Below are 43,676 nucleotides of genomic sequence, written 5' to 3'. Positions count from 1 at the left end.
CGTTGCAGGAAATGGGAATATTTATTCATTAAAATGATAAGATAATGCTTTTATAAGTGTATTCAACTTGCGGACGCGACATGTCGCGTCCCTACTGTTTATAATACTTATCAAGATACCATCGTGCTACATAATTCTGTATATACTCTGCTATGGCGTTATACTCTTCTTGATGTTTGATGATGTGTTCAAAAAGTCTAGTTTGCCAAGCAAAGGTGATATTGTTTTGATATGCATATTTTGTGATGGCTGCTTTGTAACTTCCTATGACAGTAGATAATCTTCCTTTTTGAGCAGTTGCATTTGCATAATGCATCTGAATATTATAAGGAGGGGATTTTGCCTGATTTCTTTTTTCTTTTAAGGAACAGTTTCCGGAGATAAAAACCAGCGCATGGATGTGGTTAGGCATTATGCTGTAAAGGGGTATCTGAATATCAGGGAAGTGATGTTGGATAGATTATAGGCATCTCTCTGCATAACTTCCAATGGTTGATAGAATTATTTTAGGATTGGAATTTTCGCAAGTGATATGTCCAAAATAATGTTGTTGCTTTTTTGTGGAGATAGTAATAAAATAGCTACCTGCATTATAATCATGCCATTGGGCGCGAACCGTATGTCGACAAGGCATGTTCATGGGATTATTAGATATTGGTTGTTATATTTAATGTCTGTTGCAAATCGGGAGTAGAAACCCTTTACCGAGAATCCATTGTGATAATTCTTAAAGTTGATAAGGGACTCTATATCTCATTCGCAACAGACACTAAAAGGAGAAATTACAGTACTTGACTGCCCGGTTTGACCTCTCGGTCGACACGGGTAACCGCTAGATTACCATCGAAATTCTCGGCAGAAAGAATCATTCCCTGACTCTCGATACCCATCAACTTGCGAGGTGCAAGGTTAGCAATGAAACAGATATCTTTGCCAATGAGCTGTTCGGGCTCATAGAATTTGGCAATGCCGCTCACGATGGTACGCGGTTGACCACTGCCATCGTCGATGGTGAACTTCAATAACTTATTGGCTTTCTTCACCCTTTCGCAATTGACGATGTGTCCTACACGAATATCAAGTTTCTCGAAATCTTCGTATGCGATAGTTGATTTGATGTCTTTGGCTTTGTAAGCAGCTGCTTCATTGGCCTTTTTGGTATCTTCCAACTTCTTCAGTTGGGCTTCGATAATCTCGTCTTCAATCTTTTCGAAGAGCAGTTCGGGTTCAGCCAATTGGTGTCCGGCTTTGAGTAAGTCGGTGTCGCCCAACTGTGCCCAATCGAAGTTGTCCATATTAATCATCTTACGCAACTTCTCTGAAGAGAATGGTAGGAATGGTTCGAAAGCAATAGCTAGATTGGCTACGAGTTGCAAAGAGATGTAGAGAATGGTTTTGACACGTTCCGGATCGGTCTTCCAAACTTTCCAAGGTTCGCAATCGGTGATATACTTGTTACCGATACGAGCCAGATTCATAGCCTCTTTCTGTGCATCGCGGAACTTAAATACATTGAGAAGACTCTCGACTTTTTGCTTAACATCTTTGAACTCGTCGAGAGTATGCTTGTCTATGTCGAGCAATTCGCCGCATGTGGGTACGACTCCTTCGAAGTATTTCTTGGTGAGTTGGAGGGCACGATTAACGAAATTACCATAGATTGCTACCAATTCGGAGTTGTTGCGCTCTTGGAAGTCCTTCCACGTAAAGTTGTTGTCCTTGGTCTCAGGAGCATTGGCTGTGAGCACATAGCGTAATACATCTTGCTTTCCGGGCATATCAACGAGGTATTCATGTAACCATACAGCCCAGTTACGAGAGGTAGAAATCTTGTCATTCTCCAAATTCAAGAATTCGTTGGCAGGCACATTATCGGGTAGAATATAGTCTCCGTGTGCCTTGAGCATAGTTGGGAAGATGATGCAGTGGAATACGATGTTGTCTTTACCAATGAAGTGTACCAAGCGCGTATCGTCGTCTTTCCACCATTTCTCCCATGAGCCCCAGCGCTCAGGTTGAGCATCGCACAACTCTTTGGTGTTGGAGATGTAGCCGATAGGAGCATCGAACCATACGTAGAGCACTTTCCCCTCGGCATCGGCTACGGGTACGGGAATACCCCAATCGAGGTCGCGCGTCATGGCACGAGGCTGTAAATCCATGTCGAGCCAGCTCTTACACTGTCCATAGACATTGGGACGCCACTCTTGGTGACTCTCAAGAATCCATTGTTTGAGCCACTCTTGATATTCGTTCAAGGGCAGATACCAGTTCTTGGTCTTCTTGATGACAGGTGCGGAACCACTGATAGTGCTATGAGGATTGATGAGTTCCATAGGTGAGAGATCGCTACCGCATTTCTCACATTGGTCGCCATAAGCATGGTCGTTGTGGCAATGAGGACACTCCCCTATCACATAACGGTCGGCCAAGAACTGATGAGCCTCTTCGTCGTATAGCTGTTCGGTTTCGTGCTCAACGAGTTTACCGTCTTCGTATAGCTTCTTAAAGAAGTCGGAAGCCAATTTACTGTGTGTATCAGAGGTGGTACGACTGTATATATCGAAGCTGATGCCGAAATCTTCAAAACTCTTCTTAATCATGTTATGATAACGATCGACTACGTCTTGAGGTGTGATACCCTCTTTACGGGCACGGATAGTGATAGGCACACCGTGCTCATCGCTACCTCCGATGAAGAGTACATCTTCTTTTTTAAGGCGTAAATAGCGCACGTAGATATCGGCCGGTACATATACGCCGGCCAAGTGGCCAATGTGTACACCACCGTTTGCATAGGGCAAAGCGGAAGTGACAGTGGTGCGTAGATATTTCTTCTGTTCCATAACGTTCTGTTTCTCTTTATTGATTCTTTGCATGCAAAAGTACGAAAAAAATGGGATAATGTCATTATAAATAGGTGTTCAAAAGCTGGTTTTAGCTATTTCGGATAGAAGTTTGGGCTCTTTGTGATGAATGTATCGCATTGTGTATCGCATTAGTGCTTGACAATGGGTGAGCGATATTGTATCTTTGCATCGTGTTCAGGATAACCATTCAATCAACGACACGGCTGACTTTGATGTCGACTATAAGGTCTGGGTGACGGGAGAGAATGAAGAACATAACTAATCTAATTATTAACAACAATTTAAAACTTAAAGAAAGGGTAACAATTATGGCAGTGAATTACAAACTTTATCAGTGCAAGCGTGAAGGTAGATTTCTTGGTAAATGGTATGCAAGAGCCGTACATAACGGTGTGGTAGGAACTGATGAACTCGCAGAAATCATGCAGCGAAACTGTACTGTGAAGAAGAGCGACATCAAGGCAGTGCTTACCGAGTTGGTAGAAGTGATGCAAGACGAATTGCAAAATTCAAAGCGTGTACGTATCGACGGACTTGGAAGTTTCAAGTTGGGAATCAGTTCGTTGGCAGCGCCTACTGCAAAAGAGTACACGATCGCAAAGCATGTGAAACGAGTTCATGTACTGTTTATGCCTGAGACCAAGATAGATGCAGGGTCTCACAAGCGCAGCAAGGTGCTCGTGAATGGGGCTAAGTTGGCTGAATTGACCAACTATGATGTGAAGAAGACCGATGCCGCAGCTCCCGATAAGAAGGAAGTCGGACAATAAGAATGTGGAATTTGGAGTAAGGGGGACACGTCTCCCTACTCCACTCTTTATCATTAAAAATTTAAAATGGAGGTAAAGTGATGAATGGAAATAAATGGAAGATGGTGTTGAAAGTAATTGTGGCTGTAGCTACGGCTTTGTTAGGAGCGCTTGGCGTGAGTAGCCAAATGTGATCAAGATAGATTGGAATAAGAATAAAAGATGAACGGCCGTTCGTTTTACAATGCTTTTATGCTTACCTTTGCTCTGTAAAAAAATGAGCGGATGGCAATAAAAGTCGTATTACTGGATTTTGATGGAACACTGGGTGATACTCAGAAGTTGATAACAGACACCATGCTTGATACCATTGATGTATTGGGATTGGATAAACGTACGCGAGAAGAGTGTGCAGCCATGATTGGGTTGCCACTGAAAGAAACGTTTACCAGATTGATTCCTATGTCGGATGAAATGGGAGACAAGTGTGCAGAGGTCTATGCTGAGATATTTACGCGGCGCAATGTTCCGCATGCCGTTCCACCATTTCCGCATGTGATAGATACTATCAGGGAATTACATCGGCGCGGTTTGAAACTGACGATAGCCAGTAGTCGGTATCGTGGCTCGTTACTCAATTTTATCCATGAGTTCGAGCTAGACGATTATATGTCGGCGGTAGTGAGTGCTCAGGATGTAGAACATTGTAAGCCAGATCCCGAAATGGTTGAGAAAACACTGGCAATGTTTAACTTACAGCCCGATGAGGCCTTGATGGTAGGCGACGCAACCTTTGACATGATGATGGGAAAGGCTGCCGGTGTGCATACGTGTGGGGTGACTTATGGAAACGGAAGCCGCGAAGACATGGTGAGTGTTGAAGCTGAACACATCATCGATGACTTCGCGGATCTATTGAAAGTAGTAGAATCTTACGACTCTTATTCTTTATAACTATCGAGTTTTTTGAGGAAGTAATCTTTGAAATCCTTCCAATGATAATATGGAGCTATGTCTGTCTTGATGGGCAGCGTAGCTTCATTTTCGTTGCGTAAAACCTTGAAGATGACGTCTTTGTCGTTTGCATTCTTACGGTAGAATACGAATTGAATGTTGGCAGCCATCGGGAATATACGATAATTGTACCATCCGCGTGTCTCCAACTCTTCGAGATTCTCTACCTGCATGCCCAGTCCGTCTAGGTCGAGGAGGCAGGTGAGTGGCATGATAACGGTGTCGTGACCATAGCGAAGGGTAGCTCCGGGATGCTCTAACTGTATGCAAGAGTCGGCTTGGGCAATGATATTACGAAGCAAATTGCGTTGTGTGAAAGGCTGTGTACCACCATTTAATGGGCTACCACCATAAGTAATATACCACCAAGCATTCTCTGTGCGCCAATTATTGTAAATCTCTTGGTCGCTGAAGAGATCGTATAAAGAAATCGTATGGCGCAATTCTGTGCTTTGCAAATTAGCTGCATTACTGAATAAACGCCTGTATAACTGCTCGTATTTTACTTGATGCTTCCAATAGCTGGAGTCGTTGAAGAGGTTATTCATTACACGATCGTAGTGAAGAAATTTCTTTCCAAATGCTTTGTAGGCCTCGTCGGCTTTGGCCGGCATTTTCTTTTTGTTCAGTACAGGGTCGTCATAGTTCATGTAATACATGTCGTGGTTGCTGGCATCCTGTTTGATTTGTAATTCGGGATTGATGAGAAGCAATTGTTGTAGGGCATTCTCCATGGAGAAAATACACCGGATGACAGTGGTACTACGGGCATCGATATTGGTTCGACCGGCAAAGACTTCCGGGAAATTCTGTATCATGCGTTTGGCAATTTGGCGGTGTTGTTCGCCTCCTCGTTGCGTGAGTTCGCCGTAACGATTCTTACTTGCATCGCGAATCATGATAAGTCGGCGAAGTATATCGCGCCCTAATGCGGTGAGTTTACCTAGGCTATCAGCGCGTTGTAGAATGGCAACCGGCTGTAGATAATCGTTCTTATTGATGAGCCAGCGGCTTCCGTGTCGACCATAATGGCTGATGTAGAAAGGTTTATACCCGGTAGGAGCAGGGGTAAGTTTCTGCTGTAGAGGGCCGGGATAGGCATAATAGCTGCTGGCAGAGAATAGAGGATTGGTTTTAATGTCGGTACGTGACTGTTGAGCGAAGCCCATTGCTGCACACAATAAAGCCGAAAGTATCAGGGTTGTTTTTTTCATTATATAAATAGTTTAGGTTTTCTGTCGTGATAGAATCAACATGTATATGCTTGCAAAGATAATAAATATTTCAATAAAAACGTTCGAAGAGAGATGCCTAACTAACAGACAAAAATTATTGAAGCTTCGTTTTTATCTATGATTTGCCGTATCTTTGCAAAAACAGTATGGGCAAATACAATCAAAGGAAAGATAGTAAAAGCTATTCACAAATAATTTATGATAAAGGAAGGATTCTATAGATATGGCAAAAGATAATAAAGCATTGACACCGATGATGAAGCAGTTCTATTCGTTGAAGGCTAAACATCCGGAGGCGTTGATGCTTTTTCGCTGTGGCGACTTCTATGAAACCTATGGCGAGGATGCAGTGGAAGCAGCGCGTATCCTTGGTATCACGTTGACGAAAAGGAATAATGGAGCACAGGATCCTACCGATATGGCGGGATTTCCGCACCATGCGCTAGATACTTATCTGCCTAAATTGATTCGTGCCGGAAAGCGAGTGGCCATCTGTGACCAACTGGAAGACCCTAAAAAGAAGCGCGAAGCCATCAAAGGAAAGAAAGGCTTGAGCGAGATGGATAAGATGGTGAAGCGCGGAATCACGGAACTTGTGACACCCGGTGTAGCCATGAGCGACAACGTGCTCAACTATAAAGAGAATAATTTCTTGGCTGCCGTACAGTTTGGTAAAGCCTCTTGCGGTGTGGCATTCTTGGATATTTCAACGGGAGAATTTCTGACAGCCGAGGGTACTTTTGATTATGCAGAGAAATTATTAAGTAATTTCTCGCCAAAAGAGGTGCTTTATGATCGAACGAAGAAGAAAGATTTTGAACGTTATTTTGGGTCACGCTTTGTGACATTCGAGCTTGATGATTGGGTGTTTACCGAACAGACAGCTCGACAAAAACTTCTGAAACATTTTGGTACGAAGAATCTTAAAGGATTCGGAGTGGAACATCTTCACAATGGAGTCATTGCCAGTGGAGCCATCATGCAATATCTGGAGCAGACGCAACATACCCAGATAGGGCATATAACATCGTTGGCTCGCATTGAAGAAGAGAAATATGTGCGATTGGATAAGTTCACAATTCGCTCTTTGGAATTGCTTGGTACGATGCAAGATGGCGGTAGTTCGCTGCTAGATGTCATTGACCGAACGGTGACACCTATGGGTGGTCGTATGCTCAGAAGATGGGTTGTATTTCCTTTGAAGAATGTTCAGGCCATCACGCATCGTCAAGATATAGTTGAATATTTCTTCAAACAACCGGATTTCAGAGATTGCGTGAACGAGCAATTGCATCGTATTGGCGACCTTGAACGTATTATTTCGAAGGTGGCAGTGGGCAGAGTCTCACCGCGAGAGGTCGTACAATTACAGCGTGCATTGGATGCTGTGCGCCCTATTAAGCTTGCTTGTCTGCAGACGGATAATGAAGTCTTGAAGCGGGTAGGGGAGCAATTGAATCTTTGTGAAAACTTGAAAGACCGTATAGCTCATGAAATTCAGTCCGATCCTCCATTGCTTGTGAACAAAGGGAATGTGATAGCCGATGGTTATAGTGAGGAACTTGATGAGTTACGTTCTATCAGTCGAAACGGCAAGGACTATCTCTTGAAGATTCAACAAGAGGAAACCGAACGTACCGGTATATCCAGTTTGAAAGTCGGATATAACAACGTGTTCGGTTATTATCTCGAAGTTCGCAATACATATAAAGACCAAGTACCGGCAGAGTGGGTTAGAAAACAAACGCTTGCGCAAGCCGAACGCTACATAACTCAAGAATTAAAGGAGTATGAAGAGAAGATTTTAGGTGCCGATGAGAAGATTCTGGCGTTGGAAGCAAGGTTGTTTAATGAGCTCATCGTGTATATGCAAGACTTCATACCGCAAATACAAATCAACGCAAACCTCCTTGCGAGACTCGATTGTCTATTGAGTTTCGCCAAAACAGCAGAAGAACATACTTATGTACGACCCGTTGTTGACGACAGTGATGTGTTGGATATCAAGCAAGGGCGCCATCCTGTGATAGAAACACAATTGCCTTTGGGCGAGCATTACGTGCCCAACGACGTGCTTCTTGATACTTTTCACCAACAGATAATGATGATAACCGGTCCTAATATGGCCGGAAAATCGGCGCTGTTGCGTCAAACGGCGTTGATTGTACTGTTGGCTCAGATAGGCAGCTTTGTGCCTGCAGAGAGCGTGAGAGTGGGTTTGGTGGACAAGATATTCACTCGTGTGGGAGCCAGTGACAATATTTCTTTGGGCGAATCTACCTTTATGGTGGAGATGACGGAGGCAGCCAACATCCTCAATAATGTCTCGGATAGGAGTTTGGTACTCTTTGATGAGCTGGGTAGAGGTACGAGTACATACGACGGTATCAGCATTGCGTGGGCCATCGTAGAGTATCTTCATGAGCACGCGAGAGCCAACGCGCGTACTCTTTTTGCCACTCATTACCATGAATTGAATGAGATGGAGAAGGGCTTCTCACGTATCCGGAACTACAATGTCAGTGTGAAAGAGGTGGATGGGAAGGTGATTTTCCTCCGAAAACTGGAGAAAGGTGGCAGCGAACATTCCTTCGGTATCCACGTGGCAGAGATTGCCGGCATGCCGAAAAGTATCGTTAAGCGAGCCAATGTCATCCTTAAAGAATTGGAAAATGATAATGCCGGCGTTGGCACGGTGGGTCGTTCGGATGCTCGAAAGATAGAAGAGAGTAGGGAAGGGATGCAGTTAAATTTCTTCCAATTGGATGATCCGGTACTCTCTCAGATACGCGATGAAATCTCAGGGTTGGATATTGACAACCTCACTCCGATGGAAGCACTTAATAAATTGAATGATATTAAGAAGATTATAAACCCATAGAAAGAGGGTTTATAATCTTCTTTTTTTTGTTTCATGATTTCTTTCTGGACATACAGAAGATTCCCAAAGCAACAAAGGGAATACTCAATAACTGTCCCATATTGAAAGGCATGCCTGCTTCAAAGTCTACTTGAATATCCTTTGTATATTCAATGAAGAAGCGGAATGTGAATATCAACGTCAGACATAAGCCGAAATAGAATCCTCTGCCCACCGGTTTCTTCGCATAGCGATAGAAATACCACCCGATAAAAAAGAACAGGAAGTAGGCTATGGCTTCGTATAATTGTCCCGGATGACGTGGATATTGGTCTGCCTGTTGGAAGATAAAAGCCCATGGAACATCCGTCACTTTCCCGATAATTTCAGAGTTCATCAGGTTACCCAAGCGTATACAGCAGGCTGTGATAGGCGTGGCAATAGCGATATTATCAAGCACTTGCCACAAATTCATCTTCGTACGGCGAACGTAGAGCCACAGGGCAATCATCAGTCCGAGCGTTCCGCCATGCGAAGCCAGTCCTTCATAACCGGTCATTTTCCACGCTCCATCCGGCATGTGGTGAATGGGTAGGAGCATCTCAATGATGTGATCCCAGCTTGTCAGGAAGTAATCAGGCTGATAAAACAGGCAGTGTCCCAGTCTGGCACCGGCCAGTATACCGACAAAACAGTATAGGAAGAGCGGGTCGAACAATTCTTCTTTCACCTTTTGGTCTTGATACAGCCACTTCACCATGAAGTATGCGCCTATCAATCCGATGAGCCAAAACGTGGAATACCAGCGAAGTCCGAAGCCACCTAGATGTATCAGGTAGAGGTCGGGGTTCCAGATGATGTATAATAAATGTTCCATTTATTTATTAATTATAGGTGGTGAGGGATGGATTAGGGAATTTATTTTTCTTATCCCTCTCCTGTTTTATCACTATACATTAAAGCGGAAGTGCATGATATCGCCATCCTGTACGACGTATTCCTTACCCTCGATACCTAGCTTACCAGCCTCGCGAACAGCAGCTTCAGAGCCATATTTCAGGTAATCTTCGTATTTGATGACCTCTGCACGGATGAATCCTTTCTCGAAGTCGGTGTGGATGACACCTGCACATTGCGGTGCTTTCCAACCCTTATGGTATGTCCAAGCCTTCACCTCCATTTCACCGGCAGTGATGAATGTCTGTAGATTCAGCAACGAATAAGCCTTTTGGATGAGACGGTTCACGCCACTTTCTTCCAGTCCGAGTTCTTCCAAGAACATCTGCTTGTCTTCGTATGTTTCGAGCGAAGCAATATCTTCCTCGGTCTTGGCAGCAATCACCAAAGCTTCTGCACCCTCGCTCTTGGCCATTTCTTCTACTTGTCTACTGTATTCGTTACCGGTTTTGGCACTCGCTTCGTCTACATTGCATACATAGAGCACAGGTTTGGCTGTGAGTAGGAACAAGTCGTGGGCAAAGCTTTGCTCGTCTTTGCTTTCAAACTCCACCGTACGGGCGTTTAATCCCTTTTCTAATGCACCTTTGTAAGCCTCTAGAACGGTCACAGCCAGCTTGGCATCCTTGTTTCCGGCGGCCGCAGCTTTCTGTTGTTTAGCCAGTTGAGAATCAATGGTTTCCAAGTCTTTCAACTGCAATTCGGTATCAATGATTTCCTTATCGTTGATAGGATTGACGGGATCTCCGCCTTCGCGCACCACATTGTCGTTGTCGAAACAACGCAATACGTGGATGATGGCGTCGGTCTCGCGAATGTTTCCAAGAAATTTATTGCCCAATCCCTCGCCTTTGCTGGCTCCCTTGACGAGTCCGGCAATGTCTACTATCTCGCAGGTAGCGGGTACGATGCGTCCGGGATGGACTATTTCGGCCAACTTGGTGAGTCGCTCATCGGGTACAGTGATAACGCCTAGGTTGGGTTCTATTGTACAAAAAGGGAAATTAGCTGCCTGTGCCTTGGCACTCGACAGGCAGTTGAAAAGTGTTGACTTACCGACGTTCGGAAGTCCTACAATACCGCATTTTAAAGCCATGTCTTTATTTCAAATATATACTTTGACTACAAAGGTAGTGCAAATGAGGACAAAAGCAAAATTTATTTTGGTTTTGTTGTGTGTAGCTTACTTTATTGCGAGTTTGCAAAAGAGCCTATTTGGGCTCGTTGCAAGGCCGTGTCAGCATCGCTGTTTGGCCTTTTCAGTAATGCTGATAAGTCGCTGCAGGAGCCTCACCCTGCCCCTCCCCAAAAGGGGAGGGAAATCGTTTTAAGCTGGTAAGTTAATAAGTTAGAGTTTAAAGTTTGTAAGTTTTTGAGTTGATGAGTTCTTAAAGTTTATGGTATGGAAAAGACTCCTTTCTTTTTTCCTCTCTTTACCACGCTACTAATCGCATGTCGCCTTTCTCCAAGTAGGCTTGGTGCATGGCCAAGGCAGCCGTCATACTCTGCGGTTCATGACCCCTTCCGGCCAGTCGCAAGTAGTCGCGTAATAGTGGTTTGTAGTCGGGATGCGCACAGTTTTCGATGACTTCCTGTGCCCGTCGCAATGGCCCTTTGCCACGTAAGTCGGCTACTCCCTGCTCGGTCACGATGATGTCGACGTCGTGCTCGGTAGAGTCTACGTGGCTACACATGGGTACGATGGCGCTTATCTTGCCACCTTTAGCCGTAGATGGGGTATAGAAGATGCTGATAGAGCCGTTGCGCTCGTAGTCGCATGAGCCTCCGATACCGTTCATCAGATTCGACCCACAGATATGACTGGAGTTCTCGTTGCCGTAAAGGTCGCATTCCAACGCTGTATTCATGGCGATGACACCGAACCGCCGAATCAGTTCCGGGGCGTTGGCCACCTCGCTGGGGCGTATTGTCAGGCGCTCTTTGAAGAAGTCCATGTTATCGTAAATCTTCTGTAGGCACTCGTTGGTGACGGTTGTAGCAGTGGCCGAAGCGTAGCCAATCTGCCCTTTGAGCATCATGTCGACCACGGCATCCTGTACCACTTCGCTGAACACGTTCATCACCGGCAGCCCTTCGCATTGCCCAATGGCTTTCATCACGGCGTTCCCGGTGGCTCCCACACCGCTCTGGATGGGGAAGAACTCTTTTGGGATACGACCTGCTCGAAGGTCGCTCAAGAAGAAATCGACCACATTTTCGCCAATTTTCTTCGTCTCAGGGGTTAAGTCTTTGAAGGCACGTGCTTCTTCGGGGATGTTACATTCGACCACACCCACTATTTTCTTGGCGTCTATCTCCACATAATCTTTGCCAAATCGCTCGGCCACACGCGTGATGGGGATGGGCTGGCGATAGGGGTATTCGGCCAATTCCACTACATCGTGCAAGAAACGGGAGTTGGGATTATGGAAGTGATTGAGTTCGAGGATGACGCGTTTGGCCATTCGTGCGATGGTGGGCACAATGCCACCGGCCGATGTTAGAGAAACTTTGCACGTGTCGGCTCCCTCTTCTATGGCACTCACTTCGATAATGGCCCAGTCTATATCGCCATAGAAGCCACGACGTAGTCGCTCGGCCATATGTCCTAAGTGCATGTCTTCGTAGTCTACTTCGCCCAAATTGGTGTGGTCGCGGAAGGCCTTATTAGTGGAAAAAGGGGCACGAAATTTGATGGCTTTGGCTGCTGCCATGTCGCCTTCTACGCTTTGGCACGATGAGGCTCCGGTAAGAATACCAACTTGGAATGCCTGTCCGGTTTCGTGTTCGCGTATGGCGCGTTTGGAAATTTCGCGGAAAACGGCTTTCGGATTGCCGTTGGGAGTGAATCCGGAGAGGCCTAATGTATCACCATTCTTAATCATCTGTGCCGCTTCGGCGGCCGTCATTCTTGTGTAAGTCATAGGTATCGTTTCTCATCTATTATTATCTTTTGTAAAAAGAGTGCAAGTGGATGCAATGAAAACTTGTTTTCTTATTGCCGACCGCAGTCTATCTTCTGCAAAGATAGTGATTTTTTGTCTCTGCATTCAAAGAGTGTGGTAAAACTTTTGATATGAGTTCTTCTATCAATACCTTATAAGTAAGCTTATACTAACAAAAACCTGAAAGGCTATCCATTCATAGCCGGGGACTATCAAGCGAAAGCGAAGATAGTCTCCGGTGTGTATGTGAATGTAGTTTACAGTCTGATAAGACTGCCCTTAAAAGTTAGCTGAAATACAGAAAGAGACCCTATTGGGGAGTCTTTTCAGACTCGTTAATTCTCCTTTTCTATTTTCCGTAGGTTTCCGCCTTGCTCCAACCTACGGTTATGAAGAGGTTGTCCTCCGGACAAATAAGTATGTTGCTCTTCTGTTTTTCCTATGTTGGCAGACTCTCTACAGCTCATTCAAGCTTTTGGAAAAAGCTCGGTATCAATGGGCTTCGAGCCAGTTGCTGCCCCATCCGGCATCGGCTACGAGTGGCACATCGAGCGGATAGGCCTTTTGCATCTCTTCGAGTACAATGCGTTCTACCTTCTCTTTCTCTTCGGGAACGACGGAAAAGTTGAGTTCGTCGTGCACTTGGAGTATCATTTTTGAGCGAATTTGCTCGCGTTGGAAGCGTTGGAAGATGTTGATCATCGCCACTTTGATAATGTCGGCAGCACTACCTTGGATGGGCGCATTGATGGCATTGCGCTCGGCGAAGCCTCGCACAGTACCGTTACCGCTGTTGATGTCGGGCAGATAGCGGCGACGATGGAAGAAGGTTTCGGCGTAACCGTTCTGTCGCGCTTTCTCTTTAGCCTCTTCCATGTAGCTCTGTACCTTTGGGAAGGTGCGGAAGTAGCCCTCTATCAGTTCCTTGGCCTCGCGATTATCAATGTCTAGTCGCTGTGCCAATCCATAAGTGGTGATGCCGTAAATGATGCCAAAGTTGGCTCGTTTAGCCTTGGTACGCTGGTCGCGTGTCACGGTATCCATGGTCTCATGATAGATTTTGGCAGCTGTGGCGGCATGTATGTCGTGGCCTTCGCGGAATGCCTCTATCATATTCTCGTCTTGGCTCAGGTGCGCCATTACGCGTAATTCTATCTGACTGTAATCGGCCGAGAAGAACAGGCAGCCGGGATCGGGGATGAAACACTTGCGGATTTCCTTGCCGTCTTCGCCTCGTACGGGAATGTTTTGCAGATTGGGGTCGCTCGACGAAAGTCGACCAGTGGCCGTAACTGCCTGATTGAATGAGGTATGAATGTGTCCGGTATGCGGATTGATGAGCTTGGGTAGGGCGTCAACATACGTTCCGATGAGCTTCTTCAAGCCGCGATAGGCTAGAATATCCTCTACGATAGGCGCCTTGCTCTTGAGTTGTTGCAACACCTCTTCGCTTGTAACATATTGTCCGGTCTTGGTTTTCTTGGGCTTTTCTACGATTTTCATCTTCTCGAAGAGAATTTCGCCTACCTGTTTAGGCGACGAGATGTTGAACGCTTCTTCGGCTTGTTGATAGATACGTTGCTCGTATTCAGCCATGCGCTCTTTGAATAAGAATGACGTTTCTTCCAATGCTTTGGTATCCAATGCAATGCCGTTGATTTCCATCTCGGCCAACACGGGAAGCAGGGGCATCTCTATGTTCCAGAACAGATCGCTCATGCCCATCTCTTGAAGGCGTGGTTCGAGTACGTTTTTGAGTCGTAATGTGATATCGGCATCCTCACATGCATAGCGACAAATGTCGGTAGGGGAGAGGTCGCGCATATTTTTCTGATACTTACCCTTGGGGCCTATCAGTTCGTCTATGTGGATGGTCTTGTACCCTAGTAATGTTTCGGCCATGTAATCCATATTGTGATGTAATTCCGGTTGCAACACATAATGAGCCAACATGGTATCGAACATCTTGCCTTGAAGATGGATTCCATAATTTCGGAGCACCACTAAGTCGTACTTGATGTTTTGTCCGATTTTTAAAATTTGTGGATCTTCGTAGATAGGTTTGAATATATTAACAATTCTTACGGCTTCTTGACGGTCGCTAGGAATTGGAACATAGAATCCCGTATTTTCTTCCACAGAGAAGCTTAAACCCACTAATTCAGCCTCCATCGGATTGGTTGATGTGGTTTCTGTGTCTAGACTGATAAATTGTTTTGTCTTGAAAAAATCACAAATTTTTAATCTTTCTTCCTCTGTATCAATAAGTTCGTATTTAAATTCTCCTGTATCTTGTTTAAAAATATCTGTTTTTTTAGGCTCTTCTGCATCGTTGGTCGGATTATTCCCAAATATATCAAGTTGTAAATTAACAACTGTTGGCTTCTTATTTGCTTTCTTTAAGATTTTGTTAGAAAGACTCTTAAATTCCAATTCGGTGAAGATTTCTCTCAATTTTTCTTCATTGGGTTCAACGGTTTTCAGATTTTCCAAATCCAAGTCGATGGGAACATCGGTTCGAATGGTCGCTAAGAATTTTGACATGCGAATATCTTCGATTGCACCTTCAACTTTCTCGCGCATCTTTCCTTTAAGTTGGTCGGTATGGGCGATAAGGTTTTCGGTGCTACCGAATTCGTTGATAAGTTTCACGGCAGTCTTTTCTCCCACGCCGGGACAGCCGGGGAAGTTGTCAGCGGAGTCGCCCATGAGTGCCAAGAGATCAATCACTTGGTCAGGACTATCAATGCCATACTTCTCTGAGACTTCTTTGGGGCCGATAATATCGTACCCTCCGCCATGCCGAGGGCGGTACATGTAGACGTTATCTCGGATGAGTTGACCATAGTCTTTATCGGGTGTGAGCATGTAGGTTTCTACTCCTTGCTCACCGGCTTTGGTGGCTAAAGTGCCGATTACATCGTCGGCTTCGAAGCCATCAACCTGTAGGATGGGAATGTTGAAAGCTGTGAGAAGGTCTTTGATGATGGGTACCGAGCGCTTGATGTCTTCCGGTGTCTCCTCACGTTGCGCCTTATAGGCAGGGAAAGCATCATGGCGGAAAGTCTTGCCATGGTCGAATGCCACACCGATATGAGTGGGCTTCTCTTTAGTGAGAATCTCGTTGAGGGTGTTCACAAATCCCATGACGGCCGACGTATTGAGTCCTTTGGAATTAATACGTGGCGATCTGATGAGAGCGTAATAGGAACGATATATGAGTGCATAAGCATCCAGAAGAAAGAGTTTATTCATAAAATCAAATTTATTTGCAGTAAAATTACGAAAAAAAAGGAAATAATCCCGATTAAAATCATTAATTTTGTGACAAATATAGTATTCTCATGGACTACCTGTCTCGCATCAAACATCCAATAATAAAGGAGTTGGATGACTTTTCCGAGTATTTCAGCCACTCGCTAGAACATAGTAATGGTTTGCTGGCACAGGCTCTCGACCACATTCGTAAGCGCGAGGGCAAGCGTATGCGACCCATGCTTATTTTGCTATTGGCAAAGGCTTTCGGGCAGATAAGTGAAGCTACGCAATATGCAGCTGTAGGTTTGGAGTTGCTCCATACGGCTAGTTTGGTGCACGATGATGTGGTAGATGAGAGTGGAGAGCGCCGCGGACAGGCCAGTGTGAATGCGACTTACGATAATAAGGTGGCTGTACTGGTGGGCGACTATATCTTGTCTACATCTTTGCTTAGTGTCTCTCATACGCGTTCCGAGGTTATTATCCGTTATTTGGCTCGCTTGGGACAAACCCTTTCTGATGGAGAAATCTTACAATTGACGAATATCTCGAATCAAGAAATATCCGAGGATGTCTATTATGAGGTTATCAAACGCAAGACGGCAGCACTGTTTGAAGCTTGCGCCGTATTTGGTGCTGAGTCGGTAGGAGCAAGCAAAGAGGTAGTAGAAGCTGCTGCTAAGTTCGGGCAGAATCTTGGTATTATTTTCCAAATTCGCGATGATATCTTTGATTATTACGATTCAGAGGAGATAGGAAAGCCTACCGGAAACGATATGGAAGAAGGTAAACTGACCTTACCTATTATCTATGCGCTTAATTCTACAGGCGATGAGGCGATGTTACAGCTTGCCCGAAAGGTGAAGATGTCGCAAATCAACACGGAGAGTATTGCTCAATTAGTAGCTTTTGCGAAAGAAAATGGTGGTATAGAGTATGCCGAAAAGAAGATGAATGAGTTCCATGAAGAAGCTGTAAACTTCGTTCATCAATACATCAAAGACCAAAATATCAAGGATGCTCTGATGGCTTATCTTGATTATGTGATTAAAAGGAATAAGTAAAACACTTGTAGTATAATGAAAAAGCCTCGCATTTGCGAGGCTTTTTTGTTGTATATGAGCTTGTTAGCGTCCTTATTTGATAAACTTCTTACCATTGACGATGTATACATCATGGGGCAAAGCATGCAGTTGTGGCGTACCATTGATTATATGAACCATGCCGAGTTTGTGTCCACGAAAGTTGTAGATGGCAGCTTGAGAATCACTTGATGGTGCGATAGAGGTAATTTCTGTCGTGACATGCGAGGGGATTGTGCGCTGTGATGGATCGGCAATATCGTTCTTCAGTTCATTGGGCCAGCGATGATATGCCATGATTTGTGCCAAGGCAGTGGCTGCACACCCCGTCACGGCATGTGCTCCGCCTATCGTAGGACAATCTCTATTGTAGGGTTCTCCTTGATCCCATTGGATCTTCAACAGTGGTCCTATAGGATTCTTTTTCTTGATGAGGGTGGGCGTAGATACTACGCTACGTGTTGATGGAGTAGAAGCTAGTGCGCGATAGTTGGCTACATACGACTGCATCCATGCTCGGAGGTTATCGGGCATATCTGTTTCGGGGCAATGGCCATTGGTAGAATAGCCTAATACTGTGGGCATTCGACGGTCGCCGGAGATAATGACGAAGCCTTGATTATTGGGGGCATTGAACACATAATAGGGTTGATTGCTGACGGCACGTGTGCGTGCGGTATTGGCAGTAGGCGTCAGTTGCGTCGTAGCATTTTTTTGTTTGAGGAATTGTAAAGCCTCGTTCTGTGCCTCAGAAAGAGATGTTTTCTGGGCATTTGCATTGCCAAATAGTGATAATGCGAATGTAAAAACAAGGATTTTGTGGTAGTTTTGAACTATCTTTATGCGCGGATAAGTTTGTAATTTTCTGTGTTAATTACTTGTTTTGAGTGTAATTATGTGCACAAAGATACGAAAAAAAGGACAATTATAGTAAATATATATGATATATGAATGTTGCTCTCTTACTTGTTTTCAAGCTTTGTAGGGACGCGACATGTAGCGTCCGCAAACAAAAAGTCTATTTTTTATAGAATAAGCACAGTTGTAATTTCTTGTAGGGCGCGGTATGCCGCGCCCTACAAGTTGTTTTATTAAGCTAAATCTTGAGTAAGATTTATCACATATAATGAGCTTGTGCTGTATTTAATTTGGCAAATATGCATTATTTGACTTTTAACCCTTTTTCCTTGTCATAAGCGAGGGTGTAGGTCTTTCCCGCTCTGGTGTTGAGGCTTAAGGTATGAGAACCGTAGCGTAGCGTGCATTTACCGCCACTCTTAGCTTTGATAGTCGCTTCGCTTAATAGTCCGTTAGTCCAGTTCAAACCTACTTCAAAATTGCCACGAGCCATTAATCCGCTTACGCTACCGGTGCTCCATGCATCGGGAAGGGCAGGGAGTAGATGGATGAATCCCATCTGACTTTGCAGCAACATCTCTGTGATTCCGGCTGTCCCACCGAAGTTTCCGTCTATTTGGAAAGGTGCGTGGGTGTCCCAAAGGTTGTCGAGTGTGCCATTTTTCAATAGGTTTCTATAGAGGGTATAAGCGTGATTACCATCGTGTAGACGTGCCCATTGATTCAGTTTCCATCCCATGCTCCAGCCCGTAGCGCCGTCGCCACGATGCTTCAAAACTACTTTGGCAGCTTTAGCCAGTTCGGGGGTAGTGATGGGCGAGATGGTATGACCGGGATGTAGTCCGAACAAATGATTGACATGGCGGTGATGATCGTCGGGATCATCGATGTCGGTAGACCACTCCATAATCTGTCCGTAACGTCCAATGCGATAAGGTGCGAGGTGTCGTAAGGCATTCTCCCACTCTTGGCGAGCCTTAGCGTCTACACCTAATACTTTGCTGGCTGCGATGGCATCGGTCAAAATCTCACGAATAACGGCATGAGAGAAGGTGGCACCTTGGTCTACTGGACCGTGTTCGGGCGATGTAGAAGGAGCTGCTGTGTACACTCCGTCGGCGCGTTTCCATAGATAATCCACGGCAAAGTCGGCACTTCCTTTCATCAGTGGATAACCCGTGGTGCGCAAGAAGTTCTTGTCGCGAGTGAAATCGTAGTACTCCCACAGATGTGTAGCAAGCCATGGACCCGCCATGGGACACAAATTCCACTGCATTTGTTCATCGGAGAGGGGAGCGGTGAAGCCGAAGATGTTGGCCGAGATAGACGATGTCCAACCGCGAGCATTGTAATATGCCTTGGCTGTTACGGCTCCGGGCTTTGCCTGAGTCTTAATGAAATCGGTGAGCGGTTGGGCGCATTCAGCCAAATTGGCCTGTAACGAAGGCCAATAGTTCATTTGGATGTTGATGTTGTTGTGGTAGTCTACTCGCCACGGACCGTCTACATTGTTATGCCAAATGCCCTGTAGATTGGCAGGCAATGTACCCGGACGTGATGAGGCGATAAGCAGATAGCGACCGAACTGATAGTAGAGCTCTTCCAATCCGAAGTCGGCTTTGCCCTTACGATAGTTCTGTAGGCGCAGATTGGTGGGTAGAAGGTTCACGGCTTTATCTGGATTCAGTGTCAGCTGAACGCGGTTGAAGAGGGGCATATAATCGGCCGCGTGCTCCCTCAGCAGTTCATCGTAGCCTTTGGCTATGGCAGCTTGCATCCATTGTTGGGTGGTTGCGTCAGGGTCAACGCCTACATAAGCCTTGCGATTGGTGAAGTCCGGGTCGAAATTCATTTGATAATCGGTGTCTCCGGCGATGTAGAACGTCACTTCATCGGCTCCGTTTACACGTATCTTTCCGTCTGTCACGCTTACTTTTCCGCCCTTGGCCACGGCCTTGATGCGTACAGTGAAGCGCATTCCATTGTTGTCGAGTGCTGCCTGATAGACCACTCCGTCGGTGCCATCGGCCTGTATATGGCCTGTAGCTACAGGGTTCGGGGCATACGAGAATAGCAGGTTTTGCATACCGGGTTTATCAGCTTTCAGCTTCACCACCATGATGTTGGCAGGGTAGGAGATGAAAGATGTGCGCTGATAGTGGGTGCCGTCTTTCGTGAAACTAACCTTAGCCAGTGCTGAGTCGAGCGATAGTTCGCGACGATAATGGGTCATGCCTACTTCGCTTAGACCTGTCTCGATGTAGCATTCGCCCATGGTGGTAAAGTTTCCGAAGCGGAAATCCTCTTCTTCATTGGCTGAATATGCTGCCAGTCCGTTGAAGTTCTTGGCCGTAAGTTCTTCGGCTGTTTTCTGATCGCCACGTGTGAAAGCATCGCGAATGTCTTTGAGCACGTGAGCCGACTGTTTATTGACGTTCCAATAGTAGGCAGGTCCTTGCTTTACATTGGGACCGCCACGCCATAAACTCTTCTCGTTGAGCGTGAATCGCTCGGCCGAAACAGACCCCATTATATTGGCACCGAGGTTGCCATTACCGATAGGGAGGGAGCGCGATTCCCATTCTTGATCGGGATTGTGAATACCATCGCCGGCCGTTGTAGGCTTGTTCTCTTGGCTCCACATATCGGGATGCCCGCCATACCAAGCTGTTCGACCATTTAATGTGGATGGAGTATCGAACCATACCACCAAATTCGACAGTTGTGCCCGTATTGTGGTGGACGACAAGAGTAGGACTGCTCCGAGTATCAAACTTGATTTTTTCATGTTCTTATATCGTTTATATTATTGGTTATGCTTTGATGAAGATGCCTTGTTTGTACATCCAGCGAATGATGAGATACACAACGCCTACGTTGACAGTCGTGCCGACCACGGGATAGAAGTCGCCCAAATATTGTTCTAAACCGTAGAAGAGTGAGCCTGAGATGGATCTGAAGTTCATGTATTCTCCTAAAAAATAGGCTGCGAGCGAATTCATACCGTAGTATTTAAGCCATTGGGTGCCCTTGGTCCAACCGCGCATGTCGATGATATAGAAGAAAAGAGCCATGAGCAAGAAGCAGATTCCACCAGCAAACAGGGTCATTGAGCTAGACCAGATACGCTTGATGATGGGCAATATGGGACTCATGGCGAGTGCAGCAACAATCAATATGGTGCCCATGATGCAGAGTTTGCGGAGCTTTTGTTGTTGGGTGTCGCCCGATTTGAGGATGTATCCTGCCCAACAACCTAAGTAGACCGTTACGATGAAATTGAGACTGCTCAATACCCATGTGTAGTTGTAAGTACCGTTGAAGTTCCATGATGTGCCATCCCAATTCATGCCATCGCGGAAGACGCCCAGTACAGCCATGTCAATGGTATCGGCTATGTTGTGACCCATGCTGAAATCCATATCGCCCCAAATGGCAAACACAGCGATATAACCGATGAAACAGGCTGCAACGACGGCTATTTGTGTACGCTTGGAAGTGAGGACGAAAAGAAGGGCAGTCACGACATAACCCACAGCGATGCTCTGTAGCGTGTTGGAGAATAATTTAAATTGATGCCAATCGAGCGATAACAGGTTGCCTTGAACCACCATTCCGACGCCCCAGAGTATCAAGAAACGTTTCAGAAGTCGACGATAGAAAGTGCTGTCGGCTCCCTCTCGCTTCTGACGGGAGAATGCGAAAGGAATCGTAATGCCCGACATAAACATGAACAGTGGCATGATGATGTCCCAAAAGCTGAATCCGATCCATTCCACATGGGTGACTTGGCTGTTCAGAAATGCACCGAAAGTATCGTCGGCAGGGGCGGCAATTTCGAGGTAGTGATACAGTATTGGTTGAATTAACACGAGGCATGCCATATCGAAACCGCGGAGTATATCGAGCGATTGCAGGCGTTGAGGTTTATTGGTAGTTGTATTAGAATCCATGGTAGTATAATGTTCTCGTGACAAAGTTAAGTATTTTCCTTTATATTTATTTTGATTTGATAGAGGAAAATACTGTTTGCCGGTATATAATGTGTTCCTTATGATTTGTTGACCAATTTTGTTCCGATGTAGTAGAGACGATGTATACGGTCTTATATCGTTTAAATTGCTGATTAGTAATGTCGTCTGTTAGGGAGACGATAGTCCTCTCTGCTCTACAAAAGCCTTTTTTCAAGGGGAGGGGATAAAACTTATGAACTAAAAAACTCAAGAACTCAACTGACTGCAGCGTTGGGGCAGGCTTTCTGTTTCGTCTATTCAGTATTGCTGAAAAGGTGAGACAGTGATGCTGAGGTGCTGTTGCAGCAACCTCACCCCAACCCTCTCGTTTAAGTAGACAAGTTAACGTGTAGACAAGTAAACAAGGTTTTGCAGATGAAGATAGACAATGGTAGAGACGGAATGTGCTTCTTCTCCAGTGGGCAAGATAGTGTGTACTAGGGGTAACAGTATATTAAGCAGAACTCTTATCACTTCATTTTAGGGTGTTTCCCTTTGAATTAGGCGCAAAAAAGAGACGATGCAGGCATCGTCTCTACTCTTTAATGGTAGAATATTGCTACTGAACGAGCGTATAATGTGGTTTGTAGCAATGTTCTATATGCTTTCTTCTTAGAAGAATTTGGTCTCTGTACCCTCGATTTCGCTTAAGAGCAGGTTGGCCAAACGACTAGTTCCGAGGCGGAACCACTTGTTGGTGAGCCATTTTTCGCCTAGAACCTCTTTAACGATGCTGTAGTATATAATTGCATCCATGACGGTATTAATGCCGCCAGCGGGCTTTAAACCTATCTGTATGCCTGTTTGATCGTAGTATTCCTTAATGGCTTGACACATGACGTATACCGATTCGGGAGTAGCACTTACTTTCTCCTTGCCGGTAGAAGTCTTCACATAGTCGGCTCCAGAGTACATGGCAACGATGGCAGCCTTCTTGATATTAGAAGCAGTCTGCAGGTCGCCAGTCTCCAAGATGACCTTCATGGCATGGTCGCCACATACCTCTTTCAGTTCGCTAATCTCATCGGCTACGCCTTCATAGTCCTCACTGAGGAACTTACCTACAGGAAGTACGATATCAATCTCTGTGGCTCCGTCTTTCAATGCGAGTGAGGTTTCTATGGTCTTAACCTCGATAAACGTCTGAGAGTGGGGGAAATCGCCCGTTACGGTGGTTACTTCTACACCGTCTACTTCAAGAGATTCGCTGATGAGGCGGCAGAAGCGGGGATATGCTACGATGGTAGCTACGTGGGGAAGGTCGGGATAGGCTGTTGCAAACTGGTTGACTTTCTCCGTCATAGCGAGGATTTTCTCATCGGTATCGGTGGTGCTGAGTGATGTCAACTCAATGCTGCCGAAGAGGAATTTCTTCACGTCGAGGGTGTCGTTCTCATGAGCTTTCTCGGCAATAATCTTCTTGACAGCAGCGCTCACTTCCTGTTCGGTGATGTTGAAGTTATACTTTGCCAATACTTCATCATACTTGCTCTGCTCTTTGAAGATATGATGGTGCTCGTGATGATCGTGTTCGTGGTCGTGATGGTTGTGAACTGTGGGTTCAATGTCTTTAGTATATGCCATAATTTTGCTGGTTAATAGCCCCACCCCAAACCCTCCCTAAAAGGGGAGGGAGATGAAATGTGGACATTGTTATTGATGTTATTATAATTATTTGTTGCTACTGATTTGATAGTCCTTGATGTCTATCTTTGTCTCTTTTGGTCTTCTTCTTCATGCTTTTGCGGAACTCTTCGGCCAAATCAACACCGGTTTGGTTGGCTAGACAACAGAGCACCCAAAGAATATCGGCCATTTCTTCGCCTAAATTAGGCTTTTCGCCGGCTTTAAAGCTCTGGTCGCCATATACGCGAGCCATCACTCTCGCCAATTCGCCTACCTCTTCGGTGAGACAAGCCATGTTGGTGAGTTCGCTAAAATAGCGCACCCCATAGGTGTGAATCCACTCATCCACCTGTCGTTGAGCCTCACGAAGTCCGGTAATATCAGTGTTCTTATCTTCCATTTTGTCTATATTTATTTTAGAAAATAGTTTTGGAGAGTCCTCTTAAATATCTATTATTCCTTGTTCTTACTATCCATGCAAATGGTCACAGGACCGTCGTTGAGTAACTCTACTTTCATGTCTGCACCGAATTCCCCAGTTCCAATAGGGCGACCAAGCAGTGATTCCAGCTGCTTACAGAAGTACTCGTAGAGTGGTATACTGATGTTGTGAGGTGCCGCACGAAACCATGAGGGACGGTTCCCTTTTTTGTAACTGGCGAAGAGAGTGAACTGGCTGATAACCAATATATTTCCTCCTATGTCTTGGATGGAGCGATTCATGACGTGATCCTCATCATCGAAGACACGCAGGCCAATGACTTTCTTCGCTAACCAATCTGCATCTTCTTGAGTATCAGTGGATTCCACGCCTAATAAGATAAGATAGCCTTGCTCGATGGCAGACTTTACTTCTGAGTTAATAGTGACCGATGCGTGCTGCACACGTTGTATAACGATTCTCATAATGGCAAAGGTAAAGATTTTATTTTAGTCGGCCAACTTGTTGTTGAAATATTCGTTGATAATGGCAGCCTTGGCACTTCCGACCACAGTTGTCAATGTTTCCAGACTGGCTTCGCGTATCTTTTTGACGCTCTTGAACTCTTTGATAAGGGCTTCTTTGGTCTTCGGACCGATGCCTTTGATGTCGTCTAACTCGCTATGGAGAGCGTGTTTGCTGCGCTTGTCGCGGTGGAATGTGATGGCATAACGGTGTACTTCGTCTTGTATGCGTGTGAGGATGTGGAACAGTTCGGAATCAGTCTTCATACCTATCACTTTTGGCGGGAAACCATAGAGTAGCTCGTTGGTGCGATGGCGGTCGTCTTTAGCTAGTCCTGCAATGGGGATTTGGAGGTGTAATTCGTCCTCGACAATCTCGCGAACAACCTCCATTTGGCCTTTTCCACCGTCGGTTATAATGAGGTCGGGAAGTGGTGTTTTCTCTTCTATCATGCGACTATAACGACGGCGAACGACTTCTTGCATCGACGCATAATCGTCCGGTCCTGTGACGGTTCGGATGTTATATTTACGATAATCTTTCTTGGAGGGCTTCATTCCTTTGAATACGATGCATCCGGCAACGGCATCTGTACCGCTTATGTTGGAGTTGTCGAAGCACTCTATTTGGTAGGGGAGTTTGGGAAGTTGTAGCTTTTGCTGCAATTCTTTCATCAATCGAGTCTGTTTTTGTTCCGGATTGAGTTTCTCGGCTTGCTTGAGACGGTCAAATTTATACTGTTTACCATTCATCTCGGAAAGGTCTAGTAAGTGCTTCTTATCGCCTCGTTGAGGTACGAAAAACTCGGCTTCTTTGAGCTTCCATTCCATCTCAAAAGGTACGATAATTTCTTTGGCCGTGCTTCCGAAGCGCTCGCGAATCTCCGGAATAGCGGTGATAAGGAGCTCTTCGTCGCTTTCTTCGAGTTTACGTTTGTATTCGTAGGTGAAGCTTTGATTGATAGTGCCTTTTCTGACGTGGATATAATTGATAAAAGCATTGCGATTGTGGTCGTCGTCGATGATGGTAAATACGTCTACATCGTCTATTGTATGGCTTACAACCTCGCTCTTGGAGACGAATTCGTTGAGCAGTTGGTACTTGATTTTGAGGTCTTGAGCTACTTCAAATTTCATTAATTCGGCATTCTTCATCATCAGCTTGTAGAGCCATTTCCCTACCTCACGCGTGTTCCCTTTGAGAATTTCGCGTGCCTGATTCATGTTTTGCTGGTAGTCTTCGTAACTCTGTTTGCCTATACACGGAGCATCGCAATTATGGATATGATATTCCAGACAAGGCTTGTATTTATGGGCTGCAACACCCTCTTCGGTGATGGGCTGACGGCAAGTACGCGGTTTATATAGCTTTTTAATGAGGTCTAATACCGCATACATGCTGCTGATATGGGGAAAAGGACCGTAATAGGTGCCGTATTTGCGATTGATTTGCCGAGTTTTGAAGATGCGTGGGAAGTATTCGTTGGTAATGCAAATGCTGGGATACGTCTTTCCGTCCTTCAATAATACATTGTATTTAGGATTGTACTTCTTGATAAGACTGTTCTCAAGGAGTAGGGCGTCTTCTTCGGTGTTGACCACCGTGTAACTTATATCATGGATTTTGGAAACGAGAACTTTAGTCTTGAAGCGGTCCACTTCTTTGTGGAAGTAGGATGTGACACGTCTTTTGAGATTCTTGGCTTTCCCTACATATATAATAGTATGGGTGTCGTCATAGAATTGATAGCTCCCCGGCTTCTCCGGCATATTCAATACTATGTTCTTTAGGCGGTCTATCCTTTGTTTGTTCTCTTCCTTTGTCATGTGTTAACTCCTTTGTAGAGAAGGCTTTATATAATTAAAGTTTCACGTGAAACTTTAGTGAGTGATATTCCTTATTAAATAAAAAAAGCCCTCTCTTTGGGAGAGGACTGGGAAGTCGTTGTATTTAAATTTGTATCAAGGATGTGATTTCAATATCTTTATCAAAAGTATCTCTACCGTTCAAACCTTCGTTGGTGAGTTCGATAATGAAGTTGCAATAAATCTTCTTTGGATGGAATTTCTTGACGAGATCGCATGCTGCTTTCATCGTTCCACCAGTTGCAAGTAAGTCATCGTGTAGTAAGATAACATCATTTTCATTGATAGCATCCTTGTGAATCTCTATAGTATCGGTGCCATATTCCTTGTCGTAGCTCTCTTGTACGGTCTCACAGGGTAGCTTTCCGGGCTTACGGCATAGTACAACTCCTGCATTTAATCGGATCGCGACAGCTGTTGACATGACGAATCCGCGGCTTTCGATACCTACAATCTTTGTAATACCCTTGTCTTTGTAAAGGTCGTACATCTCATCGCTAATCTCTTTGAGACAGTCTGGACTTTTAAATAGGGTGGTGACATCGCGGAAATTGACACCTTTGATAGGCCAATTCGGAATGCAACGGAGGTTGTCTAATAGTAATTGGTTGTTCATTTTATTATTTAGTTTATATTATAATCGATTGTGTAATAGGTTGTTATGTTTCGTATATTTGTTGTTTTGTTTCACGTGAAACTTATCTTCCTAGGAGTATAAGCATTACATTGATGTCGCTGGGAGATACTCCCGGTATTCTACTCGCTTCCGCTAGAGTCTCGGGATCGATGCGTTCGAGTTTTTGTCTTCCCTCTGTACTAATCTCATGGAGTGCTTGGTAATTGAATCTTCCTTTTATCTTAATGTCTTCTAGACGATGCATCTTGTCGGCGACCATCCGCTCTCGCTCGATGTATCCTTTATATTTCATTTTAATTTCTGCCGATTCAACGATCTCTCCTTGGCGTTCGTCGATAGAATCAATAACTTCTTTTAGAGAAGGAATAATCTCCGATAGGTTGTTGAGAGATAGATGGGGACGTGCGATTAAATCAACTAATTTGCATCCGGCACGCAAAGGAGTCGTACCTAGTGTCTCTAGTTGTGTATTGATATCGCTCGCTTTGATAGGTAACTCTTCGCAAAAACGGATGATTTTATCGATTCCTTCTTTCTTTTTAAGCCACCAATCGTAACGTTCTCTAGTAGCTAATCCTAACTGGTAAGAACGTTTTGTGAGTCTTGCGTCAGCATCGTCTTGGCGTAATAGTATTCTGTATTCGGCACGAGAAGTGAACATGCGATAAGGCTCGTCAACGCCTTTGGTTGTCAAATCGTCGATTAATACGCCAATATATGACTCGTCTCGATGCATAATAAACGGTTCGTTACCGGCACATTTCAATGCCGCATTGATGCCGGCGACCAATCCTTGTCCTCCGGCTTCTTCATAACCTGTAGTACCGTTAACCTGTCCGGCAAAGAATAGACCATCAATAATCTTCGATTCTAACGAATGCTTGAGTTGTGTTGGATCGAAATAATCGTATTCGATGGCATATCCCGGACGGTAAATCTTGGCATCTCGCAGTGCAGGAATTTGATGGATGGCATTTAATTGTACATCCATAGGCATGCTGGACGAAAAACCGTTGAGATACATCTCGTTGGTGTCTTCTCCTTCGGGTTCTAAGAATAGGGGGTGTTGATCCTTGTCTGGGAATGTAACTAGCTTTGTTTCGATAGAAGGACAGTATCTTGGACCGGTGCTTTGAATCTGTCCGTTGAAGAGGGGAGAGTCTGCTAGTCCGCCACGAAGTACTTCGTGCGACTCAGGGGTGGTATAGCAAGTCCAGCATGGCAACTGTTTTAGCTGTCGATGTGGCCCCATATAACTAAATTGGTGGAAGTCTTGCTCACCATCTTGTATCTCCATGTCTTCGAAATGCACCGAACGTCGGTCGATTCTCACTGGAGTTCCAGTCTTCATACGTTCCGAACGGATGCCCCAACGAGTGATACTTTCTGTGAAATGTGGTACAGCAGGCTCGGCACATCGGCCTCCGGGATATTGGAATCTACCAATATGCATGAGCCCGTTGAGGAATGTTCCGGCAGTAACAACAACGCAACGAGCGCGGAATTCAACACCCCAAATGGTACGTACACCGATAGCCTGCCCATTCTCTACGAGTAACTCATCGGCTTGATCCTGCCAAATATCAAGGTTATCAGTGTGGTCTAGTATTTCTCTCCACTTCCAAATGAACTTTCCGCGATCGCATTGAGCACGCGGACTCCATACTGCCGGCCCCTTTCCTTGGTTCAACATACGAAACTGGACAGCTGTGGCGTCCGTCACATGTGCCATCTCTCCGCCGAGAGCGTCAATCTCACGTACTATTTGTCCTTTAGCGATTCCGCCTATAGCGGGATTACAACTCATCTGTGCAATCTTGTTCATGTCCATCGTGATGAGGCATGTCTTTGCTCCTAAGTTAGCTGATGCCACCGCAGCTTCGCACCCTGCGTGGCCTCCTCCAATCACAATGACGTCATACTGGAAGTTCATCCGTTCTTTTCCCTGAAATTTATAAGTTTTACAAAGGGTTACTATCAAGTGTAAGACGTGTCAAAAAATAGCCCCTCTTTGTTTTCCGCAAAAGTAGCAAATAAAATCCGATTTTTTATGAATTCCTTTTGATTAATCACTAAATTATAGTATTTTTGCAACCTACTATGTGGATATCTATACCTATATCAAAGTATCTAAGGCGACGTTTTATATCTGTGTAAAACATTGTCAATATGAGTTGTGGAAATATTTTCAATCAGTTAAATAATTAAATTTCAATCATTTATGTGGTTAATCAATTCATCTATTGGCAGGAAGGTTGTGATGTCTGTTACCGGCATCGCGTTGATCTTCTTCCTGACATTCCACTTGTGCATGAATATTGTGGCTCTGTTCTCTGGAGAGGGTTACAATACGATTTGTGAACTTCTGGGTGCTAACTGGTATGCCATTGTGGCTACGCTCGGTTTAGCAGCCTTGGCTGTGTTCCACATCGTTTATGCTTTCATCTTGACGGCACAGAATCGTCGTGCTCGTGGCGAAGAGCGTTATGCAGTAACTGCTCGTCCTGAAAAGGTAGAGTGGGCCAGCCAAAACATGTTGGTACTCGGTATCATCATTTTGTTGGGGCTGTTGCTGCACCTCTACAACTTCTGGTACAACATGATGTTTGCCGAACTTATCGGTACAGAGGCTCTCTATGGTCCTGCTGACGGATTTGCTTGGATTCAGGAAACATTTGCTAATCCTGTGTTCGTCGTTCTGTATGTCATTTGGATTGTAGCTATCTGGTTCCACTTGTCACACGGTTTCTGGAGCGCTATGCAGACTCTTGGTGTTAATGGCAAGATTTGGTTCAATCGTTGGAAGGTTTTCGGTTTGGTATATACTACCTTATTGATGCTCGGCTTCCTCGTTGTTGTATTGGCCTTTGCATTTGGTTGTGCTCCCAGTCTTTGTGCTGCGTAACCTATTAACTTTAAACTAATTCGATTATGGCTAAACTAATAGATTCTAGAATTCCCGAAGGCCCAGTGGCCGAGAAGTGGACCAATTATAAGGCTCACCAGCGTTTGGTGAACCCTAAGAATAAGTTGAAACTTGACGTTATCGTTGTTGGTACAGGCTTGGCTGGTGCCAGTGCTGCCGCTTCTCTTGGCGAGATGGGTTTCAATGTTTTGAACTTCTGTATCCAAGACTCTCCCCGTCGTGCGCACTCTATCGCTGCACAGGGAGGTATCAATGCCGCTAAGAACTACCAAAACGATGGTGACTCTATTTATCGTTTGTTCTATGATACAGTGAAAGGTGGCGACTATCGTGCTCGTGAGGCAAACGTTTATCGTCTTGCTGAAGTGTCAAACGACATCATCGACCAGTGTGTTGCTCAGGGTGTACCATTCGCTCGTGAATATGGTGGTATGTTAGCTAACCGTTCATTCGGTGGTGCTCAGGTGTCACGTACATTCTATGCTAAGGGTCAAACCGGTCAGCAGCTTCTTCTCGGTGCTTACTCCTCATTGAGTTGTCAGATAGAGAAGGGCAAGGTTAAGCTCTTCACACGTTACGAGATGGAAGACGTTGTCATCGTAGATGGTCGTGCTCGCGGTATTATAGCAAAGAATTTGATAACAGGTAAACTTGAAAGATTCTCAGCTAATGCTGTTGTTATCGCAACAGGTGGTTATGGTAATACCTATTTCTTGTCTACCAATGCTATGGGTTGCAATTGTACAGCTGCTATCCAGTGCTATCGTAAGGGTGCTTACATGGCCAATCCTTCTTACGTTCAGATTCACCCCACCTGTATTCCTGTACACGGTGACAAGCAGTCTAAGTTGACATTGATGTCTGAGTCTCTGCGTAACGACGGTCGTATTTGGGTTCCTAAGAAGCTCGAAGATGCTAAAGCATTGCAGGCAGGAACCAAGCAAGGATGGGAAATCCCCGAAGAAGAACGCGATTACTACTTGGAACGTCGCTATCCGGCATTCGGAAACCTTGTTCCTCGTGATGTTGCTTCGCGTGCAGCTAAGGAGCGTTGCGATAAGGGATTTGGTGTAAATAACACAGGCCTTGCCGTATTCCTCGACTTCTCTGAGTCTATCAACCGCCTAGGTTTGGACGAAATCATGCAGCGCTATGGTAACCTCTTCGAGATGTACGAAGAGATTAACGATGTATTCCCCGGCGATTTGGCTAATGAAATCAACGGTGTGAAGTACTACAAGCCAATGATGATTTATCCTGCTATCCACTATACGATGGGTGGTATCTGGGTAGATTACGAGCTCATGACTTCTATAACAGGTTTGTTTGCAATCGGTGAGTGTAACTTCTCAGACCACGGTGCTAACCGTTTGGGTGCATCTGCCCTGATGCAGGGATTGGCTGATGGTTACTTCGTATTGCCTTATACTATTCAGAACTACTTGGCCGATCAGGCAATTTGGCCTCGTCTGTCTACCGATCTGCCCGAATTTGTTGAGGCAGAGAAGAATGTCAACGACGAAATTGACCGCTTGATGGGTATTCAGGGTAAGCGTTCTGTAGACTCTATCCATAAGGAACTTGGCCACATCATGTGGGAGTACGTAGGTATGGGTCGTACAGCCGAAGGTTTGAAGACCGGTTTGGAGAAGATGAAAGAACTTCGAAAGGAATTCGATACCAACCTCTTCATCCCCGGAACCAAGGAAGGTTTGAACATCGAACTTGATAAAGCCATCCACTTGCGCGACTTCATTCTCATGGGTGAGTTGATTGCCAACGATGCTCTTTCTCGTAATGAGAGCTGCGGTGGTCACTTCCGCGAAGAGTACCAGACCGAAGAAGGCGAAGCTAAGCGCGACGATGAGAACTTCTTCTACGTAGGTTGTTGGGAATATCAAAGCGATGACCACACTGCTCCCGCGCTTCTCAAAGAGCCTTTGGAGTATGAGGCAATCAAGGTACAAACACGAAATTATAAAAATTAAGTTTTTATAAGTTGACGAGTAGACAAGTATACGAATTAACAAGTCTATAAGTATAAGAACTTACAAGTAGACAAGTTTATGAGTATATAAGTATATCTTTCAACGACGAGTTTGGAGAAAAAATGCGGTATAAAGCATGAGTAACCACAAAGAATTAATAGCTTGGCAAAAAGGTATTGCTCTAGTTAAAAGTATTTATGAGCTAACCAAGACATTCCCTAGGGAAGAAACGTTTGGTCTGAAGTCTCAAATGCAATGTGCTGCGGTATCAATCTCATCCAATATAGCTGAAGGCTATGGACGAATTTTTCCGAAAGAGCCTATTAACTTCTTGAATATAGCATTAGGATCGGCTGCAGAATTGGAAACACAGCTTATAATAAGTCGTGAACTTCGATATGTTTCTGAAGTTGAATATACCGAAATGTCGAAACAAAATAATGAGGTTATCTACATGTTGACAGCATTAGTAAAGAGCTTTCAGAAATGAATTCAAATTCTATACCGTCTTCATCATCATCTTGTTTGCTTGTTCACTCGTCTACTTGTCAACTAAAAAAATAACAAAATATGGCAAAGAATATTAGTTTCACAATCAAATATTGGCGTCAGAATGGTCCTACAGCCAAGGGACACTTCGATTCACGTGAAATGAAGGATATTCCTGACGATACATCATTCCTCGAAATGCTCGACATTCTTAACGAGGAATTGATAGAAGAAGGCCAAGAGCCTTTCGTTTTCGACCACGACTGCCGTGAGGGAATCTGCGGCATGTGCTCGCTTTATATCAACGGTGTTCCCCACGGAAAAACCGAGCGTGGCGCTACTACCTGCCAGCTCTACATGCGTCGCTTCAACGATGGCGACGTTATCACTGTAGAACCATGGCGTTCTGCTGGCTTCCCCGTTATTAAAGACTGTATGGTAGACCGTTCAGCTTTCGATAAAATTATTCAGGCCGGTGGCTATACGACCATTCGTACCGGACAGGCTCAGGATGCCAACGCTATCTTGATTCCGAAAGATAATGCCGATGAAGCCATGGATTGTGCTACATGTATCGGCTGTGGTGCGTGTGTAGCTGCTTGTAAAAACGGTTCTGCCATGCTGTTTGTAAGCTCTAAGGTCAGCCAGTTGGCATTGTTGCCACAAGGTCGTCCTGAGGCTGCTAAGCGTGCTAAGGCTATGATTGCACGCATGGACGAGCTGGGATTCGGTAACTGTACCAACACTCGTGCTTGCGAAGCCGTATGTCCTAAGAATGAAAGCATTGCCAATATCGCTCGCTTGAATCGCGAGTATATCGTAGCAAAGTTGGCTGATTAATAGCCCATTAACTATATTGAGCCTCCCAAGTCTGCCGGATTTGGGAGGCTTTTTTATTGCCCTTATTCCGCAAAATTCCCCACTCTTCACTTCTCACTCATAATTCGTCGGCTACTGCAGGGGCTTGGCAAGGAAACTGTCCCGCTTCTTCAGCAATACTGAAAAGCCTGAACAGCAATGCTGCATCGACCTTGCAGCGATTTGAGTTTCTAAGTTTTTGAGTTCTTTAGTTTTTTATTTATTATGAAAAGTGATGGGTTTATGTCCATAACTTACGTAGGATACCGTCGTAAAGCAGAAAAAGTTGTATATTTGTAGCAATCAAATAACAATTTATCTAAATATATGAACATCAAACATCTAATGTTGACACTGTTCGTTGCAGCCTCCGCGGTGGTGGGCAAGGCGGATAATGTCTACACCATTTATCCTGTTACGCACAGTCAGAAAGCGATGGCAGGAACGGTATCTTTTACGAACAAAGTGTATATCATGGCCGATGAGGGTATTGATAAGACCACGATTGAGCGGGCAAAGGGCGTTCTTGCCGACAAAGGATTAAAGGCCGTTGAAAGCAAGAAGGTTCCCGTAGGCTTCTCTGTGGTTTATCTTGGCGTGAACAATGCTAAGGGGTATGCCGACCGTATGGCTAAGAAGTTCAAGGTAGACCGTAAGGTACTTACCGCCAAAGGTAAGTTCGACCGTCATATTCTCGTGCTGACTGGGGACGTCAAGAAGCGTGCTAACGTGTTGATTTTGGGCGAAAATACCGATGCTACGTTCTGTGGACTGGCCTCATTGGAGCAGATACTGGACCGTGGAACAAAGAATTTGCCTTGCGTTCGTATTGATGATTATGCCGATATACAGTATCGTGGCGTTATCGAGGGATACTATGGTGTGCCTTACAATGCCGATGTGACCAAGGATTTATTCCGTTTTATGGCACGTTATAAGATGAATACTTATATGTATGGTGCCAAGAGCGACCCTTATCATTCGCAGAAGTGGGGTGAGGCTTACCCCAAAAAGATTACCGAACAGCAGAAGTCTATCGGCTATCTGTCCGAGGATATGATGCGCGACATCGTGAATGTATCTCATCAGAACAAAGTAAACTTCATCTGGGCCATCCATCCGGGTAAGGCGTTTACCGACCCCAAGGAGTCGGCGGTAATTGATAAGATTATGCAGAAGTTTGAGTTGATGTACGGACTAGGTGTCCGTCAGTTCGGTGTTTTCGTCGATGACGTGGGCGTTCCGAGCGATGCTCCCACGCTCAAGCTCAATGCCGAGCGACTCACACAGGTGCAACAGGCTGTCGAAAACCGATGGAATCGCCATTATTCTGCGCCTGCCGACACGGTGAAACCGATTAACTTCGTACCCCAACTCTATGCTTACTCGTGGGTAAAGGAGGATAAACGCAAGAATTTCTTCAATGCTTTGGGCAACACACCGAAGCATGTGGTTGTCTATATCACAGGAGCCGCAGTGTGGACTGTTCCTAATTCCAAGGACTTGGAGATTGTTTCGGGCGAGCTGGGACGTGGACTTGCTTGGTGGTGGAACTATCCTTGCAACGACAACGATATGACCAAACTCTTTGTTCGCGACACTTATGGTAACTTTGCCGATGAAAAATGGATTGACAACAAAGCTACACTGCCTAAGGAATTGAAGGGTGCGAGTGCGCTTATCTCTAATCCTATGCAGCAAGGTGCAGCTTCCAAGATTGCTCTCTTCGGCGTGGGCGACTATGGATGGAACAATGCCGGATTTGATAACGAGGCCGATTTCAAAGCTGCTGTGCGTGCCGTGGTGGGGCAAGAGAAAGCTCCTGCTTTCGAATATCTCACGCAATATCTTCGTTATTATGACAATGAGCCGTTGGCATCGTTGGTCAACGACTATAAGCAGACGGGTGATAGCCATGCTTTAAAAGCCGAAATGACGAAGCTATTGGAGGCTTGTAGCAAGATAGATGTGATGGAAAAGTCTACTTGTGAGTCTGATAGTATATTCTATGCCGACATCCATCCATGGATGAATAAGGTGAGTGATATGGCTTATCTCACTCTTCAATTGCTTGAACAGATAGATATGCAGCCCTCTATGCGTAATGCTGTGGTGGTGAAGAAGTTGCAAAAGACGGTGGCAGAGATAGAGCATAATGCTCATTATCAGTTCAACGTACTCAATGGAATGGGCGAAGAAATCGAGCTAAGTAGTCGTACGGCCGAGCCTGCCGCTAAGGTATTGCGCCCCTTTCTCGATTATTTGGCTGCGAAACTGAATTGATTCCGTACCACAAATGTGGTAATTTTATATCGTAATAGATAATATTCTGTTCGTTTCCTTGCCTCATTCGTATGTTCTCTCTACCTTTGTGTCATACAAAATGCAAGAATTAGAGAGTTATAAAAGAATAAGATAATGGAAATGAACAGAATAAAAAAAGTATTTTGAGTGGTTTTCGGACTGCTCATGGTAAGCAATATTGCCACAGCTCAACAGACTATATGGAACAACGATCCGGCTCATTCGCAGTTGGGGTTTGAGGTAAAACATACCAATGTCTCGCTTGTTCGTGGCAAGTTTGATAGTTTTCATATTATTGCAAAAACGTCGAAAGCCGACTATAGTGATGCTCAAATAAGTCTCACGGCACAGGTGAAAAGCATCAATACAGGCGTAGAAATGCGTGATAATCATTTGCGTACGGCCGACTTTTTTGATGTAGAGAAGTTTCCTACATTGACGTTTAAGAGCCACGACTCAAGAAGGTTAAGAAGATTCGTGGTCGCCTGACGGGTAATCTTACGATGCATGGAGTGACGCGTCCAGTAACGCTTGACGTCCAATTCTTCGGCATTATCACTAGTCCAATGACCAAGAAGTAGGTTGCCGGTTTCAGAATTACAGGTTCGGTAAATCGCTCTGATTTCGGTATTGCACCTCAATATCTTCCTGATTTCATTGGCAATACTATCTATATCACTGCCGATGTGGAGTTTAGTCCACAGGATTAAACAGGGTAGAGGGAGTGAATATATAAAAGATAATAAGTAAGATATTCTATAGAAATCCCCCGGAAGTTCGTAAAAGAGCTTTCGGGGAATTTCTTTTATAAGTGTTTGGCAACACTGTTTATAACGCAAAAGAGGACTACCTTGCGGTAATCCTCTTTGCGCTTCAAGATGGGCTTGAACCAACGACCCCCTGATTAACAGTCAGGTGCTCTAACCAACTGAGCTATTGAAGCTTGTTTTCTAATTGCGATGCAAAGGTATTGTGTTTTTTTGAAACTGCCAAACTTTTGGGAATAAAATTATTCGAGAAGTCTAAAATATGATAATTTTTATCTGTTTAGAGGGCTATACGGGTGGAATATCGTACTTTTGTAATTCAAATTTCAAGCATAAATAGTATGAAGAAAATACTTTCTCTCTTCTTGTTGCTAGCAACTCTCCCTGCAATGGCACAGAGTGGCAAGGAACATAACTTCGATGTGGCAAAGAATCTTGATGTATTCAATGTGCTCTACAAGAATCTAGACTTGCTCTACGTAGACACGCTTGATGCCAATACTGTCATCGGCAATGGTATCAATGCCATGCTTTCTTCGCTCGACCCTTATACAGAGTATTATCCGGAAGATAAGACCAAGGAATTTAAAACGGTTCTCACAGGTAAGTATGCGGGTATTGGTGCCATCATCAGCTATAATTTTAAATTGAAAAAGGTTGTTATCAACGAGCCTTATGAGGGGATGCCAGCTGCTGAAGCAGGCCTGAAGAAGGGGGATATCATCCTTTCTATTGACAATGAATCAATGGAAGGAAAAGCCAATGATTATGTAAGTAATCACCTCAGGGGTGAAGCCGGTACGAGTTTTATCCTTACATACAAGCGTCCGTCTACCAATAAAACGACGAAAGTGAAGATTACTCGTCGTGCCATTCAGATGCCGGCCGTGCCTTATTATGGCATGGTGACACCGAGTGTGGGGTACATCAATCTGAATTCATTCACCGAAAAGTGCTCCAAAGACGTACGTAAGGCGTTCATAGACCTTAAAGGTCAGGGCATGAAACAGTTGGTATTCGACCTCAGAGGCAACGGTGGTGGCCTGGAACAAGAGGCTGTGAACATCGTCAATCTCTTTGTGCCGAATGGCAAGGTCATCGTTTCTAATCGTGGTAAACAGAAATCGTCGAATCACGATTACCGCACAACGGTGGAACCACTTGATACCGTGATGCCCATCGTTGTATTGGTAGATGGTCACACAGCCAGCTCAAGCGAGATAACGAGCGGTGCATTGCAAGACCTCGACCGTGCCGTGATTATGGGTACACGTACCTATGGTAAAGGCCTTGTACAGATGACTCTCGAAATGCCGTACAACGGTATGATGAAGTTGACGACCAACAAATACTATATTCCCAGTGGTCGTTGTATCCAAGCTATCAACTATAATCGCAAGCGTGGTGAATATACCGAGCACATTCCCGACTCTTTGACAAAAGTCTTTTATACGGCCGGTGGGCGCGAAGTACGCGATGGTGGCGGCATCAAACCGGATGTAGAGGTGAAGCCAGATACCTTGTCAAACTTGACATTATACCTGTCTAACCGTAGCGGATATGCAGGTATTATCGACTCTACCGAACAAATGTTGACCTATGAACAGGAATATATCGCCAAACATCCGACTATTGCGCAACCCACTGAGTTCCAACTCTCAGAGCAAGACTGGCAAGATTTCCGTCAGCGTGTCATCAATAGCAAGTTCAGCTACGACCGTGAGAGCGAGAAATATCTGAAGAATTTGGTGAAACTAGCTAAGTTTGAAGGTTATTACGACGACGCTAAAGCCGACTTCGATAATTTGGAGAAGAAGCTTAGTCATAACATTGCGAAAGACTTGGATAAGAATAAAGCTGAATTGATGCAGGAACTTGGGCGCAACATCGTGTCGGCTTATTACTATCAGGCCGGCCAAATAAAGTTCAATCTTCGGTTTGATAAGACGATGAAAGAGGCGCTCCGATTGTTGAGTCAGCCCGATGAATATAATAAGATATTAAGGCCTAAGAAGTAATTAGGTCAGTATATAGAGACGGTAGACGCCTACCGTCTCTTTTTTATGCTTTTGGCAATGAAACGTTTATACATACTTTTAGTTCTCGGCATGGCGCTGCTGCCGTCCATTCATGCCCAGCGACCTGCACAGCAGTTGAAGATGGCGAAGACATTCAGTTGGGTTGGCACGTGGGCCACGGCTCCACAGTTTATCACGAAGAACAATATGTCGGAGAAAACCGAACTTACCAGCAAGTCGATTCGGCAGATAGTGCACGTGTCGCTGGGCGGAAACACGCTGCGACTACAGTTGTCTAACGCCTATAGTAAGAGCCCGTTGCAAATCAAGTCGGTCTATATAGCCAATTCCATCGACTCTTCGACCATTGATATTCATTCCGCTCGCTATCTGGAATTTGCTAAGAAGCGCAATGTTACCATCGCTCCGGGGCGTTCGGTGGTGTCGGATGCCGTACAATATAATCTGAAGCCCTTGCAGCGACTAGCTATAACCATTAACTATGGTGCAGCTTCCAAGGACATCACGTGGCATCCCGGTTCGCGCACGACGTCATATATCCTTAACGGAGCGTCCACACCTCGCACAAAATTTACCTATGCTGCCAAAGCCGATTACTGGTTTACCATTGATGCTATTGACGTCTATGGGGTGGAAAATGGCAGTATCGCCATTCTTGGGAACAGCATTACCGATGGCAGAGGCAGCACTACAAACCATCAAAATCGCTGGCCCGACATCATGAGCGAGCGATTGGGAGGGAAGTTTGGCGTGTTGAATCTGGGTATCGGAGGCAATGAGATTCTCGGATATGGGCTTGGCGACCCTGCTATCAAGCGTTTTAGTCGTGATATTATGGGGCAACGCGGTCTGAAAGCTGTTATCATTTTTGAAGGAACAAATGACATCGGGCATAGCCGAGGTAATAGCGAACAGGTGGCTGCGCAGATGATAGAGGCTTATGCCAAATTCGCTAAAGAGGTACATGCACGCGGTTTAAAGGTCTTTGGAGCTACCATTACGCCATTTAAGAACCATTCTTACTATACGCCATTCCATGAGGCTGCGCGTGAGACGGTGAACGAATGGATACGTACCACGAAAGACCTTGATGGCGTGATAGACTTCGATAGGCTGATGAGCGATCCGAAAGAGCCTCAAGCACTCATCCCCGAATGTCAGGAAGACTGGCTACATCCTAATGCCGAAGGCTATCGTCGCATGGGGCATTATGCTGCCGAACGAATGGCTGAGTTTGGCTTTTAAAATTTGATTTGCAATCTTGTCTCCAGTATCTTTACTTCGTTGTCGTCGTAACCGGCATGGTCGGTAGTGCGCGTATAAGATCCGCGAACACGCACCAATACGTATTTATTGATGTAGTAATTATAGGTCAGCGACCAGTCATTGCTTCTTCCGCCTCGTATGCCGGCCTTGTGGTCGGAGAGGTCGGTGTAGTTATACGCTGCCACCAGTTCCATATTTCCGCCCTCCGGTGTACTGATACATCCGTCATAGTTACTATATTGATAGGCATGCCCTTTGATAAGGTCGCGCACTGCTGCGTATACGCCACTTGCTTTGTATCTCGGTAGTGTGCCTTTGCGGTTGATATGTGTGTAGTAATACTGCGTCTCAAGGGCTAATCGGCCGTAAGCAGCCAATAGTTCTGGGGTGAATTTATAGAGCGTTTGTGCTTCGTTGATGGTGCGAGAAACGGCTTTCAACTTCGATATGCGGGTAGGGAAGTTGGCCGCTAAGGTATATTGCTTGTGGTTGAGGCTGTCTGTGCTGCTGTATTGTGGCGACATGACGGCAGCCGACATGCCCACTTGCAATATCTTTCCTGTTTCGTGGAGTGGGCGATATACTAGTCGTGTCATGGCTCCTACGCCTTGGTTGCCTAGTTTTCGGACGTTAGCTTCATGGCTTCTGTCTCCGAAAAGAAACTGAATGTACCTAAAAATCGTCCTTTGCTATGCGCGTACATGAGACCAAGGAGTCGGTCGCTGTCGAACGCCGATTCACATAAAGGTTCTTCCATCGAAATTTTGAACGACGTACTTGTAGCGCTTTGTAGTCCAAAGTGATGTACGAAGTAGCCTGCTTGTACCCAGTTGTTGAGGCCAAGCTGACGTTTTACGTATATATCTTTGATGCCTACTTTGTTGTAAGCAAACCCCATATCCACGACAGCAGCCCATTCTCCGTATTTCGCACTTACGCCCACGCGAGCGTCGGAGATGGCAAATCCGTCGTTTAACAGATTGTTTTCATGCTTGGCATCGAAGAGTTCGCCATCCATCAAGATGCGTCCGATGGGGCGTACTGTAAGTTTTGCTTCTTGCGCATGAGCGATATCAAGGGCTATACATACGGCGATTGCTGTTGTTAAAAGTCTGTTTTTCATTGCTTCTTATGATAGGAAAGTCTCTGTCAGAAATCTTTTATTATGAGGTCTTGTGTTGTACGAACTTCAAAATTATCACTTTTCTGCGATGTTACAAGCATTCCGAGCTGGCTATTGTCAATCTTCATAGGAATGTATTAAACTACATTGTCTATCTGTTTGATAATCAGTGTGTTGTAAAAGAGGCTCTTTTACGTTGCTGCCGAGCCGTAGCAGTATCGTTGAAAAGCCCATGCAGCGATGCTGAAGAGGCGGTGCAGGAGCCCCACCCCGAGCCACATGTTTTAGTAGACAAGTTAACGAGTAAACAAGTAGACAAGGTTTTGAGTTGACAAGTAGATGAGTTTAGGTTTTTAGTTTGTGAGTTCTTGAGTTTATAAGTTCTTTAGTTGTGGGACAGAAAAGGTCTATTTCTGTCTCCCTCTCCCTTTGGAGAGGGGTGGGGAGAGGTTTTTGTTGAGCCAGTTGTGCGACATGTCGCGTCCGTAGGGAGTTCAAGTAGTACAACTATCCTTTTACTGAATCACTTGTATTATGGGATAAGAATCATTGAACTAACCAAAGGTTTTGAATAAAGAACGGACAGGTATCGGGAAAAATCTGTAACTTTGTGGCATGACAGAAGATTTCGACATCAGAGAAGAGAGATTGTCCTCGGCAGAAAAGGACTTCGAGAATGCGCTCCGTCCCTTGCGTTTTGTTGACTTCAACGGTCAGCAGAAAGTGGTGGAGAACTTGGAAGTGTTTGTTGAAGCTGCCAAATACCGCAATGAACCGTTAGACCATACATTGCTCTACGGACCTCCGGGATTGGGAAAAACGACGCTGAGCAATATCATTGCTAACGAGTTGGGAGTGGGATTCAAGATTACAAGTGGGCCGGTTTTGGATAAACCGGGCGACTTGGCAGGCATCCTGACCTCGCTCGAACCTAACGATGTGCTGTTCATTGACGAGATTCATCGCTTGTCTCCTGTCGTTGAAGAGTATCTATATTCGGCCATGGAGGACTATCGCATTGATATAATGATAGACAAAGGTCCCTCGGCTCGAAGCATACAGATAGATTTAAATCCGTTTACACTGGTGGGTGCCACCACGCGCAGTGGTATGTTGACAGCTCCGTTGCGTGCCCGTTTCGGCATCAACATGCACTTGGAGTACTACGATCCGGAGACTTTGCAGATTATTATCAAGCGTTCGGCTCGATTATTGGACGTGCCTATAGAAGACGATGCAGCTGTGGAAATATCGCGTCGTTCGCGTGGTACGCCCCGTATTGCGAACTCGTTGCTGCGCCGTGTGCGCGATTTCGCTCAGGTCAAGGGCAACGGTACCATCACAAGCGATATAGCCCGACTGTCGCTCAGAGCTTTGAATATCGACCAGTATGGTCTGGACGAGATTGATAACAAGATATTGCTGACGATAATCGACAAATTCCGCGGTGGTCCGGTGGGCGTTTCGACCATTGCTACGGCTATCGGTGAGGATGCCGGAACGGTGGAAGACGTGTACGAACCTTTCTTAATCATGGAGGGATTTATCAAGCGGACGCCTCGCGGACGCATGGCTACACAACTTGCTTACAACCATTTGGGGCGCAATCCGTATCAAGGTGATATCATGTCACCGGGGTTGTTTGAATAGAACCTCACCCCCATCCCCTCTCCCAAAGAGAGGGGTGAAAAGTAGAGACCGATAAATGAAGTCGCTTCGTATCTCTGTTTTTTATCCCATATCTTGGGTTTACGGTTCTGGTTATTGATGCGATAGCACGTTTTTAAATAAATCCTTGCATTGTTCTAGAGAAACAGTTATATTTGTGCAATAGGAATAAGGAAATGGAGGAAAGATAATATGGAAGGAAGTTTGAATATAAAACTGAATGTCCCTCTTAGGGATATGTTTTTTTTAGATAAGGTTGCTAAGAGTAGAGGATGGCTTATAACTGCTGAAAAGAGTAGATCGGACAATGACTCTAAAGTTGAAATGGAAAAGAAATTAGAGCGTGTAGACAAGTTGTTTGGCATTTTTTCCAAGAGCAAAGTGGATGATTGGAAATCTGAAAAAGAAGATTTTCTAAGAAAGAAATACCTATGAGAGTTTTCTTAGATACTAATATCCTACTGGATTGCCTGCTAGAAAGAGGTCCTTTATCCAAGGACTCAAGGTTGTGTTTCAAGTCTTGTGTGGGTAAAGGTATTATCATGTTAATGTCCGATTTGTCCGTTGCTAATATTAATTATATTACTCGAAAAGATTATAATAGGGCGGAGTTTAACGCTGCAATATTGAAATTGACGGAATTTGTGGATATTGTAGAGGTCGGTTCCTCATATATATTAGAGGCTCTATACTTAGATTGGAAGGACTTTGAAGATTCTTTGCAGTATCTTTCTGCTATGCAAGCCCAAGCCGATTGTATAGTAACAAGGAATATAAAGGATTATGAAGCCTCCGCTTTAGAGGTGCTTACGCCTCATGATTTTATTTCGAAATATTTATGAGAACAGGAATATTCGTAGGGAGTTTCGATCCCTTTACCATTGGACATGATGATATTGTGCGACGTGCATTGCCACTCTTCGATCGAATTACGATAGGGGTGGGAGTGAATGAACGCAAGCAATACATGTATAGTGCGGATGTTCGGGTAAACACTATCAAGCAGATATATGCCAACGAGGCAAAGATAGAGGTGAAAGCATACAATGATTTGACGGTCGACTTTGCTCGTCGGGAGCAGGCTCAGTTCATTATTAAGGGCGTGAGAAGTCTGAAAGACTTTGAATATGAGCGTGAACAGGCCGATGTCAATAAGCAAATAGGAGATGTAGAGACCATTCTTCTCTATGCCGACCCGGCAAAGGCGAGCATCAGTTCGTCACTTGTGAGGGAGTTGATACACTTTGGGAAAGAGGTCTCAGACTTTATTCCCTTCCCTGAAGGAGGAGGAATGGAATAACATCATGGTAAATATAATAAAGCAATCAAGTCC

The 43,676-nt window shown here is 45.0% G+C and carries 36 protein-coding genes and 1 tRNA gene; 18 read left to right on the top strand and 19 right to left on the bottom strand.

Annotation, left to right across the window (positions count from 1 at the left end):
* Positions 1-91: 91 nt before the first annotated feature.
* Positions 92-412, bottom strand: coding sequence for a transposase (locus tag HMPREF0671_RS11795; RefSeq protein ID WP_052052939.1), 321 nt, complete (start codon positions 410-412; stop codon positions 92-94).
* A 370-nt stretch (positions 413-782) separates the two neighbouring features.
* A complete protein-coding gene (gene metG / locus HMPREF0671_RS08095; RefSeq protein ID WP_036899271.1) occupies positions 783-2,846 on the bottom strand; it encodes a methionine--tRNA ligase in 2,064 nt (687 codons plus the stop codon).
* 332 nt (positions 2,847-3,178) lie between these two features.
* On the opposite strand from metG, the gene HMPREF0671_RS08090 reads away from it, so the two are divergent.
* The 3 genes from HMPREF0671_RS08090 to HMPREF0671_RS08085 all read left to right on the top strand — a co-directional run bounded on the left by HMPREF0671_RS08090 (position 3,179) and on the right by HMPREF0671_RS08085 (position 4,573).
* Positions 3,179-3,640, top strand: a complete 462-nt coding sequence (locus HMPREF0671_RS08090; protein WP_036899269.1) for an HU family DNA-binding protein — start codon at positions 3,179-3,181, stop codon at positions 3,638-3,640.
* Between the two features lie 80 nt (positions 3,641-3,720).
* Positions 3,721-3,813 (top strand): smalltalk protein, encoded by a 93-nt coding sequence (locus HMPREF0671_RS12285; protein WP_156431043.1) that lies wholly within the window; start codon positions 3,721-3,723, stop codon positions 3,811-3,813.
* A 91-nt stretch (positions 3,814-3,904) separates the two neighbouring features.
* Positions 3,905-4,573, top strand: a complete 669-nt coding sequence (locus tag HMPREF0671_RS08085; protein ID WP_036899265.1) for an HAD family hydrolase — start codon at positions 3,905-3,907, stop codon at positions 4,571-4,573.
* On the opposite strand, the gene HMPREF0671_RS08080 is transcribed toward HMPREF0671_RS08085, so the two are convergent.
* A complete protein-coding gene (locus HMPREF0671_RS08080) occupies positions 4,561-5,847 on the bottom strand; it encodes a histidine-type phosphatase (protein WP_036899263.1) in 1,287 nt (428 codons plus the stop codon). The two genes, HMPREF0671_RS08085 and HMPREF0671_RS08080, sit on opposite strands and share 13 nt — an antisense overlap.
* Before the next feature lie 244 nt (positions 5,848-6,091).
* Here HMPREF0671_RS08080 and mutS point away from each other — a divergent pair, with 244 nt between their 5' ends.
* Positions 6,092-8,749, top strand: coding sequence for a DNA mismatch repair protein MutS (mutS, locus tag HMPREF0671_RS08075; RefSeq protein ID WP_036899261.1), 2,658 nt, complete (start codon positions 6,092-6,094; stop codon positions 8,747-8,749).
* 31 nt (positions 8,750-8,780) lie between these two features.
* Here the strand turns inward: mutS and lgt are convergent, their stop codons facing one another.
* The 4 genes from lgt to polA all read right to left on the bottom strand — a co-directional run bounded on the left by lgt (position 8,781) and on the right by polA (position 15,885).
* Positions 8,781-9,605: a prolipoprotein diacylglyceryl transferase gene (lgt, locus tag HMPREF0671_RS08070; protein WP_036899259.1), complete on the bottom strand. Its 825-nt coding sequence runs from the start codon at positions 9,603-9,605 to the stop codon at positions 8,781-8,783.
* Between the two features lie 72 nt (positions 9,606-9,677).
* Entirely contained in the window at positions 9,678-10,781 is a 1,104-nt protein-coding gene (gene ychF / locus HMPREF0671_RS08065) for a redox-regulated ATPase YchF (RefSeq protein ID WP_036899257.1), read from the bottom strand.
* Between the two features lie 337 nt (positions 10,782-11,118).
* Entirely contained in the window at positions 11,119-12,609 is a 1,491-nt protein-coding gene (locus HMPREF0671_RS08060; protein ID WP_036899255.1) for an acetyl-CoA hydrolase/transferase C-terminal domain-containing protein, read from the bottom strand.
* Positions 12,610-13,122: 513 nt separating this feature from the next.
* On the bottom strand, positions 13,123-15,885 hold the full coding sequence (gene polA, locus HMPREF0671_RS08055) for a DNA polymerase I (protein ID WP_036899253.1): 2,763 nt from the start codon (positions 15,883-15,885) through the stop codon (positions 13,123-13,125).
* A gap of 89 nt (positions 15,886-15,974) precedes the next feature.
* Between polA and HMPREF0671_RS08050 the strand changes: the two genes are divergently transcribed.
* The gene (locus tag HMPREF0671_RS08050; protein WP_036899250.1) at positions 15,975-16,952 is read left to right on the top strand and encodes a polyprenyl synthetase family protein; all 978 of its coding nucleotides are present in this window, start codon (positions 15,975-15,977) and stop codon (positions 16,950-16,952) included.
* 72 nt (positions 16,953-17,024) lie between these two features.
* Here the strand turns inward: HMPREF0671_RS08050 and HMPREF0671_RS08045 are convergent, their stop codons facing one another.
* The 9 genes from HMPREF0671_RS08045 to mnmG all read right to left on the bottom strand — a co-directional run bounded on the left by HMPREF0671_RS08045 (position 17,025) and on the right by mnmG (position 28,848).
* Positions 17,025-17,786 carry a Spi family protease inhibitor gene (locus HMPREF0671_RS08045; RefSeq protein WP_232223184.1) on the bottom strand — a complete coding sequence of 254 codons (762 nt, stop codon included), beginning with the start codon at positions 17,784-17,786 and terminating at the stop codon, positions 17,025-17,027.
* A gap of 346 nt (positions 17,787-18,132) precedes the next feature.
* The gene (locus HMPREF0671_RS08040) at positions 18,133-20,616 is read right to left on the bottom strand and encodes a glycoside hydrolase N-terminal domain-containing protein (protein ID WP_036899246.1); all 2,484 of its coding nucleotides are present in this window, start codon (positions 20,614-20,616) and stop codon (positions 18,133-18,135) included.
* Between the two features lie 25 nt (positions 20,617-20,641).
* A complete protein-coding gene (locus HMPREF0671_RS08035) occupies positions 20,642-21,781 on the bottom strand; it encodes an acyltransferase family protein (RefSeq protein ID WP_036899244.1) in 1,140 nt (379 codons plus the stop codon).
* Between the two features lie 672 nt (positions 21,782-22,453).
* Positions 22,454-23,425: a deoxyribose-phosphate aldolase gene (gene deoC / locus HMPREF0671_RS08030; protein WP_036899242.1), complete on the bottom strand. Its 972-nt coding sequence runs from the start codon at positions 23,423-23,425 to the stop codon at positions 22,454-22,456.
* Between the two features lie 97 nt (positions 23,426-23,522).
* Complete coding sequence (locus HMPREF0671_RS08025; protein ID WP_036899241.1) at positions 23,523-23,867, bottom strand: nucleotide pyrophosphohydrolase; 345 nt, start codon at positions 23,865-23,867, stop codon at positions 23,523-23,525.
* A gap of 53 nt (positions 23,868-23,920) precedes the next feature.
* Complete coding sequence (gene dtd, locus HMPREF0671_RS08020) at positions 23,921-24,373, bottom strand: D-aminoacyl-tRNA deacylase (RefSeq protein ID WP_036899239.1); 453 nt, start codon at positions 24,371-24,373, stop codon at positions 23,921-23,923.
* Positions 24,374-24,397: 24 nt separating this feature from the next.
* Entirely contained in the window at positions 24,398-26,239 is a 1,842-nt protein-coding gene (gene uvrC, locus HMPREF0671_RS08015) for an excinuclease ABC subunit UvrC (protein WP_036899237.1), read from the bottom strand.
* Positions 26,240-26,363: 124 nt separating this feature from the next.
* Entirely contained in the window at positions 26,364-26,894 is a 531-nt protein-coding gene (locus HMPREF0671_RS08010; RefSeq protein WP_036899235.1) for an adenine phosphoribosyltransferase, read from the bottom strand.
* Positions 26,895-26,976: 82 nt separating this feature from the next.
* Positions 26,977-28,848 carry a tRNA uridine-5-carboxymethylaminomethyl(34) synthesis enzyme MnmG gene (gene mnmG, locus HMPREF0671_RS08005; RefSeq protein WP_036899234.1) on the bottom strand — a complete coding sequence of 624 codons (1,872 nt, stop codon included), beginning with the start codon at positions 28,846-28,848 and terminating at the stop codon, positions 26,977-26,979.
* A gap of 288 nt (positions 28,849-29,136) precedes the next feature.
* Between mnmG and HMPREF0671_RS08000 the strand changes: the two genes are divergently transcribed.
* The 7 genes from HMPREF0671_RS08000 to HMPREF0671_RS12590 all read left to right on the top strand — a co-directional run bounded on the left by HMPREF0671_RS08000 (position 29,137) and on the right by HMPREF0671_RS12590 (position 36,061).
* Complete coding sequence (locus tag HMPREF0671_RS08000) at positions 29,137-29,820, top strand: fumarate reductase (RefSeq protein ID WP_036899231.1); 684 nt, start codon at positions 29,137-29,139, stop codon at positions 29,818-29,820.
* A gap of 26 nt (positions 29,821-29,846) precedes the next feature.
* Positions 29,847-31,829 carry a fumarate reductase/succinate dehydrogenase flavoprotein subunit gene (locus HMPREF0671_RS07995; RefSeq protein WP_036899229.1) on the top strand — a complete coding sequence of 661 codons (1,983 nt, stop codon included), beginning with the start codon at positions 29,847-29,849 and terminating at the stop codon, positions 31,827-31,829.
* A 136-nt stretch (positions 31,830-31,965) separates the two neighbouring features.
* A complete protein-coding gene (locus HMPREF0671_RS07990; protein WP_036899227.1) occupies positions 31,966-32,319 on the top strand; it encodes a four helix bundle protein in 354 nt (117 codons plus the stop codon).
* 80 nt (positions 32,320-32,399) lie between these two features.
* Entirely contained in the window at positions 32,400-33,158 is a 759-nt protein-coding gene (locus tag HMPREF0671_RS07985) for a succinate dehydrogenase/fumarate reductase iron-sulfur subunit (protein ID WP_036899226.1), read from the top strand.
* A 345-nt stretch (positions 33,159-33,503) separates the two neighbouring features.
* Complete coding sequence (locus tag HMPREF0671_RS07980) at positions 33,504-35,459, top strand: beta-N-acetylglucosaminidase domain-containing protein (protein ID WP_036899224.1); 1,956 nt, start codon at positions 33,504-33,506, stop codon at positions 35,457-35,459.
* Between the two features lie 168 nt (positions 35,460-35,627).
* Complete coding sequence (locus HMPREF0671_RS07975) at positions 35,628-35,969, top strand: YceI family protein (protein ID WP_255347966.1); 342 nt, start codon at positions 35,628-35,630, stop codon at positions 35,967-35,969.
* 14 nt (positions 35,970-35,983) lie between these two features.
* Positions 35,984-36,061, top strand: a complete 78-nt coding sequence (locus HMPREF0671_RS12590) for a hypothetical protein (RefSeq protein WP_369793966.1) — start codon at positions 35,984-35,986, stop codon at positions 36,059-36,061.
* A 288-nt stretch (positions 36,062-36,349) separates the two neighbouring features.
* On the opposite strand, the gene HMPREF0671_RS07970 is transcribed toward HMPREF0671_RS12590, so the two are convergent.
* Positions 36,350-36,423, bottom strand: a tRNA-Asn gene (locus tag HMPREF0671_RS07970).
* Between the two features lie 165 nt (positions 36,424-36,588).
* Between HMPREF0671_RS07970 and HMPREF0671_RS07965 the strand changes: the two genes are divergently transcribed.
* Complete coding sequence (locus tag HMPREF0671_RS07965; RefSeq protein ID WP_036899222.1) at positions 36,589-38,265, top strand: S41 family peptidase; 1,677 nt, start codon at positions 36,589-36,591, stop codon at positions 38,263-38,265.
* A 57-nt stretch (positions 38,266-38,322) separates the two neighbouring features.
* A complete protein-coding gene (locus tag HMPREF0671_RS07960; protein ID WP_036899267.1) occupies positions 38,323-39,531 on the top strand; it encodes an SGNH/GDSL hydrolase family protein in 1,209 nt (402 codons plus the stop codon).
* Here HMPREF0671_RS07960 and HMPREF0671_RS12540 read toward each other — a convergent pair.
* Positions 39,528-40,148: a porin gene (locus HMPREF0671_RS12540; RefSeq protein WP_232223183.1), complete on the bottom strand. Its 621-nt coding sequence runs from the start codon at positions 40,146-40,148 to the stop codon at positions 39,528-39,530. The genes HMPREF0671_RS07960 and HMPREF0671_RS12540 overlap by 4 nt on opposite strands.
* A gap of 20 nt (positions 40,149-40,168) precedes the next feature.
* The gene (locus tag HMPREF0671_RS12535) at positions 40,169-40,675 is read right to left on the bottom strand and encodes a hypothetical protein (RefSeq protein WP_232223182.1); all 507 of its coding nucleotides are present in this window, start codon (positions 40,673-40,675) and stop codon (positions 40,169-40,171) included.
* A gap of 615 nt (positions 40,676-41,290) precedes the next feature.
* On the opposite strand from HMPREF0671_RS12535, the gene ruvB reads away from it, so the two are divergent.
* From ruvB to coaD, 4 genes are all read left to right on the top strand, one after another.
* Positions 41,291-42,325, top strand: a complete 1,035-nt coding sequence (ruvB, locus tag HMPREF0671_RS07945; RefSeq protein WP_036899218.1) for a Holliday junction branch migration DNA helicase RuvB — start codon at positions 41,291-41,293, stop codon at positions 42,323-42,325.
* A gap of 210 nt (positions 42,326-42,535) precedes the next feature.
* Positions 42,536-42,778, top strand: a complete 243-nt coding sequence (locus HMPREF0671_RS07940) for a hypothetical protein (RefSeq protein ID WP_036899216.1) — start codon at positions 42,536-42,538, stop codon at positions 42,776-42,778.
* Positions 42,775-43,185 carry a PIN domain-containing protein gene (locus HMPREF0671_RS07935; protein WP_036899214.1) on the top strand — a complete coding sequence of 137 codons (411 nt, stop codon included), beginning with the start codon at positions 42,775-42,777 and terminating at the stop codon, positions 43,183-43,185. Before HMPREF0671_RS07940 ends, HMPREF0671_RS07935 begins: the two co-directional genes overlap by 4 nt.
* Positions 43,182-43,643 (top strand): pantetheine-phosphate adenylyltransferase, encoded by a 462-nt coding sequence (gene coaD, locus HMPREF0671_RS07930; protein ID WP_036899211.1) that lies wholly within the window; start codon positions 43,182-43,184, stop codon positions 43,641-43,643. Before HMPREF0671_RS07935 ends, coaD begins: the two co-directional genes overlap by 4 nt.
* Positions 43,644-43,676: the final 33 nt, after the last annotated feature.

This window comes from Prevotella sp. S7 MS 2 (assembly GCF_000762865.1).
Lineage (GTDB): Bacteria > Bacteroidota > Bacteroidia > Bacteroidales > Bacteroidaceae > Prevotella.
Note: the sequence above shows the minus strand (reverse complement) of the source record. Positions and strands in the feature narration are given on the sequence as shown.

What these genes read in the sequence shown, in the direction of transcription:
- HMPREF0671_RS11795 (WP_052052939.1), bottom strand. Translation starts at nt 412, where the DNA reads ATGCCTAACCACATCCATGCGCTGGTTTTTATCTCCGGAAACTGTTCC.
- metG (WP_036899271.1), bottom strand. Translation starts at nt 2,846, where the DNA reads ATGGAACAGAAGAAATATCTACGCACCACTGTCACTTCCGCTTTGCCC.
- HMPREF0671_RS08090 (WP_036899269.1), top strand. Translation starts at nt 3,179, where the DNA reads ATGGCAGTGAATTACAAACTTTATCAGTGCAAGCGTGAAGGTAGATTT.
- HMPREF0671_RS12285 (WP_156431043.1), top strand. Translation starts at nt 3,721, where the DNA reads ATGAATGGAAATAAATGGAAGATGGTGTTGAAAGTAATTGTGGCTGTA.
- HMPREF0671_RS08085 (WP_036899265.1), top strand. Translation starts at nt 3,905, where the DNA reads ATGGCAATAAAAGTCGTATTACTGGATTTTGATGGAACACTGGGTGAT.
- HMPREF0671_RS08080 (WP_036899263.1), bottom strand. Translation starts at nt 5,847, where the DNA reads ATGAAAAAAACAACCCTGATACTTTCGGCTTTATTGTGTGCAGCAATG.
- mutS (WP_036899261.1), top strand. Translation starts at nt 6,092, where the DNA reads ATGGCAAAAGATAATAAAGCATTGACACCGATGATGAAGCAGTTCTAT.
- lgt (WP_036899259.1), bottom strand. Translation starts at nt 9,605, where the DNA reads ATGGAACATTTATTATACATCATCTGGAACCCCGACCTCTACCTGATA.
- ychF (WP_036899257.1), bottom strand. Translation starts at nt 10,781, where the DNA reads ATGGCTTTAAAATGCGGTATTGTAGGACTTCCGAACGTCGGTAAGTCA.
- HMPREF0671_RS08060 (WP_036899255.1), bottom strand. Translation starts at nt 12,609, where the DNA reads ATGACTTACACAAGAATGACGGCCGCCGAAGCGGCACAGATGATTAAG.
- polA (WP_036899253.1), bottom strand. Translation starts at nt 15,885, where the DNA reads ATGAATAAACTCTTTCTTCTGGATGCTTATGCACTCATATATCGTTCC.
- HMPREF0671_RS08050 (WP_036899250.1), top strand. Translation starts at nt 15,975, where the DNA reads ATGGACTACCTGTCTCGCATCAAACATCCAATAATAAAGGAGTTGGAT.
- HMPREF0671_RS08040 (WP_036899246.1), bottom strand. Translation starts at nt 20,616, where the DNA reads ATGAAAAAATCAAGTTTGATACTCGGAGCAGTCCTACTCTTGTCGTCC.
- HMPREF0671_RS08035 (WP_036899244.1), bottom strand. Translation starts at nt 21,781, where the DNA reads ATGGATTCTAATACAACTACCAATAAACCTCAACGCCTGCAATCGCTC.
- deoC (WP_036899242.1), bottom strand. Translation starts at nt 23,425, where the DNA reads ATGGCATATACTAAAGACATTGAACCCACAGTTCACAACCATCACGAC.
- HMPREF0671_RS08025 (WP_036899241.1), bottom strand. Translation starts at nt 23,867, where the DNA reads ATGGAAGATAAGAACACTGATATTACCGGACTTCGTGAGGCTCAACGA.
- dtd (WP_036899239.1), bottom strand. Translation starts at nt 24,373, where the DNA reads ATGAGAATCGTTATACAACGTGTGCAGCACGCATCGGTCACTATTAAC.
- uvrC (WP_036899237.1), bottom strand. Translation starts at nt 26,239, where the DNA reads ATGACAAAGGAAGAGAACAAACAAAGGATAGACCGCCTAAAGAACATA.
- HMPREF0671_RS08010 (WP_036899235.1), bottom strand. Translation starts at nt 26,894, where the DNA reads ATGAACAACCAATTACTATTAGACAACCTCCGTTGCATTCCGAATTGG.
- mnmG (WP_036899234.1), bottom strand. Translation starts at nt 28,848, where the DNA reads ATGAACTTCCAGTATGACGTCATTGTGATTGGAGGAGGCCACGCAGGG.
- HMPREF0671_RS08000 (WP_036899231.1), top strand. Translation starts at nt 29,137, where the DNA reads ATGTGGTTAATCAATTCATCTATTGGCAGGAAGGTTGTGATGTCTGTT.
- HMPREF0671_RS07995 (WP_036899229.1), top strand. Translation starts at nt 29,847, where the DNA reads ATGGCTAAACTAATAGATTCTAGAATTCCCGAAGGCCCAGTGGCCGAG.
- HMPREF0671_RS07990 (WP_036899227.1), top strand. Translation starts at nt 31,966, where the DNA reads ATGAGTAACCACAAAGAATTAATAGCTTGGCAAAAAGGTATTGCTCTA.
- HMPREF0671_RS07985 (WP_036899226.1), top strand. Translation starts at nt 32,400, where the DNA reads ATGGCAAAGAATATTAGTTTCACAATCAAATATTGGCGTCAGAATGGT.
- HMPREF0671_RS07980 (WP_036899224.1), top strand. Translation starts at nt 33,504, where the DNA reads ATGAACATCAAACATCTAATGTTGACACTGTTCGTTGCAGCCTCCGCG.
- HMPREF0671_RS12590 (WP_369793966.1), top strand. Translation starts at nt 35,984, where the DNA reads ATGCATGGAGTGACGCGTCCAGTAACGCTTGACGTCCAATTCTTCGGC.
- HMPREF0671_RS07965 (WP_036899222.1), top strand. Translation starts at nt 36,589, where the DNA reads ATGAAGAAAATACTTTCTCTCTTCTTGTTGCTAGCAACTCTCCCTGCA.
- HMPREF0671_RS07960 (WP_036899267.1), top strand. Translation starts at nt 38,323, where the DNA reads ATGAAACGTTTATACATACTTTTAGTTCTCGGCATGGCGCTGCTGCCG.
- HMPREF0671_RS12540 (WP_232223183.1), bottom strand. Translation starts at nt 40,148, where the DNA reads ATGACACGACTAGTATATCGCCCACTCCACGAAACAGGAAAGATATTG.
- HMPREF0671_RS12535 (WP_232223182.1), bottom strand. Translation starts at nt 40,675, where the DNA reads ATGAAAAACAGACTTTTAACAACAGCAATCGCCGTATGTATAGCCCTT.
- ruvB (WP_036899218.1), top strand. Translation starts at nt 41,291, where the DNA reads ATGACAGAAGATTTCGACATCAGAGAAGAGAGATTGTCCTCGGCAGAA.
- HMPREF0671_RS07940 (WP_036899216.1), top strand. Translation starts at nt 42,536, where the DNA reads ATGGAAGGAAGTTTGAATATAAAACTGAATGTCCCTCTTAGGGATATG.
- HMPREF0671_RS07935 (WP_036899214.1), top strand. Translation starts at nt 42,775, where the DNA reads ATGAGAGTTTTCTTAGATACTAATATCCTACTGGATTGCCTGCTAGAA.
- coaD (WP_036899211.1), top strand. Translation starts at nt 43,182, where the DNA reads ATGAGAACAGGAATATTCGTAGGGAGTTTCGATCCCTTTACCATTGGA.